Here is a 57,671-nt window from a genome sequence, read left to right as displayed (position 1 = left end):
TAGCAATTTCGGTCAGACTGTCTCTATAAGCTTGCTCATGCAGCTCTTTATTAGCTGTAAGTAACAGCTTTTGTATCTTTTCAAGTTTATGTTTATATTGCATATTTTTTAATGCATTTGTGATCATGTCGCCGACTAGTTTTATTCTTAACAAATCCGTTTGAGACCATTGACGGGCTTTATTAACGCAGTCACAACCAATGAAGCCAAATAATGTTTTCTCGACGACTAAGCCAATACATAAAACAGATTGAATCCCCTCGTTAGTAAACTCTATTTTTTCTGCTCTGGCTTCAGGGGGTAATTCAGCTGTGTTTGATGCGTTAAAAATATGCTGTGTGTGCATTTGCTGGAAAAAATAAGGTAAAGAGTCTTTTGGGATATTCTGAAGGTGCTCCTTAAAGGGTGTAATACCGTCGTTTACCCACTCGTAGGTGTTACTCATCGATAATCCGTCATCACTAAATTCAAAAATGTAAGTACGGTCAGCATGGCAATTTAAGCCTATTGTTTGCAGTGCCTTCTCTATTTGCTGACTCATATTTTCGTTTTGGATATCGATAAGTTCTGTTGAAATCTGAGAAATCAGCTCATCGAAGTCTTGGCTTTGAGCTTGGCTAGGTAATGTACGAGGCTCACACACAGTGATATAAAGATAATCACAAAGTGTTGCAAATTTTAGGTCAAGCAGTTTGGCTGAGTGAGTATGTCGGTTGGTTAGCGTTACAAACAAGGGGTGTGTGTTGTACGAACTTGGCAATAACTCGGTAATGCCCAGTGATTCGCTGCTTAGCGCGTTATTAAGTGCAAGATGAGTTAGGTTGAGTTCGTCTGAGCTTAGTTGCTCTTCAATTGAGAATAACGACTGTGCCGGTAAGTTAAAATGGAAACGATTGTGTTGCTGATCAAACATGATAATAGCTATCGGTAATGCAGCGAGAGTCTGCCATGTTTGCTCAATTGAACTCATTAAAAAACGACCTAAAACCAATACACGGTATAAGGTTACATATTTTAACAAAAAATTGATATAAAATTTTCTTTTCTCTTGATTTGAAAGCTTAAAATCCTCGTAAATTGAGCGATAGGTAAGTTTTTAGTGCGTTTAGTGGCGTCACGTATTACAATTGCGACTGTATATCATTACTCTTTTTCCAGCGAATAGGTTTTTCTTTTCTTCATGACAGATATTACGACTCACCAAGCATCTAGACGTCGCTTGTTAATTGCGTTAGCCATTACTTGCTCGTTTATGATAATTCAGATCATTGGTGCGTATTTTTCAAACTCGTTAGCAGTGCTTGCTGATGCAGGGCATTTGTTTGTCCATAATAGTTCTTTATTCATCGCCTTAATAGCGTCGTCTATGGCGATACATTTTGCCAAAAACTTTAATGATGGCTATCAACGTGCAGAACTAACAGGCGGTTTAATTAACGGCATTTTATATTTAAGTATCAGCTTGGTTATTTTATACGAAGGTGGAGAGCGATACCTACACCATAATGAAGGTAACCATCTCGAAATTAATAGCTATTTAATGTCTGTTATTTCAGCTATTGGCTTTTTATTTCATGGTGCCGCAGCTTGGGTTCTTTATAAAGGTCGAAAAGCGAGTATCAATGTATACGCCGTATTTCTTCATTCGTTTTTTGATTTAATTTCAACGGTTTCAACTTTCTTTGCAGGAATTTTGATTTACCTTACTGGCTGGGCTGAAATCGATATTATTTCAAGCATGCTAATTGCTTCTTTCGTTTTATTTACGGGAATTAAAGTAATAATACGTTGTATTAAAGGCTTAGCTGAAAATAACAGCAAACTGCCTAATGTGGCAGACGTTGAAAAAAGCATTGCCTCTATTGAACATGTTGAAAATGTGCATAATGTGACGGTTGTTCGTCAGGATAACGTTGTCATTGTTGGCGCGCATGTCGTGCTAAAACAACACTGTACAGTAGAAAAACATGATGAAGCGTGTCGTCTAAAGGTCGAAAAGCTTTTACTTTCGCGCTTTAAAGTTGCGAAAAGTGTCTTACAAATTGAAAGCCATGAATGCCACCCAATTAATTAAGGTGGCAAATTACCTCTTTTTCTTTTAATTTAAAGGTATCACTATAAGATAGGGTACCGCCTTTGCTAGTTCATAAGCCGCCATATTTTAGCTTTTTAGCAGCAGTGCTGTTAGGAGCCGTTGCGGGTGTAACTAATCTACTTCCTATTTTTTTCTTAGATAGTTCCGAATTTTTGCTTGGGCAGTTTTTTGTCATCTTAAGCTTACTGCTATTTGGTTGGCGATTTGCGCTCATCACATTTGTAATAAGTACAGGCTTTATTTTTTATCGTTGGGGGCATGCTTGGCCTTCAGTTGTATTTGCCCTTGAGCTAATTTTTTTGCACGTTTTCTGCTTGAGTAAAGCTCGGCCTGTATTCCTTCGCGGTATGATATTTTGGTTTATAGTCGGTTTGCCTTTACTTTGGGGCTTTGGTCATTTCATATTGGGTTTACCTATTTTGACTATTGCGATTGCACTAGCAAAATACTGCCTTAATGCAGCGATTTATCTGTCAGTCATTGACTTATTGAGTTTCTTTTTTAGTCGCTATTCATGGCATAAATACTACTCGTCATTATATAAAATACTCAATTATGTTGTAACTTTACTGATTATTTTGGTGGTTATTTTAACGTCTATTGTGTTAACCAATAATCATTATTCACGTATTGAATATGAGATCAATTCTCAACTTTACGAAAAAGCACAAGAAATATCGCAAACCATAGATACTCATTTAGAGCACCATAAAAAAGGTGTTCTTTTAACTGCTAGAGGTATTGCTTTAGGGGCCCCTAAACAAGCAAGCTTAGAAAGTATGGCGCAGTTATATCCCGACTTTAGAACACAAATCATTACAAATGCAGTTGCTGATGTGACTCACTTTTTCCCTCAATCTTTAGCAATTAGTCTAGAGCAATCTATGATTCGGCCCAATGTTGCAGATAGGGACTACTTTATTAATGCTCCTAACCATAGGCTAGGCTATGTGTCTTCTATTTTTAAAGGGCGTGGGTTTGGTGCGCTTCCCATCGTGGCCGTTTCTGCCCCCATTTATATTGAAGATACTTTTACAGGGGTTGTTGAAGGCTCTTTGATGTTCGATTACTTCTCAAGGCTACGGCCAAGTTTATTCAGCCATCAAGGTGAATTAGTCGTATTAGATTCAACAAACAAAGTGGTCTACAGCTCACTGAATAATTTTGCTGAATTACAGGAAATTACGGACGATGAATTGAGTGGATTTACAGGTGAAACCCGTTTTAAGAGGCTAAACCAAGATAACGAACAGCAGTTTTATGCCCGTGTAGCATACTCGTCAGAGCACAATTGGGTAGTGTTGACCATGCTTAATCGTAAGTATGCTAACGATGTTGCGGTGCATGCTTGGGGGCAATCGATTGTTATGATTGTGTTTATTATTTTATTAACCAGTATTTTTATAACTCAGTTAAGCCGTTGGTTAATAAAACCTATTTTAAAATTAGCGGAACAAATCGATAAGTTTGAGCCTGAACAAGCAAATACAGATACCTATTTACCTGATACTTGGTTTGAAGTAAGCAGGTTACAATCACAATTTTCTAATTTAGCGAATAAACTGACACTGAGCTTTAGCCGTCTACGTCAAGTGAATCATGAAAATGAGCATCTTAACAGCAAGCTAAAGGATTTTAATGCGCAATTGGAACGCCAGGTTAGTGATAAGACGAATGAGCTGGTAAAGGCTGTAAGAGCGGCAAATCATGCTAACAAAACAAAATCGCAATTCTTAGCCAATATGAGCCATGAAATAAGGACGCCGTTGAATGGCATTTTAGGCATGACGCAGCTACTTTTAGACAATGAAACTTTACCAGAAAAAGAACGCGAAGAGCTGACAATGGTGCATCAAAGTGCCAATAATTTGTTATTGATTCTTAACGATATTTTAGATTTTTCAAAAATAGAAGCAGGGGCGCTAAAACTGGAATATCGTGCTGTGGAGGTGAAAAAGCTACTACATAAGTTAGCGCAAGTGTTTAGTAATACCAGTGTGAAGCCTAACGTTTCGTTTGCGCTTGATATATCAGATGATATTCCCGATTACATTAGTTTAGACCCGCTTCGCTTTAGCCAAGTTATTAATAATATTTTAAGTAATGCGGGTAAATTTACCGAATCCGGTGAAATTATTTTATCTAGTCATTACAAAAATGGCACGCTTGAAGTATGTATTCGTGACACGGGCATTGGTATTTCATCCGATCAACAGGCTAAGCTTTTTACTGAATTTACTCAGGCTGATATTTCTACAACGCGAAAATATGGCGGTACTGGGCTTGGTTTAACAATTTCAAAGCGCATTGTGGAATTAATGAACGGTGAGCTGAAACTTGAAAGCGAACAGGGTAAAGGCAGTGTGTTTACACTTTGTGTACCTGTTCAAATGAGTGAATTGACGCTGGTAGATAATCAATCTGCTCAGAAACCTGAGCTACAAGGTGTGAATGTACTGATAGTTGAGGATAACCCCGTGAATCAACTTGTACTCAATAAAATGATGCATGAAACTCAGTGTACAATTAAGCAAGCCAGTGATGGCGTAGAAGCACTTAAAGCCTTAGAGAGCTTTATGGCTGACATTATTTTAATGGACTGTCAGATGCCGCATATGGATGGTTATCAGTGTACTCAAGCGATTAAATCTGAGCCAGATCGTTATGGCAAAGCAGTCATCATTGCTATTACCGCAAACGCTTTTGAAGATGATCAAAAGCGTTGCCTTGAAGCGGGAATGGATGATTTTATTTCTAAACCAATTAATAAAGATGAGCTGTATCATTGTTTAAATAAGTGGTTTAAAGCGCGTTTAAACGGCCAATAATAGCTTCAATTGTAGACTCTTTACTAAGCTCATCTATCAGCATGGGCTTAGCAAAATAATACCCTTGTAGGTCTTCACAACCCATTTTTTCTAAGAACTTAATTTGTTCAGTGGTTTCGACACCTTCAGCAATACAATAAAGCCCTAAATTTGTCGATAGCGCATGAATGGTTTTGATAATTGACTCGTTACTTTTATCTTGGCCAATGTTACGCACAAAGCTTTGATCTATTTTTATAACATCAATAGGAAATTGGCTTAAATAGGTTAATGAAGAATAACCTGTCCCAAAGTCATCCAATAACAGTTTAAATCCCGCATTTTTTAATTTTTGTAACTGCTTTGACGCTTTTATTTTATCTTCAAGTAAGGTGCTCTCAGTGATCTCTAGACGCAGCTGAATTGGTTTTACCAAATGATTATTCAGTATCATCAATAAACGCTCAGTGAGGTTTGACTTCAAAATATGCATCGGTGATAAGTTTAACGACAAATAAAAGCGAGGGTTTGCCCGTAAAAGAGGCTTGAGCTCTGTTAAAGCGCGATCAAGGGCTTGCTCTGTTAAAACATCAATTAAACCGATTTCTTCAGCAATAGGAATAAATTCGGCGGGGGAGACAAATCCTTGCTCGTTTTTCCAGCGCATTAAAAGCTCAACACCATTGATAGTTTTAGTCCTTGCATTAACAATCGGCTGGTAGTTATTAAATAACTCGTCATCTTTGAAAGCATCTTTAAGTGCATTTTCGAGTAACAACTTCTTAGTTAGCTGATTATTCATTTGCTCTGTGAAATACTTAAAGTTGTTACGCCCAGACTGTTTTGCATGCATCATTGCAATATCAGCGTTTCGAATTAAGTCATCCGCAGTTGTCGCATCAAATGGATACAAAGCAACGCCGATGCTGGCCGATATATTGATAGAAAAATCTTCAATAACCACTTTATTACCTAGTTCATCGGTGAGTGACTTAACTAAAGTACTTAGGCTCTGAGGCGAGTGTAAGTCTTGCACTAGCACTAAAAATTCATCACCACTTTGACGGCCTATTATCGCATTGTCAGGTAAAATGAGATCAACTCTTCTGGTGATGTTGCACAGTAACTGATCGCCCACGGCATGGCCAAAAGAGTCATTAACAGGTTTAAATTTATCTAGATCGATAAATAACAAAGCGGCTAATTTATTCTCTTTGCTGGCATTATCAATACACGTATTTATTTTAGAATGCATTAACGTACGATTAGGTAAACCTGTTAAAGGGTCATAGTTAGCAAGGTATCTAAGCTCATCTTCGGCACGTTTTTGCTCTGTTAGATCTGATATTACGATAACGTAGTAATTAATCGTTTGCTGATCTCTTGCGACTGCTGTGACACTTATGTGAACAGGATGCGCGGGACTTTTTAAGGTGCGAATAAACGCCTCAGTCTTCCAATTTTGCTTGGGTTTGAGAGTTTTTAAAACGGTTAAAAATTCAACGTAGTGCGCTTTTCCTATCGCACCTAAGAAGTCTTTTAAGCTCAAATCAGCGATATTACTCGGTGTGGCAAAGGCTTCGCTGAAACTCGCATTAGCTGAAAATGGCTTTAATTGACTATCTAAAATAAGCAACCAATCGTTTATTTGGCTAAAAGCTTCCCCAAGCACGGCTGCTTGTTGAGCATTTGCTTTTTGCTCAGTTATATTAGTGTATATTCCCGATATTTTAAGCGGTGTATTATTATCATCCGCCTCAACTACGCGGCCAAGATCTTGGTACCATAGCCATTGACCTGTTTTGTGTTTTAAACGGTAGGTTACATTCCACTGTTGTTGGTTAAGTTGTTTAGAAAAAGATTCCCATTGATTGATAAATAAGCGTCGATCATGAGGGTGAATGAGGTTTAAAAACTCGGTGAGTTTAATTGTATCTTCATATTCTTTATAACCTAACTCAGCCGCTATACGGTTATTGTGTATAGTCATTTTTTTAAGGTTAGCTTCCCAAACGCCACTATTATTGCTACTCAATGCAAGCTCAGTTTGTTGCTGGGATTTTACGATTTCATCATGCGCTTTTCGGATCGTTTGCTGACGAGCACGATACTGCCAAAAAATAATAAATAAAATAGCCAAAACAATCACCGTGTAGCAAGCGATTGCAAGCGGTGAGGACCACATTGCATAAGCAACGTTGAACTTTAACTGGCGGGTTGCAGTGTTATCGTTAGTTAGCTCTGAAGTAGATGAAACCGATAACACATAATCACCAGGAGGAAGCTTTGTAAAAAGTACCTTATTGGTCGTTAGTTTATCGTACTGTAATGACGTAGGGCCTTCTAAAGTCACCTTATATCGTGTGGTGTCTTTATTTAATGTGTCAAAGTTAGAAAAAGTGACCTCTAGGCCTATATCATCTGCGGTGAGTTGCAGCGCATTATCAGCGTATTTATAGGGGTGATAGTTAAGCTCTCTTGATAAGAGTGAGACACTGGTAATTTCAGCTGAGTTTTTCTGCATACTGATTGGCGAAGACAGAAAATCTTCTGGCGAAACAAGTAACACGCCACGGGTTGAACCAAATGCAATTTGCCCATTGGCGAGTGTTGTATCTGCATCTATATTAAATTCATTAACGGATAGACCGTCTCGGATAAAATAACGATCTAACGTAAATGAGCTCAAATCTAAACGATATAAGCCGTTTTGAGAGCTAAACCATAAAAACCCAAAACGATCTATTTGAAGCCCAAAAACTGATTTAGCTTGGAGACCTGAGCTCTGATTGATTCGATGCTTTATTTCATAGGTTTCAGCGTCTAAGCCAATTAACCCTTCATGTGATGAAGCCAGCCATAACACATTGTTGTGATCGATGACCCAGTCATCTACTAGAAAAAATGCTAAAGGGTTATAGTTTTCTACTTGATATATTAGCGTTAACTTTTCTGTCGATTCATTGTAACGATAGAGCTTACCGGACATATTCAGAACATATTCATCAGGGTAATTAGGTAACGGTTTTAAAAATGAATTTGCATTGATTATATCTACTTGCTCTTTAAGCCCTTTGATGACATTTAATTCGCCAGTTTTGCCGTTATAAGTGTAAAACTCATCATTTGTTATAAAAGCAAATTGATCAGGTTTCATAACGTGAAAGCCCCAGCTAGGCTCTGTTGATAAAAATGTCGTTGTTTTTTCACTGCCATTAATGGCTATTGTCTTGCCTGTTTTTTTGTCAAACAGCGTCAAGCCAACATACTTCATTAGCCATAGGTAACGGTTATTATCATCTAGTTGTGCTTTGGCAATACCATAAATACCATGCTCACCATGAAATGCTTTTTCGTCATTATTTACTAAGTATGCAGTGGTTTTTTTAGTTAACTGGTTGTATTTCATTAAGCCGTTATCGGTACCAATCCAAAGGGTGTTATTGTCATCTTGGACAATAGACCAAATGTTATTGTCGTAATAACTTTGCTCATTTTTTAATTGAATATGCTTAAAACGTTTTGCCAGAGTAGACCAAGTAAATACCCCTTGTGATCGCGAAGCAAGCCAAAGAAGGCCTGTTTTATCTACCATGACATCAGGTATGGTGTTATCGGTCATGTTGAATTTGCTTTGATCGAAACGTAAAACAAACTCAGCGCTCAATGTTTGCCGATTAAATTCAAATAAGCCCTTTTCGGTAACGATGTACTCACCAAAAGGACTGTTTGTATAATCCCATATATTGAGCGTAGGAATGAGTAGCTTAGCTTTATCAAATTCAAGTAATTCCCTGCTATCAAAAGGGATGTTATACATTCCTTCCACTGTTCCGACTAGCAGCCCTAACTGTTTATCGACATGTAAAAATTTGACGTTTTTGTTGTCATCGTTAATGTTTCTTTGATCTGCCAATGGAATATACGAAATATGCTCATCAGCGAGATTCTTAGAAAACAGCCCGTTAGAGGTACCAATAAATATAAAGTTTTCATGAAGCTTTAGGGAGCGAATAATGTGCTCTTGTTTATTGATAGAAAATTCATGTAAAAATTTTTTTGATTGCTTATGGTACGAGTAAACATGTTGGTTTATAGCAAAAAAGTAGTTGTTATCACTTTCATCTAAAGCCAGTATAGGAGAGAAAAAATTATCTTCAGGGTTTAGTTTTCCTGAATAGATTTTTTCAACATGCAAAGATTTTGGGTCAATTAAAAAAGCCCCTGAAAACTCGGTACTTACAAATAGTTTTCCATTGTTAGTTTTTGCCATGAAGGCAATTTGTCGCTGATCGAGTATGTGCTCTCCTGAAAATGGAGACACTTGGTAACCATCATAACGATTTAAACCTTGATAAGTACCAATCCATATAAAACCGAGATCATCTTGAACAACTTTAGTAACAGAGCCTTGAGTTAAGCCTTCATCTGTTGAAAGTCGCTGAATTTGCAAAGCATAGTTTTGCGCATTCGCAATGTTAGGGAATACTAATAGGATAAAAATGAAAACTAAGAGGAAGTGTTTAGGCACCGAATGTTGAACCCTAAATTATTATTTGCACAAAACTTTTAGTAAAATATAGCACAAATATGCACGTAATTAACGAGTAAGAGAAGATAGTTTAGCACAATGTTAATTAAGGTACACAAATGTATCTATGTGCTATAAATACTTTAATAAAAATGACCAAGGCCTTTTATGCGTCACCCATTTATATGTCAAAAAACGCAAACAATTTTACTCATCATTGATGAACAAGCAGGGCTTTCTCCTGTTATTAGCGAGTTTGCAGAGGTTGTTAATAATACCGAAAAGCTTTTAAAAGGGGCATCTCTTTTTGATATTCCAGTGGTTTTTACGGAGCAAAACCCTGAAAAACTGGGCGCAACCGACCCATCGCTTGCCCACTTTATGGCAACAAGCTGTAACATAGAAAAAATACATTTTAGTGCCTGCTTAGAGCCAAACTTCATAGAGTCGCTATCGCGCTTTAATCGTCCCCAAATTGTTGTTGCAGGAACTGAAGCGCATGTGTGTGTTTTACAAACGTGTTTAGATTTATTAGCTGCCGGTTTTAAATTGTTCATTGTGGATGACGCTATCGCATCGCGTAACTCACACCATAAAAACATAGCAACAAAGCAACTTACACAGGCTGGAGCTATAATAACATGTACCGAAAGTGTGTTATTTCAATGGTTAGAAAAAGCAGGAACTGAACAATTTAGAGCATTATTGCCATTAATAAAGTGAACCATGATACGCATCAAACCGTATAGGCTCGGTTAATTGTATTTTTGTAAATTATTTAATAATTAAGGCTTTAACTATGACGAGTGTGCGCCGTCTTTTTACGTATTTGTTTCTTCTTTTATTTGTAGAGTCTTTGGTCTTAGGGTTTATCTACTCAACCTTGTTAACCGGTGTGGTCACAGGCTTACTTTTGCTGTCTTTGCCGCTTTGGATGCTGTATCGCTACCCAGGTAGCAAATTGACCGCTCATGTGGTTGCTGCCGGCTGCATGATGTTTTCGTTTTTACACATCCAACAAAGCTATGGACTTATTGAAGTTCACTTTGAAATTTTTATATTGATGGCTGTGCTAATCATGTTTGTTGAGTGGCGAGTGTTTATTACCGCACTTGCATTTGTAGCCGTTCATCATTTGAGCTTTTATTTTTTACAAATCAATGAAATGGGTTTATATGTTTTTGACCCTGACCGATTATATTTTAGTACCGTACTTATCCATGCAGTGTATGCCATCGTGGAAGCTATTGTTGCGGGCTACATCGCTAAAACATTGCACCGTGAACGCAGTGCAGGGCTCTCGTTAAGTAATACTACAGAGCGAATTATGGCGAATGAAAACAGCATTAATATTAGTCTAAGAGCCGATGAAAGTCACAGTGAAGCGGTGGCGGGTTTTAATCGTCTTCTTGGTTTTGTTTCAAGTGTAATTGGTGATGTACAAAGCCAAAGTAGCGTTTTAAAAAATCAGTCTAAACAATTGCTTGAAGTACATGATGAACTGCACCAACAAGCACTGCACCGAGAGCAGTTATCGGCTGATATTGCACAATCAGGGGAGCGCGTTGCTGAAGGCTTTGCCCATGTTGAGCAACAAAGTAATGAACTACAAACCCAGTTTGAAAAGCTTCATTTAAGTGCGAGCGAGGCATTAAATGAGGTGGCGAATACAGACAATAAAACTGCTGAACTTGCTAAAAATCTTCAAGAGGCAGACCAGAACATCACACAATTAGTAAGTGCATGTAGTCATATTTCAGACTTACTGAATGAGATTTCATCGATTGCTGAGCAAACCAATCTCCTTGCTTTAAACGCAGCTATTGAAGCGGCTCGTGCCGGTGAGCAGGGGCGTGGTTTTGCTGTGGTCGCAGATGAAGTTAGAAACCTTGCAACGCGTAGCAAACACACCACAGATAAAATAACGACAACCCTTGAAAGTTTGATGCAAAATAGTGCTTCATCGACTCAATCAATGCAAGGGAGTGTCACTTTGATTGAGCAACTATCGGCAATTAGCACGCAAATGAAGCAACAAATTACAGAAATGACGGAGCAAGTAAACAGTGCCGCTACGAGCTCACAATCGGTTGCGCATGTAGTGCAAAACCAAGCGGGTAACACCCGTGCAATTGCCGAAAACTCACAAGCCTTAATTGCTAATCAAGAGAATGATAACCATATGATTGAAAAGCTAACCGATCGTGTGCAGTTAATTGATGTCAGTATTGATGTGCTGGAGCAAGGTATTGCTAAATTCAAATAGCATAAGATTAACAGTGGCAACCCTTTTATGGGTTATCATTGTGGTTGCTACTTTAGTCTTTGCTTACATCCAGCAAACAGACACATTTGACCCTGATAACACGCTGTCGCAACCAAACTGGTTGTCATTGTTTCAAAATGCCGTTGGGCTTGATGCAGTCGAAGGCGATACTTTGTATATTGTGGATGAAAACACCTGTGTCTGTTCCGTGCGCTCACAGGCGCATATTCAGAGCTTAACAGACTATGCTATCGAGCAGGGGGTAAAAGTTGTAAAACTAGCCCCGAGTACGGCTTTGTCTTTACTTATACCCGCGCAACCCGCTGCTGTACTTATTTCAGATAATCAAGAGCTGGCATATGCAGGCCCATTATCAAAAGGCTTAGCGTGCTCGAGTCAGAACGGTTTTGTTGAGTTGGTAATTAAAAATTTACGTGCTGGTTTTAATAGTCAGTTCGTTAATTCTAATGCCGAAGGGTGTTATTGTAAGATAGGTTGAATTCACCTTTTACGAAAAGAGGCCAAAGTTACATTGGCCTCAGAACAACTAGGATTAACAGGGTTAGGAATTGATTATTGGATCTGGCCTCTAATTTCCCCATTCGGGTTAGCAGGCGTATGTACGTTTACATAATGACCACCAGAAGCGAGTACTGAGAATGTATCGGCATCAATCATCAATCCGGTGCTGCTCATCCAGCGATTCATATCATCGCTATCTTGCACAAGGCCAACTAATACAGGGCCATTTTCACCGGCTACACCAGTATGAATATGCGCTGCGCTGGCGTCACTCACACCTGAGGTGAGTATTTGTAATTCAACACTGTAATCATGGGTGTTCACTAATGCATAGCCATCACCAGATGCGTCTGTCACGACACTTGGTACTTCTTGGGCGCCGCTTAGTGGGAAGGTCACAAATACATAGTTATCAGTTAAAATTTGCCCACGTAACTCACCGCTAGGATTCGCCGGTGTGTGCACGTTAACGTAATGGCCACCTGATGCGAGTATTGCAAACGTTTCTGCATCGATCATGGTGTTTTCAGGTGTTTGCCATAGGTTCATGTTATCGCTTGACTGCTCTAATGCTGCAAGTACATCACCGTTCATACCAATGCGGCCAGTGTGGATATGCGCTGCAGTTGCATCACTTACACCCTCTGTTAATGCTCTTAACTCTATGTGGTAATTATCCATATTGACTAGTGCGTAACCGCTGCCTGACGCCATGGTATCGACTGCGGGTACTTCTTGCATACCAGTTAATGGAAAAGTCACTAATTGATAATTATCCGTCAGAATTTGACCTCTAATTTCACCACTTGTGTTGGCAGGTGTATGGACATTTACATAGTGACCACCTGAAGCAAGCACTGCAAAAATATCTGCGTTTATCATCGTATTGGCAGGTGTTACCCAAGTGCCGGCATCAGTTGTTGACTGCTCAAGTGCCACAAGTACATCACCATTTGTACCAATTCGACCTGTGTGAATATGAGCGCCTGTTGCGTCATCTACACCTGTTGTATTTACACGAAGTTCTAAGTCGTAACTATTCATATTAATGAGAGCATACGCTTCACCACTGGCACTGGTGGTCACAGCAGGTACTTCTTGCTCGCCATTGAGTGTAAAGCTTGTGAACGCGAAATTGTTGGTAAGTATTTGACCTCGTAGTTCTCCGCCAGCATTATCAGGTGTATGAACATTTACATAATGACCTCCGGATGCAAGTACAGCAAAAATATCAGCATCTATCATAGTATTTGCAGGAGTCATCCAAACATTACTGTCATCCATTGATTGTTCAAGAGCGACGAGTACATCACCATTAGTGCCAATTCGACCTGTGTGAATATGTGCTGCAGTTGCATCGTCTAAGTTTGAAGTAACAACCGTGAGTTCTACGCTGTAGTCAGTTGTATCTACTAATGCATAACCATCACCACTGGCCATGGTGGTCACCATAGGCACTTCTTGCTCACCACTAAGATCAAATGTTGCCACTGCGTAGTTATCCGTCAGGATTTGTCCGCGAATTTCGCCATTTGCAAATTCAGGCGTGTGAATATTCACATAATGTCCACCATCTAAGAGCACCGCAAGGGTATCACTGTCAATGGTGGTGCCCTCAGGCACAACCCAATCAGTCATAATTTCATCGTCTTGCTCTAAAACTACAAACACATCACCGTTTGAACCTAATTTGCCTGTGTGGATGTGCGCTGCTGTTGCATTATCTACACCCATAGTAACTGCGCGAAGTTTAAGTTCTGTACTGGCACTGTCGTAAGATGCGTAACCGTAACCCATCGCATCGGTGTCGTTCATGGGGACTTGCTGTTCACCATTTAAGGCGAAAGTGATGATGCTAGTTGTATCTGGCACTATCTGTGCGCGTAACTCACCGTCTGCAAATGCTTCAGTATGGAGGTTGATATACCAAGCACCCTCCATCAGATCTTCGATAAGGGATTCATTAAGATCGGTAATAGCCACTTCATACATACCTTCGCTTGTTGCTTCAAATGCAAATGCAACGTCGCCATTCTCACCCAAATCACCATCATGAATGTGCGCAGCACTAAATCCTTCTACTGAACTTGCATCTAGCGTTGCACGAAATTGCATTAAACTTTCATCAAGCTCTACGGTTGCTGTGGCGGTTTGCATTGAGTTATTCATTGGTACTTCTTGCTTACCGCTCAAAGTGACAGAGTAGGTCTTACTTGGGCTAAATTCTTGTACTGGGGGAGGGGTAATCACTTCATTATCGTCGTCATCATCGCTACACGCTGTGATGAAAAGTAAGCTGCTTACCAAGAGTATGTATTTCATCGTTCTTCCTTATATCTTTGTATGTTCGGACGGTACGACGTGTCCATTTCAATAAGGCTTACGACAGGTGTTTAAAAAGCGATCACAAAAGGTTATTAAAAAGTTAAAACATACTTCTTAAGGATTGATTTTTGATGAGTTTAAGAAGTAAAAGTTAGATAGCAATTACATGCAAAGATAATTTGAACAGTTATAGCAGCTTAATTTAGTGCTGATAGGTTTTGGTATAGGTACGGGTTATGCATTAGTTTTTTAATTTCTAAGTTAAACGTCAAAAAATTCACGATAGGAAAACTATGCAGCTAACTTCATACACACCTTCATTACTAACAGAGTCATTATTAGGCCAGAAAAATAAAAATGAGCTAAACAACGAGAGTGAAAAGGCTGCAAACCATCCACACCCGAAACAACAAGAAACTGATGTTGCTTCTGACTCAGAAACGCAAGCGAAATCAAAAACACAGCAAGAGTTAGTAGTTAAAATAAAGGAGCTACAAAATAAGATTGATAGTTTAACAAGTAACGAAGACCTAGCTCCAGAACAACGAGAAAGTCAGTTACTAGAATTAAATAAACAGCTTGATGAAGAAATTAATGCAGTTCAGCTTACAGTAAAAAGGAATGTTTCTACGATGATTAACTCTTTATTCGCACCTACGTCCAGTACTCACTTTGGCATGCTGTTTAATAATAAAGCATAAGTTTTAAAGTTAAGTAGTGGTCTCTTCAGATATGTTTTGTAAGAAAGCATTGTTTCAGCATCCAGCTACAAAATTTTATCGCTGTAACCGTAGGCAGAGTACTGGTAATTTGCAGTTGCTTGGCCGATTGGATATTTATACGTTCGCTAAATAACATACTTTATGAGTGAATGTATGAGAATACACATAAAAACAAATAGGAAGAACCATTTAGTGTGAATCGTTATAGGTGACCCGCGTTTGGCTGTTCTTATCATGGTTACTGGGTAATTATATTCAACAAGTGTTTTGAATAGTTCTGGATGCTCTATACTCCAGTCATTTAAAGGAATCGAGTTACCATAACGCGTTTTAAAAATAACAGAAAATAGGTAGGCGCGTCTAGGCTCTGGGTCGTTAATGTCGTAGCCGCTTTTAGAGCGTGTGAAATTCCATACGGCTTCAACATTAAGTAAATCCTCTCTTTCAAGTATCCGTGCTTTTCTGTCATCAAATAAAAGAGCTGGTAAGTAAATTTGTTCTTGGTTAATTTTAATTTCGCATAGTGGGGACTCTTGAATAAAGTAACGTTTATTGGCGATAAACATCTGAATTAAAAAGTAACTAAGATAGGTAATGATTGCAGCGCCAATAGCGACTGCACCGGATTGTGTTTGCCAAACGAGTAGACATGCAATAATCAATATAGCGGCAGTGATTATTTTTGCTTGTAATCTTTGTGCTTTAGGTAAGGGCACAGCACATCTTAAAATAGGTATCTCAGGCTGCACTTTTGTTTTTATTAAAGTCTGAAAAAAGATGGATTTAAAATTGTCGCGTGTTAATTCAATAGTAGGCGCTTCCATGTGTCCTCATTTAAAAATCAAGCATTTGAGATAAAATAGCAAAAACAGAGTTTTAATATCAACTAACGTGTTAACTATCGTTTGTTATTTATAAAGAGTTTATTATCTTAACACTGAACCCTTGAAAGTGAGTATGCCTTGTCATTCAAAGTTGTTCACTCAAGCTCAGCTATTCGTTAAATCCTTTACAAAACCTGATAACCTCTTTTCTCATAAGCTAAAACATATCTAAACGTTGAAAGTTTTTTGTGTACTCGTCATCAACTAACCACTCAAAATATAAGAAGAAATTTTCAGCTGTATGCCATTTAGGAAGTTCCAGTATGAAAGTTATACAAATTTTGACTAAAACACTATTGCGAACTATTACCGTTTAGATTAATATGCTGACCATCAAGAGAAATGAGAGTGGTTTGCATTCATGTATATCTGTTTATGTCATGGTGTGACTGATAAAAAAATTGAACAAACAATTGATGATGGCGCAATGACGATGCGCGATCTGTCAAAAGAGCTACAAGTTGGTAGCCAATGTGGTAAATGTTGCGGTTGTTGTAAAAAGATTCTTAACCGTAAACTCATTGAAATTGCAGACATCACAGAGCAAGTAGCGTAATTATTTGCTCTTAAACGTGTTTATTTAACAATTTTTCTTACCTTTCTTCCTTATCTTTATCACTTCCGTACGCGTTTTATTTGCTTTTGACCCCCTCATTTATTAGGGTTATATCAAAGCAATGTGTGTATCACACAGTCACTGGTAGGAAGCCATGATAATTGACTCTCCCAAATATCTTTTTTGTGCAATTTTTTTTATGGTAGTGGCAGGCTGTGCGCAATTACCTTCTAGGGAGTCTATCCAACCAAGTTATGCTATTGCAGCTGATACACCCAGTACAATAGGAGATGCAGTGGGGAATGTTCATCCTGGTTTATCAGGATTTTATCCTTTAGTAGATGGAGTTGATGCCTTCGTTGCAAGGTTGGCGCTCATTGATTCTGCAGAGCACACCATTGATGTGCAGTATTATTTATATCACAGGCAGCAAACAACAATTTTATTCACCGCTTTTTTACTCAAAGCGGCTGATCGCGGAGTAAGAGTAAGATTACTACTTGATGACCTATCTCAAGCCGATAGTGAAATTGATTTAGCAGCGTTGGCTGTTCATCCCAATATTGAAGTGAGATTATTTAACCCGTTTCCTAATCGCCGCTTTAGAGCATTAGGTTTTGTGAGTAATTACAGCCTGCTTTCAAGACGAATGCATAACAAAAGCTTTATTGTTGATAATAAAGTTTTTATCACTGGCGGCAGAAATATTGGTAATGCATATTTTTCCGCGGAAGATCACTCAGAGTTTATTGATTTAGACGTAATGAGCGCAGGTGACATTGTACCCAAAGCATCAAAAGCGTTTGATTTATATTGGAATCATCAATTATCGTACCCCGTTGAAGATTTGCATGGCAGTCGTGATGAACAATCTCTCGTTAATATCACAGAAAGCTTACGAACCTATGTTTTGCAAAACCAAGACAGCAACTATGTAGAGCAACTTCGTGAAAGTGAGTTTGTGAAGCGTTTACAAAACGATGAGATCCAGTTTGATTGGCAAGAGTCGACTTTATTCTTCGACCATCCTGATAAGCTGCTCAATGATGTGAGTGAAAAATCAGCTAATATGTCGCCATCTTTATTCAAAGAGATGGGTCAACCAGAGCATAAAGCAATTATAGTCTCACCATATTTTATCCCTAAAGAACAGGGCGTTGAGTTGCTTACCAGTTGGGTAAAAAAAGGGGTTGATGTTACCGTACTGACTAACTCATTAGCAGCGACTGATGTTTCTGCTGTACATGCGGGTTACAAGAAGTATCGTGCAGATTTAATTCGTGGTGGCGTTAAACTTTGGGAATTAAAACCTAGCGACTTAGTTGCTATTAAACGCAAAGCAGGGCGCAAGGTGACAGGCTCATCACAGGCAAGCCTTCATGCAAAAACGATGACGGTCGATGATAAGAAAATTTTCGTTGGTACCATGAATCTCGATCCGCGCTCTTTTGACCTAAATACTGAAATGGGCGTATTAATTAATAGTGAAAAACTCAGTCATTTTTTAGCGCATTGGGTTGATAAAAAAATGCCAGACTACGCTTGGAAAGTAGAATTGAAGAATCCAAATGATGACCAGCTAATTTGGCTTGATACAGTAAACAACAAGCAGTTTGAAAAAGAACCACAAACTTCATCATGGCGGCGTTTTCAAGTTTGGTTTATATCGCTGTTCCCGATTGAGGATGAACTCTAGCTATAACTGCAAACCTAACCTTCGGCCCAACTTTTTTTAGTTGGGCTTTTTTGTATTCGTACTTTAGTTGTTAATACTTTCGGGATAAAAAACACTAATTGAGCGTACACGTGTAAGTTCAATGTATTCAAGTGGTTAGCATCATTAAGAAAATTAAATATAAAAAAATGTTAAAAAAACTGGTTGGACCAATTGATCTATTGTTCAATTTATGACGTAATGTAGGTATTACTATCTGGTCGGATGAGTTTATTATGAGCTTACGTACAAAATTAAAAAAAGTATTACCTAGTATTTCAATTACAGAACAAGAAGCGTTAGATGCAGGTGATGTTTGGTTAGAAGGTTCAATCTACCAAGGTAAACCTGATTTCGATGCACTTCGTGATGTGCCAGCTGCTAAGTTGAGCGCTGAAGAGCAAGCATTCTTAGATGGCCCAGTTAAAGAATTATTATCAATGATTGATGATTCTGAAATTCAAAATGGAGTTCATCTTCCTGACTACATCCTTGATTTCTTGAAAAAAGAGCGCTTTTTCTCGCTTATCATTCCTAAATCATTCGGCGGTTTAGAATTCAGCCCTTATGCAAACTCAACAATTGTTGCGACTATCGCGACTAAGAGTTCTGCGGTTGCGGTAACCGTGATGGTTCCTAACTCATTAGGCCCAGGTGAGCTATTACTTCACTTTGGTACTAAAGAGCAACAAGATCACTACTTACCGCGTCTTGCAAATGGTCGTGATATTCCATGTTTCGCATTAACTAGCCCAGAAGCGGGTTCTGATGCGGGTGGCATTCCAGATATTGGTGTTGTTAAACGTGGCCAGTTCAATGGCGAGGAAGTGTTAGGGTTAGAAATTACATGGGACAAACGCTACATCACACTCGCGCCAATTGCGACAGTATTAGGTTTAGCATTTAAAGTAGTTGACCCTGATGGTTTACTCGGTGGTAAAGAAAACCTAGGTATTACTTGTGCGCTTATCCCTAAAGAGCACCCAGGTGTTGAACTTGGTAATCGTCATGATCCTATGGGTATCCGTTTTTATAACGGTACGACACGCGGTGAAAAAGTATTTGTACCAATGGACTTCATCATTGGTGGTCAAAAGAACATCGGTCGTGGCTGGCAAATGCTGGTTAGCTGTTTAGGTGCAGGCCGTGGTATTTCGTTACCAGCGCTAGGTGTTAGTTCATCACAGGTAGCATTTAAAGGTGCTTCTGAGTATGCAGCAGTACGTGAGCAATTTGGCCTGGCGATTGGTCAATTCGAAGGTATCCAAGAAAAGCTTGCTGATATCGCAGGTAAAACGTATCTTCAAGAAGCAATGCGTGTATTAACAACAGAAGGTTTAGGCATGGGCTTAAAACCATCTGTAGTCACGGCGATTGCTAAATACCACATGACAGAAATTGGTCGTAACGTGCTTGATTCAGCAATGGATATTCAAGCAGGTAAAGCAATTCAAAATGGTCCGCAAAACACATTAGCAAGTGGTTATGTTGCACAACCAATCGCAATCACGGTTGAAGGTGCAAACATTCTTACTCGTAACCTAATGATTTTTGGTCAAGGTGTAATGCGTTGTCACCCATATCTACAAACTATGGTTGAGTCTATCCACAGCGAAGACAAAAATGCAGATAAAGAATTCAACAGCATTTTACGTAAAACAGTGGGCTACAGCGTAGCTAACAGTTTACGTGCTTTCCGTTTAGGTGTATTGCCGTTTACTGCGGGAGCTAAATCGTCATTACCCGAAGTACGTGAATACGAAAAAGCAGCACATAAACTATCTGCAAAACTTGCAGTTTACGCTGACTTCTCGTTATTAGTACTTGGCGGCAAGCTTAAACAAGCAGAAATGTTATCTGCACGTTTAGGTGACGTAATGAGTTTCTTATACGCAGCGATGGCGTCGATTAAATACTACGAGCAAAAAGTAGCAAGCAGTGAACGTGAGCAAGCTGCACCTTACTTTCATTATGCGACTCGATTTGCACTACAAAGCGCTGAAGAAGCATTGCATAAGTTCTTAGATAACTTCCCTGCAAGTGGTACTCGTAAATTTATGCGTTTCATAACGATGAACTACTCAATGAAAATGCCTAAGATCAGTGATGATTTAATCCGTGAACTTGCGACTCAAGCGCAAATGGATACGGCATTTAAAGCGCAAATCACTCACTTGGTTAAACCAATTGAAGGTGATGGTCATCACATCAATGAGCAAGCGTACAAAGCGAAAATGGCATGCCTTGATTTACTTGCAAAAGTTAAAAAAGCACTGCGTGCTAAAACGATCAAGTCGGGCGTTCGTTTTGCAGAAACACTTGATAATGCACTTGTGGCAAGTGTTATTAACGAAGAAGAGTATGCAAAACTGATTGACTACAACAAGAAACGTGAAAAAGCGATTCGTGTTGATGAGTTCGACTTTGATATGAATTTACTTGATGAGAATGCAAAGCCAGTTAACCCACTTAAAAGTGTGGTAAACGAGTAATTCAACAATGCAAGTCCTGAGCAGTATTAGGACTTTATCTTCGAAAACCCGTGCTTAGCACGGGTTTTTTATTGTCTAAACTTCCCTTATAAATGTACGCAATCTAGGTGAGTTACAAAGAGAATAGAAGCACTACAATCCTTACATAAAAAGCGCTTTAAAGTACGTGCATTATCACAGACTATACTGGTTGCGTGACCACTCAACGCAACTATGACCCATTTGGTAAACCATGTTTAGCCAGTGGTGGCTTAATGCCGGTTGGAAACGCAAAGCTAAACGACCTAGCAGATGCAAAAACACGACGTGGCTTTACTGACCACGAGCATTTGGACGATATTGAGCTTATTCATATGAACGGTCGGGTGTACGATTACAACCTTGGTCGGTTTATGAGTGTTGATCCCGTTATCCAAAGCCCAACGAATAGTCAAAGCATTAACCCTTATTCTTACATAATGAATAATCCGTTGTCTGGAATAGATCCAACTGGCTACTGTTCAACTGATGATACAATGAAAGGTTGTGCAGATGGTTTAGAAAATGGTGAAACTCAAGCCATTACAAATGCTGATGGTGACACCGTTGGTTATGTTGGAAAAGATAACCAAGGCAACATTCATATGACCAACAATGGCTCAAGTAAAGGGCAAGCAGCTGTTTCCGGCAGCGTAGAGTCAGTAGATATAGGGAGCCCGTCAACGATTCAAGAGGTTCCAATAAACGAGTCGAGTAGTTCTTCTGCATTAAGTGAACAAAAAAGCTCTAAACTAACTGATTCAAATTTAGGAAGTGATAATATAGGTGGCGTATCGAATGAAGATTTTGGAAGTGTAAATGCTTCATATAGTGATTTTAAAGAGGATGAAGATGGAAATACAATTCAGGCAACTATTACTAGCGACTCTGTTTGTCAGAAAGAGGCTATCGACCAAGGGCGAATAACCTCAACTGACATTTCACGTAGTATCATGAGATTAAGAATGAGGGAGTATCAGGGGTATGCAGCAGGTTACTCCTCAATTTGGGCTGCAGGCTCTGCGAGACATATAATTTATAATATATCTTCATTTACATTTAAGCAGTTTAGAAAGTTCAACGAACTTCCAACAAAACAGAAAGAAGCTTGTATAAGTATGTTTCTGGGGTTGTGCGCCCAGGAAGTGCTGCGGATGAACTTTTGAAACCAAAAGTTCCTTACTCAACACCGAAGCCTGGGCCTAGCAAATATGAACCTGCTGGAAGTGTAGTTTTGGACCCCAAAAGGTTTATATACGAAAACATGGTAACAAGGTAACTATCATAAAATGCCAATATTCTCATTTTCTCAAAAATGGAAAAATATTCTTATTTTAACTTTATTTTTCCTAGTAGGGATCTTTCTTATAGAACCAATGCAAACGGGGTGCTTTTTGTTAATTGCTATTTTACTTTCTAGGTTTATAGCAAAAGAGTATAAATCAACAGATACATATCTTGATGAACAATCGCTCTGCGAGTTCAGTAAAGTGTATTACTATGCTTATTATCGAATGGTTCTGTCAGGGCTTTATGTAATTATAATGTTTAGAAATGGTGAGCTACTAACATTGGATATTACTTTTTTTCTTATTTGGTTTGTTGGTTCGTCCTTTTTATGGTTCACAGCTTTTTTCATTCCTTCAGACGGGGTGATTGAAAGTAAATTCAATATATTTGCTTTCATGTTCATCTTAGTTGTTGGTATAAGTAATCTATCTATTATAGCTTGGTTGTTAACCATGAATGATGGCTTTGCTTGGTTTAGCCCCTTAATTGTAGAAAGCTCTAAAACTTTTTTAGAAAATTTTACCTAAATAGAAATGGCTCTGAATATGACAATTACAATCAAGCGCGCAGCCACTCCCAGTAAAACTGCGCACTTGTTACCAGCGGTCAGTGCAAAATTTGTCAGTGCCACCAATTAGTGGCGCTGGCTCAAATAGCTTGATGCTTGCATGTGATTTACCATAGCAGCACTTTAACGTGACAAAATACATCAACACGGTCTACGCTTAATTTTGTTCTAAAACTTTGAGGTTGCCATGATGAATCATTTTGCGCTTTTGGCTAAATCACTTTGGTTGGCTGCCCAATACCACGCTCAACAACAGCGTAAATCAGATGGCTCACCCTACATTAATCATTTAATCGAAGTTGTCGATATGCTTGTTAATATCGCTCATGTTCAAGATGAAAATGAGTTGTGCGCTGCCGCTCTTCATGACAGCCTAGAAGACACAGAAATTACCAAGGAACAAATTGCAAATGAATTTGGTATTTGTATGCTCAAAATGCAAAGCGCTAACAAATTAAAAGTCCTGTCATCATCAGCGTGTCCGGCTAGCACACCCGAACAGCTTGCTACCAATCCCTCTTAAGTACAGTGTGTTTAACGTACTGATAATCTGGAGTTATCCCTATAATTAATAAGCTTTAAAATTTATTACTAACTAAGTTCGTTTTTGGTTTCATTTTGTCTCATACGCCTAAAATACAATTGAAATGATAATTATTTTTAATTAACATTTTGGTCTTTTATAGGTACAAGGAAGGGAAATGAAAATTAAAAAATTGGCTTTACTAATATCAGCTGTATTCGTTACAACACAAGCTGTGTCGCAAACACAAAAGCAACCAAGCAAAAAAGCACTTTCTGATATTGAAGTGATAGAGGTTTTAGGGCGAAGCTCGCAAACAACATTCTCTGATTACAGTTATTCTGTTACCCGCACTGCTGCTGATATTCTTGAGATCCCGCAATCAGTAAGCGCAGTAACCAAGGAGGTGATACAAGATCAAGCAATGATGCGTTTAAACGATGTTACTCCTTTTATTAGCGGCGCGAATGAATACTCTGTTTATGATGACATTACAATTCGGGGGTTTCGCAGCCAAGACGATCGCCGCGTCAATGGTATGCGTACTCATAATAACTTTTGGAATCAAACCTTAATTGCTCATGTTGAACGTGTCGAAGTTATTAAAGGGCCAGCTTCTGCTGTATTTGGTGATGCAAGCCCAGGTGGCACGGTTAATACAGTAACTAAAAAACCGCTTGGTGAAAGCCGCCATAGCATTAGTGCCCGCTTTGGTAGTTATTCTGATAAATATGTCGCATTAGACACAACAGGCAAGATAGCTAGCAATGATCGTTGGCTTTATCGATTTAATGCTGGCTACGAAGATTCAGAAACGTTCAGAGATAATATTTTTAATGAGAGTTTATTACTCTCACCCAGTTTTACATATTTACTAAGCGACGATACTAAAATTAATGTTGAGGTGGTTTACTCTGACAGCAAGGGGTTACTCGACCGCGGTCAACCCAATTTACGTAACGCGACCGATTTATCTCAGGTGCCTATATCTTTATCGTCAAATCAGCCAGGGGATAAGCTAGATACAACCTCGTTATCATCAAGTGTGACATTAGATCATCATTTTAATGATTACTGGTCATTGGGTTTTAAATACATGCATTTAGATAGTGAGCAAAAGCTGGTTGAGCATCGTGCAGCGACATATGTTGATGGATCAGACTCCGTATTTAATGTTTGGTATACAGACCGTGATATTGATGCCGATTCAGATAATGTGACTGCTTACATAACAGGTAAAGTTTATACCGGTGATGTTGAGCACAATATTGTCATCGGTGGCGATTACATTGATAACCATAAACTCAATACGCAACGAATGAGTCGCTCAGCAGGTACATTTGATATTTTAAACTCAACCTATGAGCAACCCGACATAGCAAGTTACAATTTAGGCGACCGTTTTGAATTTGGTGGTGGATTAAAGAGTAACGGCCTTTACATTCAAGATCATATTAAATTCGATGACTGGTCAATTTTAGCCAGTGTACGTCGTGAAGATTATAAGTTAACAGATCTAAATGGCAATGAAAGTTCAGACAATGATTTTTTACCTCGCTTAGGTGTTGTTTATAATCTTACTCAAGACTCAAGTGTCTATGCCAGTTGGGTAACTGGCTTTGAACCCCCATCCACATTTTTAAATACCGAAGAGCAAGGTGGGCCATTTGGACCAATCGATAGTTACCTCTACGAAATTGGTTATAAGGCAAAGTTATTTGACGAAAAGGTGTTGCTAACAACGTCCATCTACCAAATAACAAAGCAGAATGTGTTAGTGCAAGATTTTGCCCGTTCACAGCAATTAGGTTACCGAGTTTTTCGTCAAAGGGGTGAGGAACAAGCCACAGGTTTTGAAATCGATATTAACGGACAGCTCTCTGATAATTGGTTAGTGATTGCTAATTACGCCTATAATAGGGCTGAAATAACTGAAGACACGAATACGCTTTTAATTGGTAAACAAAAAGAAAATGCACCAAAAAATTCAGCCACACTATGGAGTAAATATAGCTTAAACGATACATGGCAGTTAGCGGTGGGGGCAAGTTATGTTGATAAGCGTAATACAACCGACGAAGCTGTTTTGCCATCGTATACACTGTTGCAAGCAGGTGTATATTTCAAGAAACCAAGTTGGAATGCTGCATTGCTTGTTGATAATGCACTCGATAAACAGCACTGGAGTGGTGGTTATGGTTACGGGCAGTTATTTGTGGGTGATCCACGTACCGTCAGTTTGACCGTAAACTACACGTGGTAGCACATAACGAATAGGCCTTAATAGGCCTATTTTTTTATTAGTTTGCCTGACATAATCTGGCTGTGTATTTTTATATTGTTTGTTGATGTCAGAATTTTATTCCTTATTAAAAAATAACTATCAAGATATTGAAGTTATTAATGTGATTAGCACTCTATGGAGCGGCTGTGGCGAAATTGTTCGTTGCCGGTTAGACGGTGAAACGCGGGTCATTAAATTGATTTCTATGCCTGATTTCATTGAACACTCGCGAATTAAGCAAAGTCAATTTGCGCTAGCCAGAAAGCAGCAATCTTATTTAGTTGAATACAATTGGTATAAGCAATACAGCTCATCTTTACCAGACCAAGCTGCCGCCATTCCTTGTTTTAATCAGATACAGAAGCAAAATCAATTTGCTTTAATTTTTGATGATTTTACAGCGCTTGGCTATCAACAAGCTCAAGCACACACTCAACATATTCATGCAATACTTAAATGGTTAGCGCATTTTCATGCTTTTCATTTATCAACGTCGGGCGAGGAGTTATGGCCTAGAGGCAGTTATTGGCATTTAGCCACGCGTCCTGATGAATACGCGCGAATGCCCGACTCGTCCCTTAAAGCCGCAGCTGAACATATTGATTGCGCACTTTATCAATGCAAATATCAAACACTAATACATGGGGATGCAAAGCGTGCTAATTTTGCTATTAACTCACAGACTAATCATGTACTTGGTTATGACTTTCAATATGTTGGAAAAGGGGTTGGCGTTATCGATGTAATGTACTTTTTGGGAAGTTGTTTAAATGAGAGCGCGCTAAAATTAAATGCACAAACCTACCTAAATCGATATTTCGCAGAGTTAAATACAGCACTTAAACAGTATCAGGGCACTATAAACGCAGACGATTTGATCAGTAGCTGGCGTGAACTGTGGTGTTATGCATGGGCTGATTTTTATCGGTTTTTAGCAGGTTGGAGCCCTCAGCATGTAAAGATAAATGGTTATATGCAAAACCAATTCAATGAATACCTCAATAAAAATAAGGAATGCGATGAATAAGCCTATTCGTTTTGCCATTATTGGCTGTGGAGCGGTAACTGAGGTAAAAAGTGGCCCTGCTTATCAGCAAGTAAAGGGTATTGAACTTATTGGCGTTACGCGCAGAGATTTAAACAAAGCGCATGATTATGCTACACGCCATACTGTACCCAAAGTATTCGCAACTAACAGCGAGCTAATAAACGATGAAATGGTTGATGCTGTTTATATAGCAACGCCACCCGATAGTCATAAAGACTTGGCGCTTGAAGTTGCCAAAGCAGGCAAACCTTGCTGCATCGAAAAGCCACTCGCTCCTAGTTACGAAGAGAGCTATGCAATTGTTGAGGCGTTTAAAGGCGCTAAACAACCATTATTTGTCGCTTACTATCGACGCTCTTTACCACGGTTTAATAAGGTTAAAGAACTTATTCAAAATGATAAAATTGGCCAAGTACGCCATGTAAGTTGGCACTTAAGTAAAGTGCCAAGCGAACTTGATTTGTCCGGTGAATATAATTGGCGCACTGATAAATGCATTGCTCGTGGTGGCTACTTTGATGACTTAGCGAGTCATGGCTTAGATTTATTCGCTTACTTATTGGGCGAGTTTACTCGGGTTCATGGTTTTAGTTCAAATCAACAAGGATTGTACTCAGCATTTGATGCTGTTACAGCTCATTGGCAGCACAGTTCTGGTGTGACAGGTGTTGGCAGTTGGAATTTTGCCTCTGCTAAGCGTTTCGATGACGTGGTTATTTATGGCAGCAAAGGTGAAATACACTTCAGTGTATTTGATGAAAAACCAATTGAGCTCAATAACCTGGCTGGTAAGTGTAAATTTCCCATCGAAAACCCCGTTCATATTCAACAGTTTCATGTTGAAAATATAGCCAGGTTTTTTGACCAAGGGGCACCACACCCATCGACAGGAGAGTCAGCACTTCATACAAGTTGGGTAATGGAACAAATTCTAGCTAATTAATGCACGTAAGCATTATTAAATGCCTCAATAATGACTTTTTGTTCAGGAGCTGGAAACAGCTCCGATAGCCGTTTGCTAATAAGAGTTTTGACTCTTTCACTTTGAAGCGCACGGTCAAATAACGCAATAGCTTGCCTTCCTTGCGGCGAAGGTGAACATGCTATATAACCAAAAACAGCTGCTTGGTCAGGCTCAATGGTTAAATAACGTATTTTATCCGTCCTAGCAGCGCGTTGATATCGGTTTATAAACACGTCTCTATATTCAATAATGGCATCTATTTTGTTTTGAAAGAGCATCTGCCCCAAGCGACTCGCATTGGTTGCGCCTTCAAGTTTAAAAAAGTGTTTTTCATTATTTTTAATAAAGGTATCAATATCCGCGGAATACGAGCGTCCACTTGTTACGCCAATCGTGAGGTCGTAGTCATTGATTGCTTTTTCCAGTGACAGTGAGTCAGGTAATGTAGGCATATTAAATACAATGAGCCTATTTGCAGGAAATGCCATAATTGGGTAGCGAGTAAATAGGGCATTAGCCTCTCGTTCAGGCGTTTTTAACTTGTTATACAAGCAAACATCAGGGAGCATGCTGAGTTGTTTCCACTCTCGCAATCTGCTTGCGGGAACAAACTGGATGTTTATTTCATTCTGTATTTCTTTTATGGCTTCGAGTAAGAAAATAGTTGCTTCATTTCTCGGCTTTCCATTTGCTTGCGGAATAAAGTCATCCATCACTTTTATTTCTAAAGGCTCAGAATTAGCTGTTGAACTTAAAAAAGCGAGGTTAAATAGTATTAAAAAAACGAGCGAATATGTTTTCATGCTACGTTGATACCCAAAAATTAAATAAACCATGATGTTGTACCACACCAGTTTGTTGCAAAAAAATTAATATTTTGGCCTTTTGATTAATATTAGACCTATTAACGAAATTAATGCAATAACAATGCATTTTTTGCGGTAGTGCGGCCTATTATACGCTAAAATAGGCGTAATTTATTTCATTTAGGTTCTACTTATGTCTATCCATGTAATTACTCATCCGTTAGTTCAACACAAACTTGGCCTTATGCGCGCAGAAGGTATTAGTACAAAAAGTTTCCGTGAGCTAGCGTCTGAAGTAGGTACTTTGCTTACTTACGAAGCAACTAAAAACCTACCATTAGAAAGCGTGCAAATCACAGGATGGGATGGTTCAACATTAGATGTAGAGCACATTAAAGGTAAAAAAATTACTGTTGTGCCAATTTTACGTGCCGGCCTTGGCATGATGGATGGCGTGATGCAATTATTACCCGCTGCAAAAGTGAGTGTTGTGGGTCTTCAGCGTAACGAAGAAACACTCGAGCCAGTGCCTTATTTTGAAAAGCTGGTTGGCAAAATTGATGAGCGTTTAAGCCTTGTTATAGATCCAATGCTGGCAACGGGTGGCTCGATGATCGCCACTATCGATATGCTGAAAAAAGCAGGCTGTAAAGATATTAAAGTGATTGTATTAGTGGCAGCACCAGAAGGTGTAGAAAAAACCCTTGCAGCGCACCCAGATGTTGAAATTTTCACAGCTTCTCTAGACAGTCACTTAAACGAAAAAGGATATATCATTCCAGGCTTAGGAGATGCCGGTGACAAGATTTTTGGCACAGTGTAAGGCGCTCACGTGGAAAATCATCAACCATTTTCGTTAAAAACCATTCTAACCGGCGCGCAAATGCTGTTTGTCGCATTTGGCGCACTGGTACTTGTGCCGTTACTGACAGGGCTTGATCCCAATGTGGCTTTATTTACCGCAGGTTTAGGAACTTTATTGTTTCATGTGGTTACCAAAGGTCAAGTTCCTATCTTTTTAGCATCGTCTTTTGCTTTCATCGCACCTATTATCGCCTCGGTACAAATGTGGGGAATTCCCGCAACAATGGGCGGTTTAATGGTGGCGGGCTTTTGCTATTTTGCGCTTAGCTTAATTGTAAAATTTAAAGGCGTGAATGCACTGCATAAAGTGTTACCGCCTGTGGTTGTTGGCCCTGTCATTATGGTGATTGGTTTAGCATTAGCGCCCGTCGCTGTGAATATGGCAATGGGTAAAGCAGGGGATGGCAGTGCACAATTAATCCCTTATGAGCAAGCTATTTGGGTGTCTGGTTTATCATTACTGGTTACGCTGATTTTTGCGGTATGGGGCAAAGGTGTATTTAAACTTATTCCTATTCTTGCAGGTGTGGTTGCAGGTTACCTTGCTTCGTTATTGTTAGGTATTGTTGAATTTAATGCAGTCACTGAAGCAAACTGGTTTGCGGTACCGGCCTTTACTTACCCTGAGTTTAAATGGCAAGCTATTTTGTTTATGGTGCCTGTGACCATTGCGCCAGCTATTGAACATATTGGCGACATGATGGCTATTAGCCAAGTAACAGGTAAAGACTATTTAAAGAAACCGGGTTTACACCGAACCTTATTAGGTGATGGCTTAGCAACCTCTGCGGCATCAGTTTTTGGTGGTCCACCTAATACAACGTACTCTGAAGTAACGGGGGCGGTAATGCTTACGCGTAACTTCAACCCTCGCGTGATGCTTTGGACTGCAATCATCGCTATTGTGCTCGCGTTTGTGGCAAAAATGGGCGCGGGTTTACAAACGATTCCGGTGCCTGTGATGGGTGGCATCATGATATTACTATTCGGTTCAATTGCTGTGGTTGGTTTAAATACCTTAGTAAAATCGGGTGAGGACCTTACCGCGCCTCGCAATCTGACTATCATCGCACTGATTTTAGTGTTTGGTATTGGTGGCATGCATATCGGCGGTGATGAGTTTAGCTTACAAGGTGTGAGCCTATGCGCAATTTTGGGGATTATCTTAAATGCCGTCCTCCCCAAAGCAGTGCAAGAATCATAGTTGATATTAATTAGCATTGAATATTTGCACCATAAAAGCGCATTAAACATGCGCTTTTTTTGTAACTAATTAAAAAATAAGGAATTAAAAAACTGGTCTACTAACTGCATTTATCTCTATGTCATACTGGTAGGAGCGATTATGCAAGAGGCAAATGTTGTGGATATTACCCCGTTTTTAGCGAAGCATCAGTTACCGCTGAAGTATCAATATTTAAGTGAGCAGTTTTTTATACCCCTCGCGCACGATATCTTAAGCGCAAAAATAACCGGCCAACCTATGTTGGTGGCTATCAACGGCTGCCAGGGCTCAGGAAAAACAACCCTCGCTGATTTTTTAGTGACCTGGGTTAACAGCAATACCGAATTTAATAGTGTGTCATTATCAATCGATGACTTTTATTTAAGCCGCGATGCACGCACTGAGCTTGCTAAAGACGTTCACCCTCTGTTTGCAAGTCGGGGTGTACCAGGCACCCATGATACGCAATTAATGGAGCAAACCTTATCAGCCTTGTTGGCAGGCAAGGTGGATGTGCCATTACCTCAATTTGATAAGCTAACTGATGATCCAGTGCCAAAAGACCAGTGGCCTCGTAATCAAAAGCCGATTGATATCGTGTTTTTTGAAGGCTGGTGTGTAGCCAGTACACCCCAGCAGCCTTATCAACTACAAACTCCAATTAATGAATTAGAACAACAAGAAGATGCCGATGGCATTTGGCGTCGTTGTGTTAATAGTTGCTTAGCAAACGAGTATCAACATGTATTCGCTATGGCTGATTACACCATTATGTTAAAAGCCCCTTCATTTGAAGATGTGTATGCGTGGCGTTTGGAGCAAGAGCAAAAGTTAATTGCTAAAAAAGGTCAAGGACAGGGCACGTTTGACGAAGTGAGCTTAAAGCGTTTTATCTCTCATTTTGAACGCATTACGCGTGAAAACTTAGCCACGCTTGCGCACAGCGTGGATGCGTTATTATTGCTCGATACTGAGCGTGATATTACCAAGATGGAACTATTGGCTGACCAAATTGCACAACCACTGATTTTTACTGATTTAGACGGAACATTACTTGATCACGATAGTTACGAGTGTGAGGTGATCAAACCTTTTTTGGCAAAGTTGAATGACAGTGGTGTTAATGTCATTTTTAACACCAGTAAAACTTTTGCTGAAGTGACTGATATTCAAAAAGGGTTAAATCACCATCAACCTTTTATTGTTGAAAATGGCGCGGCCGTTTATATCCCAAAAGACTATTTTAAAACAAAGCCAATTGGCTGTGATGACTATAAAGGTTATTGGCGTTTTGCCATGACGCAAAGTACCGATAAATTGCATGACGACCTTAAACAATATGCCAGTCAATTTAGTCATTGTGTACGCTTATTTAGTCAATTTAGTACACATGAAATAGCCGAGTTAACAGGACTCCGCGTCGATAAAAGTGAGCTGGCTCTAAAACGCCAATATTCAGATCCGGTTTGTTTCTCGGGCAGTGATGAAGAAAAGCAAGGTTTGATAGATACTATGAGCCAAGCAGGCTACGAAGTGCTTGTTGGCGGACGTTTTATCCATTTAACCAAAGGTAACAATAAAGGTCTTGCACAAAAATGGCTGTTAAATCAGTTTAAAAAAGCCTATCGCAATCCATTTACTGTGATAGCCCTCGGCGACAGTCAAAACGATGTAGCCATGTTAAAAGCGGCCGACACCGCTATTTTAATCAATAATCCTGGCAGCCAAGTGCAATCACAAATATTACAAAAAGCCTGGCAGCTCAGCGAAAAACCAGCCCCAGCAGGTTGGGTTCAAGAAGTTTCTGCGTTAACTATCATCAAAGCGCGTTTTGCAGCAAAACAGGAGCAATCTCATGGCTGATTTTTATCAAAATGGCATTATCACGACCTTACACAATATTGCTGACCGCCCAGTAGAAGAGCTAGAAAAAGAGTTGTTGGACTTTTCAAAACAACGTCCAATGGGCCTGATTTTACCGTCGCTTTACAGTGAGTTAGAAGGGCCTGCTTTGCAAAATATTATCGCTGAGCTCAAACATGTGCCTTATTTATCGCAAATTACCATTGGCCTAGATCGCGCCGACGAAAGCCAATATCGCCATGCACTACAGTTTTTTGCTGAGCTTGATCAGCATCATAAGGTACTTTGGAATGATGGTCCGCGTTTACAAGCGCTCGATAAAGAACTCCAAAAACTCGGTGTTGCGCCACGAGAGCTAGGTAAAGGCCGTAATGTTTGGTATTGCATGGGTTATAAACTGGCAACCTCAAAAGTAGAATCTATTGCGCTGCATGACTGTGATATTTTGACTTACGACAGAGCGCTTTTAGCACGCTTAATTTACCCCGTTGCTCATCCTCGTTTTAACTATGAATTTTGTAAGGGCTTTTACCCGCGTACCGCTGAGGGCAAAATTAATGGCCGCGTGTCACGTTTGCTGGTAACGCCGTTATTGCGCTCATTTAAAACAATTTTAGGCAGTAATGATTATTTAGAATACATGGACTCGTTTCGTTATCCTTTAGCGGGGGAGTTTTCGTTTCGCCGTGATGTACTCAACGATATTCGTATTCCAAGTGATTGGGGCTTAGAAATTGGCGTGCTATCAGAGATGTATCGCAACTACTCGCATAACCGTTTATGTCAGGTCGATATTGCAGATAATTACGATCATAAACACCAAGATTTATCGTTACAGAATCAAGCAACCGGTTTGTCGAAAATGTCGATTGATATAACCAAAGCCTTATTTAGAAAGCTGGCTACACAAGGGGTTACCTTTACAACAGAAACAATTCGTTCATTAAAAGCAACCTATTACCGTATTGCACTCGATTTTATCGAAACCTATCACAACGATGCGCTCATGAATGGCTTAACGCTTGATATTCACCATGAAGAAAAGGCCGTTGAAATGTTTGCACAGAATATTATGAATGCAGGTCAGCACTTTTTAGAGAACCCAATGGAAGCACCGTTTGTACCAAGTTGGAACCGTGTTGCCTCTGCCATGCCTGATGTGTTTGCTCGCTTAGAAGAAGCTGTAGAGCTTGATAATAAAGATTATATTTAACGGGGAAGGCACGTGACTTTAGAGCTTTTACAACAACGGGTTATACAGCATTTAACCTGTATTTATGCTGAGGTTGAACTACCAACAACCCTTGAACAACTTGCAGACAGGCTGATCAACACCATGCAAGGTGATGATCCTGTCCGAGACCCGACGCCCCATAAAAACCGTTGGGATGAGCAAGATATGATTTTAATTGCCTACGGTGATTCAATTATTCGTCATGCTAATACGGATGACGCAGTTGCTAAGCCTGAAGAGCCGCCTTTGCATACCTTGCATCGCTTTGTTAAAAACCAATGTTTGCCTGAACTTAATGCACTACATATCTTGCCATTTTATCCGTACAGCTCAGATGAAGGCTTTGCGGTGATGAACTATGTTCAAGTAAATGAAGCGCTTGGCAATTGGCAACATATTCGTGACATTTCAGCGGATGTCAGGTTGATGGCTGATTTGGTGATCAATCACTGTTCTAGCCGCAGTGTCTGGTTTGAAAACTTTATTCAAGGCAAAGAGCCTGGGAAAGGGTACTTTAAAACAGCGAGCCCAAGTGATGATCTTATTCAAGTTGTTCGCCCGCGCACATCGCCTCTTTTACAAGCGGTTGAAACTAAAGACGGTTTGCAACATGTGTGGTGTACCTTTAGTCATGACCAAGTCGATTTTGATTTTGCCAACCCAGATGTGCTCAATGAATTTGTGAGCATTATTCGTCATTACTTAGACAATGGTGTGCGTATTTTTCGCCTTGATGCCGTGGCATTTTTATGGAAAAAGCTCAATACCCGCTGCATTAACCTACCCGAAACTCACGAGGTGATCAGGTTGCTGCGCACCCTTATAGAGCATGTTGAACCTAACGTGATTATTATCACAGAAACCAACATACCTAACCGAGAAAACCTGTCGTACTTTGGTAATGCCAACGAAGCGCACTGTATTTATAATTTTTCATTGCCACCGCTGTTATTACATACTTTACTCAGTGGTGACAGCACCGCTCTAAAACATTGGATGATGAGTATGCCGCCAGCTCAGCACGGAACGGCTTATTTCAACTTTATTGCCTCTCACGATGGTATTGGCTTACGTCCTGTTGAAGGCTTGCTCGATCAAGTACAAATAGCTGAAATGGTCAGCACGACCGCTAAATATGGTGGTAAAGTGTCATTACGAACTGCACCAGATGGCACCAATACCCCTTATGAATTAAACATTGCTTTATTTGATGCATTGCAAGGTACGCATCAAGGACCAGACAAATGGGGCGTTGAACGTTTTTTATGTGCGCATGCCATAATGTTTGCGCTTGAAGGAATTCCAGGTTTATACATTCATAGTTTGCTTGGCACTACCAACGATTACGAGCGCTTTGAAAATAGCCAGCATAATCGAGCGATTAACCGCCATCGCTGGCAAGAGTCAGATCTATTGGCAAAACTTAGCAATGAAAATGCCCATCATCGTACTGTGTTTAAAGCAATGAAAAACCTGATGGCTATTCGTAAGGCGCAAAGCGCATTTCATCCTAATGCAACGCAATACACCTTGCACATTAGTGATGGGCTATTTGGCTTTTGGCGACAAAGTATTAATCGTTCACAGAGCATGTTTTGTATTTATAACATTAGTGATGAATCAAAGACCCTTACATTAGCTGATCTAAATCTGATTGAAACTGAAAGCTGGAAAGATTTGATTTCAGGGCGAGTTATAGAAGAAAACAGGCAAAATATAGTGCTGTCACCTTATCAAGCTATTTGGCTAAGTAATAAGTAGTGTTTATAAGCTGTAAATGCCCTTTACAGCTTACTCTTAAAGGCTAGGGGAGGAGTGCTGCTATGGAGAACAGCTCAGAATTCTGCTCGGTTTTACTAAATTTCTTAAAATCTATCGCCAAACTATTGCTATGAATTTGCTCAACGAACGTGATTGTTTTAGCTGTGTGAGGCGTAAAAATAGCAATGCTTTGATGTAGCTCCAAAGGCTGTTGGTGGAATATGTCATATATGTTTACCATTGCTAGAGCACCAAGTGTGACATGCCCCCCGATACAAATGTCGATTTTTTCTGACGCAGCTTTTAGTGGCCAATTAATCGCGCCTACTAAGACTTTATCGCGTATCTTATTGTCATTGAGTGCGCTAATCGCTCCAAGTGCAATCGCATCATTAGCACTCCAAATAATGTTTATTTGCTTTTGGTGATTTAAAAAGCCAATGCTTTGGCGGTAAGCTTGCGTTGCAGACCAATTGGCAACACTTTGTGCGACTAATTTTGCGTTATTTGTTTTTGAAATATAATCAGTTATGCCTTGTTGTCTATCAATAGATGCGTGAGTTGTATAGTCACCATGAATTGCATAAATGTTAGCTTGTCCGTTATTTTTTTCTACGAGCTTTTGAGCTAACAACTTTCCTGCTTGAACATTGTTTGGCACAACGCTGCCCGAAATATTAAGCCCTTTACTACTTAAGGCTGCAAGTTCATCGTCAGTAGGACGATTTAGTAAAAAGTATATCGGGGTATCAAACTTTGGCAGATCTAATAGTAGTTGGCTGAGTACACTTTTTTCATCCACTAAAATCAGCATATCAGGTTTAGTGTCTATCGCTTCAACAACAAGCGATTTCATTAAAATATGATTACGATTAGCGTACTCAATTGTTAAATCTATATCTAAATCATCTGCTGCATCGCGCATGAGCTCAGATACTTCAAACCAAAAAGGCCCTGTGGTATTGGTATCGGCGTAACCCGGATTGATAAAAATAACTTTATGCTGTGCTAAAACACTGGGAATGCAAAATAAACAAAATAAAAAAGAAAGGGCCTTTGGCATAAACAACTAAAAACAATACAACAATGAAGTGAGTATAGCGTTTATTGGCAGAAGTTTCGATTAGCTGTTTGGCTTATAAAATAGCTCGACTCAGCTTGTGTAGTGATTTGAGATAGATATTAAAGAGTGTTCGATTGCAGGCTAATTTATTCGTTTCCAACCAGTAAAAAGGATATAATTAACGGCAAGTCGGTTTTAAGTGGATGTAGTATGAAAGTTGTTTTGAGTATCCTTTTTTTCGTTACCTCTTTATCTAGCTTTGCTAAAGGTATTGATTTGGAAGCTAACATGAAAAATATGGGGTTAGCATACAAAAATGCTGTGCAAGCGAGTGAATTGAGCGAGTTTAACCACGCAATTGATGAGTTTATTCAACTATTAGAGAAAGCAAAAACGGCTGACTTTAAACAGCATCAATCTGCTTCTATTGAGGGTATTGATAAAGTTATTCATAAAGCAGAAGATGCTAAAAAGCTCGCCAATAAACAGGGGATACTAGCGGCAAAGGCACCATTAAAAGAAATTGATACTTTACGCAAAAAGTACCATGAACTTCATGAGCCACCCGGTTTTTGGGAGCTACTATTTGGCAAATAAAAAAGGTGCTTTGCACCTTTTTAACGTTTTTTCTTTTTCCCTTGTACGGCTTTAAAGCGTGGGTTTTCTTTGTTAATCACGTAAACGCGCCCTTTGCGTTTTACGATCTGACACCCAGGTCTATTTTTTGCGCTTTTTAATGAACTTAATACTTTCATTAATTCTCCTTTTATTTGCTCGCTAAATTTTTAAAGCGGCGATTAAATGCAGCAACTCGACCATCACTTGCCACAGCTTTTTGTTTACCAGTATAAAAAGGGTGTGAGTCACTCGATACATCGATAGGCACATAGGGGTAGGTCTTGCCTTCAAGGTCTACTGTTCGCGATGTTTTAATTGTTGAACCTATAATAAAGTAGCTATCTGCTGCTGTATCATGAAAGGCGACTTGCTGGTAATCAGGGTGTATATTCGGTTTCATTATATAACCTTTTGCTATGTGATAATGTATCAAATGGTAATCGTTCACATTACTAAGATCAAGATAAAAATAATTCTTATTTAATATTTGTGGTTCGATTTTAGCCAGTCTGAACAAACTCTGACCACTTAAATTCAAAAAGCTGGCTATTGTTAATAAGGCTGTTATAACTAGGTATGTGTGCTCATATAATAAGAAGGAGTAAGGCAGTGAACGATGAAATTCAAACTGAGCAATTGGACCAAAATGTAATGAATACGCTTCGTGATAAAGATCATTCGACACTTGCGAGCCATGTCGATACTTTAAGCTTCAGTCACAATGATATAATTGAACTCTTAGCACAGTACCTTGCTCTGGGTGAGCAGGATGATGATGAGCGTTTTGATACTTGGTTTGATAATCTCACTAAAGAGCAGCATACGGTAGTGAAAACTTTCGAAGTGTACCGTGGTCAGTACGAGCATTTAGACTAATTTAACAAATAGAGGTGTATTAAACTCCCAATGAGGGCGTGTGTATTATCTACATACATGTTTATAGGTAATCTTGAGCAATTTAGGAAGTACTTATTTACGGTGAATAATTTCCTGTAAAGTTAACTTATTTTAAATCCCTCCTTGAAACTCTAAAATTTGGCCTCAGTGAAGTAAGTAAGCTTATACCGAATTACTTCAAAAGGAGAGGTTATGTCACAACATGTTATTGAAATGCCAGATTTAGGTATTGGTACATTTCGCCTAGAAGGAAAGACAGCTTACAATTCAGTTCAAATGGCGCTTGATATTGGCTTTAGACACATAGATACAGCGCAAATTTATGGTAATGAAGAGCAAGTCGGTAAAGCAATTAAAGACAGCTCTGTGCCCCGCAGTGAAATTTTTATTACTACCAAGGTCTGGAATGACAAACTAAATAAAGCCAAGTTTGTTGATAGTGTTAAACAGAGCCTTGAAAAGCTTCAACTAGATTATGTTGATTTGTTACTTATTCACTGGCCTTCTCCCAGTAATGGAGAAAAAATGAGTGAATATTTAACTGAGCTCAAAAAAGTAAAAGAACTTGGTTTAGCAAAACACATTGGTGTTTCAAACTTTACCATTGCCAACTTAAAAGAGGCGATGCAAACGCTCGACGCGAGAGAAATTTTCACCAATCAAATTGAAGTTCATCCATATCTTACCAATACTAAATTGCGTGCTTTTTGTGGACAACATGATATCCATGTTACAGCCTATATGCCGTTTGCCGTAGGTGAAGCCCTCAAAGACGATGTGATATTGGATATAGCGAAAAAACATAACGCTACACCTGCGCAAATCGTACTTGCTTGGGTAAATGCAAATGAGATGACGACGATTCCTTCATCAACTAAGCGAGAAAATTTGGCTGATAATTTTGATGATTCAGTGAAACTTGATCATGAAGACATAGATAGAATTAATGCGTTAGACCAAAACAAACGTTTAGCGAACCCTGATTTTGCACCACAGTGGGATCAATAAATAATAAGGTTAAGCCGCCATTTGGCGGCTTTGTTTATTTGACAGATAGATCATATTTGCAAACAACTTCTTCAATATATTTGTGACGCAGGGTGTTTTTACCTTCGTTGCCAGTACCGTGACTCAATGCTTTGTTCATAAGATTTAAAGCTTTATGGAGTGCTTGGCGCTCATCGACTGTTAAGCCTGTTTTCGTACGAAGCTCGGTAATATCATCAATGAGTAGTTTCGCTACATCAAGTTGCACGGCTTCTTCAATCAACCCATTTTGGGTTAACACCCCATATTTGCTGCATAAAAACTGCTGCCAAACTTGTTGCAAATGTTCGTCAATCTCAGCACCAAATAAGTCTTCATTAAGGGCGTAACCTTGCTCGGCCAGTTTACTAAGTTGAGTCGAATATTGTTGAGCAAAATGATTGAAGGCTTGGCATGATGATTTTACATCATGTTTCATAATGTGCTGTCCCCAGCTAGACGCACCACGAGGATAAAAGTCTTGATATTCCTCACATTGATAAATACCTGAGTAAGAGCTGCATTCTAGTTGGCTTTGTAAGCAGTAACTTGGTTTTGGGAATAGTCCTTTTTGTTGCCAATCAGTTAGTGTTTCTTCATCAATTGATAGTGCATGACAAAGCTCCTCTGTGGTGTAAAAGTAATTAGCCAAAAATTTTGAAAGTTGCATTATCAATCACTCGCAATGAATACTGTTTATTTATACAGTATTCAATTCTGGCTTACCCTAAACATTTTATCAAGTATTTTTATTTATTAGCATGTATCACTCGGAAAATGCCTGCATTTATGTTACAACTAGCGCAAATTTTCCAAACATAAAATAGTTATGCGCAGCCTAGAAACAATTAAACAAGCAAGTTTGATCACAGCAATTAAAACACCTTATCTCAACAGCGGTGATATTGATCTAGCTTGTTACGATGAGCTTGTTGAACAACAAATTTCAGCAGGAGTCGATGGGATTATTGTTGGTGGTACCACAGGTGAAGGCCAACTAATGAATTGGGAAGAGCACTTGATGCTTATTGCACATAGTGTAAGTAAATTTTCAGATCGTCTAGTCATCATAGGTAACACAGGTAGTAATAATACCCGTGAAGCTATTAAAGCTACCGAATATGGCTTTGCTACGGGTATGGATGCAGCGCTGCAAATTAATCCATATTATGGTCGTACTTCTCTTCTTGGGGTGAAAGAGCATTTTAAACGTTTATTAGATATCGGACCTGCGTTTATCTATAACGTGGCTGGCCGCACAGGCCAAGATCTAACGCCTGATATTATCGAACCTTTAGCAGCGCATGAAAATTTTATTGGTGTTAAAGAGTGTGGTGGAAATGAGCGGATCGGCCATTATGAACAGCAAGGTATTGCGTGTTGGTCAGGTAATGATGATGAAAGTCATGATGCTCGCCATATCCATAATGCTCATGGTGTTATTTCAGTAACTTCCAACTTAATTCCAGGCTTGTTCCGTCAGTTAATGGATAACAAAAACGATAGTCTTAACACTCAGTTACAGCCGTTAATGCAGTGGTTATTCTGTGAGCCAAACCCAATTGCAATTAATACTGCTTTAATGATGACCGGCGCAGTAAATAGCGTTTTCCGTTTACCTTATGTGCCGTTAACGCAAGCACAACAAGCGATTGGTCAACGCCTTATTAATGAGCTTAATGTTGCTGATATTGTAGGCGATAAAGCTCAACTTTTAGACGAAAAAGCGGTTATCTTACGATAAAACTGAATTGACACTTAATTCTGGTTACAATTAAGTGTCAAAGTTTTACTTTTTTGTGGACAATGGGTAAAATTAGCAATCGATTAGCGCTAAAAGAATAAACGTTTGTGAAATTTGTTGTTAATAATGTGTGTTTATGGGTTGCACCCGGGCAACAAATACCTGAACGATTAGTACCAAGCTCCAGCGAACTTGATTTAAGCTGGATCCCTGCCATGCAACGCCGTAGGTTAAGCCCTTACATGAAAATGGCATTGCATACCCTACGTAGTGCACAAGCTGAACATTCCCAGGTTGCTGTAAATTTTTCATCACGTCATGGTGACTTGCCTAAAACAGCTAAGTTACTTAACACCCTTGTTGAACAAGCGCCTTTATCTCCGACTGCGTTCGGGTTAAGTGTGCATAATGCGACGACGGGGATTTTCTCGATAACGGGTCAAAACAGAGCAGCAATGAATGCTATTGCCGGCGGTGCAGAGAGTATCATTGATGCAATCACAGATGGCTATGCCCGCGTCAAATCAGGTCTTGAAAGTCAAATTCTAATCAACCATACAGACAGTGTGCTACCTGAGGAATACCTTTGCTTTGCAGATGAGTTGCAGATTGATCATAGTGTGTCGTTTATGCTTTCAACACAACTTGGTAACGATGCATATTTTGAACTAAACAAGTTATCAAATCATGATGTGTCTCCTTTGAGTGATTGTTTACCATTGAGCGTACAACTTGCAGATGCGTTTATTCGCAAGGAACCGAAAACAGTGCTTGTACATCAACAGTCGGCTTGGATGCTTCAATACCATGCTCATTAACTCACTGGGCAAAGCGTGGCGTATCTTTGCAACAGGGCTTTGTTTTACTATTTTCGGTATTGGTGGCATTGTTTTAACTTTGCTGGTATTTCCGTTGCAGCGTTGTATTGAGCCCTCGGCCCTTAAACAAAAGCAAAAAGCACGTATCACAGTGCATTACACATTTAAGTTTTTTGTTGCTTTAATGCACTACACAGGCGCTATTCATTTTTCTGTGCATGATAGGGCGCGTTTTAAACAACTTAAAGGTCAACTCGTGTTGGCTAATCATCCATCTTTGATTGATGTCGTAGTGCTCATATCAGTCATTAAAAATGCAGATTGTGTCGTTAAAGCACATTTATTTAAAAACCCGTTTATGCGTGGAGTTATAAAGGGAACGGGTTATATTAGTAACGAAGATCCACAAGAGTTATTAGAGGAATGTGCGGCGTCACTCTCATCAGGTCATAATTTAATTATTTTTCCTGAAGGAACGAGAACAACGCCTAACGAACCTCTAAAATTCAAACGCGGTGCGGCAAATATTGCAACGCGTTGTCGAGCACCCATAACGACGGTAATGATTAGCATGAAACCAAGTACACTAACTAAAGACACACCTTGGTATAAAGTCGCTCCCACGAAAGCACATTTTATGATGCGTTTTGCTAATCAACAATTTACATACACAGGCTCATTTAAAGGTGAGCAACCTGCAATGCAAGCGCGACAATTAACCCGTGATTTACAGCATTATTTTACAGAGGAACTCAGGCAACTATGACTGAACTAAAGAATCAAATAAAACAATTAATCATTAGCAGCTTAGACCTTGAAGACATTAGCATTGATGATATCGAGAATGACCAACCGTTATTCGTTGATGGCTTAGGGCTGGATAGTATTGATGCGCTTGAACTAGGTTTGGCCATCAAGAAAGAGTTTAATGTGAAAATTGACGCGAACTCAGAACAAACAAAAGCGCATTTTGCTTCAGTAGATGCACTTGCTGATTTTATTAATCAAAACAAATCGTAATATAGACTTAGAAGTAGGAAAAAGCATGAAAACCGCTGCCGAAATTTACACCGTTTTACAGGGCATTTTAGTTGATGAGTTTGAAATCGATGCTGATGACATCAGCCTTGATGCAAATTTATATCAAGATCTTGACCTTGATAGTATTGATGCTGTTGATTTGGTCGTTAAATTACGCGAAATTACGGGTAAAAAAATTGAGCCGGATGCGTTTAAGCAAGTACGCACAGTGCAAGATGTTGTTAGCGAAGTAGAAAAACTAGTTTCTTAATTTAGCAACATGCTTAAAGCAATTACCACTACGTTAATTATCATCGGCTTATCTTTATACCCATTCATTGTGTATTTTGGTTTGCAGCACAGTTCAATTAAGCAGGTTAGTCTAGTACTGATTGCTTTATTAATTTTACGATTGATACTTAGCAAGCGCTTAGCGAATAAAATGCCATGGATAAAACCAGCCTCTTTACTAGCAATTGTGGCGTTAGTGGTAACACAGGTTTTTAATAGCGAATTAGGATTAAAGCTTTATCCTGTGATTATTAACAGCGTCATGGCAGCTACTTTTTTATATTCGCTAAAAAAGGGGCCTCCAGTCATTGAGAGTTTAGCGCGGTTAAAGGAAGGTGAGCTCGATGAAAACGGTGTACGTTACACGCGTCAAGTGACGAAAGTATGGAGTGTATTTTTCCTGCTTAACGCCTCAGTGGCTTTATATACATGTCTATTCACCTCGTTATCAGTGTGGACGCTTTACAATGGTTTAATCGCATACATACTTATCGCTGGTTTAATGCTAGTTGAGTGGTTGATCCGACAAAAGGTAAAAAATAATGTTGGCTAATAACTTACAATTTCACCCAAACGGTGCTTTTGTTGTCTCAGATAAAATCGTTAACCACCAGCAATTTTTTGCTGACATAGCGGCCTTTAAAGCGAAATTACATACGTTAAAAAGCCCATGTCATGTTGTTTTATTTCACCCTGATACTTATCAATTTGCTGTTCGGTTGTTTGCACTTGCTTGTGCTGGGCATAATGTCATTTTACCGCCCAATGGACAACCTGAAACATTACGCTTGTTGTTGGCTCAAGCCCCTGTATTTGCAGGAGATACTGCAGATTTAGATACGCAGTTTTCTATTACGAACCTTGAGCAGCAAGCATCTTGTGCGCCTACACCGTTAACTCAGCTCCAGTGGCCTACAAACACTGCGGTGATTTTTTATACCTCAGGTTCCTCTGGGCAATCCAAGCCGATTGTAAAGCCATGGCGCGTGTTAAATCGTGAACTGTCAGTGTTATCTATGGCCTTTGATTTAAAGGGGCAATTTACATTTTTAGCAACAGTGTCACATCAGCATATTTATGGGTTGTTATTCAGGTTACTTTGGCCTTTGGCGAAAGGGCACATTATTGATAGTACACAAATCCAGTACCCAGAGCACATAGTGCAAAAGCTGAAAAAGACCCAACAAGCTGTATTGATTTCGAGCCCCGCACAGCTTGGACGCTTATGCTTAGACAATGTACTGATACCTGAGCGAGCACGCATAAAGTGGCTTTTTTCATCGGGTGGTCCGTTAAATAATCAGCACGCAGAGACGCTCTTCAATCAATTGGCTCGTCCAGTCACACAAGTTTTTGGCAGTACAGAAACGGGCGGCATTGCTTATAGGCAAGTTACTCAAGCAGCGGTTGAGGTTCCATGGCAGCCTTTTAGCGGTAATTATTTATCAATTAATCAAGAAGGTCGTTTAATACTCGACTCTTATATTCTAGAGCAATCTGGCTTTGCGCTAGATGACAGGGCACAGGTGCACAGCAATGGCCAATTTAAATTATTAGGACGTATTGATAGAACCATTAAAATTGAAGAAAAACGCCTAAATTTAGACGACTTAGAAAATTACTTAATAAGTCATACTTGGGTGAAAGAGGCTAAAGTTGTCGTCTTACCTGCGAAAAGAGTACAAATAGGTGCTGTTGTTGTATTAACAGATGATGGAAATAGTGAACGCCTTAAACAAGGGAAACTAATTATAAACCGTACTTTACAAAATTATTTATCTAATCGGTTTGAACGCATATGCCTGCCACGTAAATGGCGCTATATCGATGCGCTTCCTTTTAACAGCCAAGCTAAATTAAGCATCAAAATATTGGAGCAGTACTTTGCCAAGTCTGAATAATGTTACGCCACAGGTGAGCGTTTTATCACAAGCAAAAGACAGCGTCAGCTTAGCGTTAACGATTACGGCTGATTTAGATTATTTTCGGGGACACTTTCCTGATGCGCCTATCTTAGCAGGGGTCGTACAGTTAGATTGGGCTGTTAAATATGCGCAGCAATACCTTGGTTTTGGTTCTTTAGTGCAAGACCTAGAAATATTGAAATTTCAAGTGGTTACTACGCCTGATATGACGGTTAACTTAAGCTTAGAACGCAATGCAAAAGGCAAATGCTTATTTAGTTATTCCTCTGATAAAGGTCAGCATGCATCTGGCCGAATCGTATTTTGTGATTAAACAATGAACCAGTTTTGTATTGTTATTCCAAATTACAATCACATCCATGCTATCGCTGCGGTACTTGATGAGTTAAAGGCATTACAACTGCCGATTATTATGGTTGATGATGGCAGTGACGAAAGTGCGAAACAAGTATTTTCAGCACTTGACGCCAAGTACGATTTTTTAACTTTGCTCACCCATGCTCAAAATCAAGGTAAGGGTGGTGCTGTTCAAACCGGTTTAATGTATGCACATAAGCAGGGCTTTAGTCATGCGATTCAAGTTGATGCCGATGGCCAGCATTCACTCGATGATATTACAAAGTTAATTGAGTTAAGTCACTGCGCTCCCAAGAATGTGATCAGTGGTTGTCCTATTTATGATAGCTCTGTGCCAAAACACCGTTATTTAAGTCGCTACATTACTCATTTTTGGGTGTGGGTTGAAACTTTAAGCTTTGATATTGTTGATTCGATGTGTGGCTTTCGCGTTTATCCTCTTTCGGCTGTTGAAGAATTAATGTCTAAACAGACGTTAGGCAAACGCATGGACTTTGATATCGAAATTTTAGTTAGATTATATTGGCAAGGTGTGAAGGTTACTTTCTTGCCAACCCAGGTGATCTACCCCGAAAATGGCGTATCTCACTTTCGAGCCTTACATGATAATGTGGGTATTTCTTGGCTGCATACGCGTTTATTCTTTGGCATGTTACTGCGCTCACCTAAGTTACTTTGGCGTAAGGTGGTTGGCTGATGGCTGTTAAGCACTGGTCTAAAATGCAAGAGCGTGGTAATTGGCTCGGCATGCAAATTTTATTAATTTGCTATCGTGTTTTTGGCCGTTCAGGCTTATGGCTCGTATTGTTTCCAGTCGTGTTTTATTTGTTTTTAACAGGAAAAACAGCCCGTGAAGCATCTTATGCATTTTTAACTCAAGCACGTAAGGTAAATGGTAACCATAAAGCGGTTACATGGCGTGACAGTTTTCGCCACTTTCGCGCTTTTGCTGACAGTGCGTTTGATAAAATTGATGCTTGGCTTGGTCGTATTCAGCAAAGCGATATTATCTATACAAATGAAGCACTATTTAAAGAGCTTGACGAGCAACAGCAAGGGGCCATTTTTATTGGCTCACACTTGGGTAATTTAGAAGTTTGTCGTGCACTTAGTCAACATCGCTATCGTAAAGTTATCAATGTATTGGTATTTACTCATCATGCGGTTGAATTTAATAAATTACTCAAAAGCATAAACCCTGATGTAGGCATTAACTTAATTCAAGTCACTGATCTTGGGCCAGACATGGCGATTATGCTCAAAGATAAAGTAGAGCAGGGCGAAATCGTTGTCATTGTAGGAGATAGAACCAGTACTACAACGGCTGGGCGTGTGGTTGAGGCTGACTTTTTAGGAAAACCAGCGCCATTTTCACAGGGCCCTTTTATATTAGCAGCCTTATTAGATTGCCCTGTTTTTTACTTATTCTGTTTAAAAGATAAGTCGGCAGAAGGAAAGAGGGTTTATCGGGTGGTGTTTGAAAAATACGCAGACAAACTTACGCTGCCACGCAAAACTAGGCAGCAAATATTACAAAAAATTGTGAGCGATTATGCACAAAGGCTGAGCTATTACGCGGCTGCCTATCCATATCAATGGTTTAATTTTTATGATTTTTGGCAAAATGACGAGCAAGTGTCTCGCGACCAAAACAAGGAGAACTAAAGTGTCAGAGCACACGACTACATTATTTGGTGAGCAACGTTTATCTATTGAAGATATTGTTCATATTGCCTTGCAGAAAGGGGCTGTTGCATTAACCTCAGATCACCAATTTGCCAAAAAAATCGACAGTGCCGTAGCATTTTTAGATAAACTCTTAGAAGACGATGGCGTAATTTATGGTGTCACCACAGGTTATGGTGACTCGGTGACTGTAAAAGTACCTCTTGATTTGGTTAATGAACTTCCTCTTCACCTCACTCGATTTCATGGTTGTGGTCTGGGCAATACATTTAACTTAACTCAAGGACGCGCTATTTTAGCGACTCGCCTAGCTTCACTGTCGCAAGGATACTCAGGCGTTAGCTGGGATATGCTTAATTTATTACGTGATTTTTTAAATCACAATATCGTGCCAGTTATTCCCGAAGAAGGTTCTGTGGGTGCCAGTGGTGACCTCACACCGCTTTCGTATGTCGCGGGGGCTATGGTTGGCGAGCGTGATGTGTATTACAAAGGCGAAATTAAAAACAGTTTAGCCGTTATGCAATCACTTGGCTTAAAGCCATTAAAGCTTCGCCCTAAAGAGGGGCTTGCGGTGATGAATGGTACTGCCGTAATGACTGCTTTGGCATGCCTTGCTTTCGATAGAGCCGACTACCTTGCTAAATTAACCAGCCGAATTACAGCGCTTGCCAGTCTTGCTTTAAAAGGTAATAGTCATCATTTTGATGATATTTTGTTTTCGGTAAAACCTCACCTAGGCCAACAGCAAGTGGCTGCGTGGATCCGTGGTGACTTAAACCATGTAGAGCACCCACGTAATGCTGACCGCTTACAAGATAGATATTCAATCCGCTGTGCGCCACATGTCATTGGTGTATTACAAGATAGCCTCCCTTGGTTTAGGCAAATGATTGAAAATGAGCTTAATTCGGCGAATGATAACCCAATCATCGATGGTGAAGGTGAGCACGTATTGCATGGCGGTCATTTCTATGGTGGCCACATTGCAATGGTTATGGATAGTATGAAAACGGCGGTGGCTAATTTAGCTGATTTAGCAGACAGGCAAATCGCTTCACTTGTAGATACTCGTTATAACAATGGTTTAGCTTCAAACTTGTCAGCAAGCACAGATGAACGTCGTTACATTAATCACGGTTTTAAAGCGGTGCAAATTGGTGCCAGTGCCTATACCGCTGAGGCACTAAAGTTGACCATGCCTGCTAGTGTATTTTCGCGCTCAACCGAATGTCATAATCAAGACAAAGTAAGCATGGGAACTATTGCGGCACGTGATTGTTTACGTGTGCTCCAGTTAACCGAGCAAGTCGTTGCCAGTACACTGTTAGCTTGTATACAAGGTTTACGTTTGCGTATTAATAACGGTGAGCTTGACTACGCAAGTTTAACCCCTGAAGTGCAGAGTATGTATCAAGATATTAGTGAGTTTTTCCCACAGCTTGATGAAGATCGCCCACTTGAGGCGGTGTTACGTTTTACCGTTGATGCTATTCAAACTAAACGTTGGAGTTTATATGCATAGTCGTGGCTCTTTATTGAGTACTTATGTAGAAATTGAAATCCCTTTTCATGATTGTGATCCTATGAACGTGGTATGGCATGGTAATTACCCACGTTATTTAGAGGTGGCACGTTGCGAGTTACTGCGTTTATTTGATTATGATTACGGGCAAATGCAGGAGTCTGGCTATGCGTGGCCTATTATTGATATGCATATTAAATATGTGGGTTCTGCATTATTTACGCAAAAGATACGGATTGATGCATATTTGAAAGAATATGAAACGCGATTGCGTATTGATTATATTATCAGCGATGTTGCGACGGGCAAAAAGTTGACGAAAGCGACGACTATTCAGGTGGCGGTTGATATAGAAAACAAAGAGATGCAATTTGTATCACCGCCTGTACTGCATGAGAAATTACAAAAGGTGATCTAATGCGAATGAGCATTTTTCTACTATGTAGTATGTTTTTTATAACGCCGGCTCTTGCTAAGAATGTGGTAGAGCATGGCTCATTCAGCCAAGAAAAACACTTTAAGGGCTTTAGCAAGCCCTTTATTTCAAAAGGCATTTTTGAACTTAATGAAGAGAGCTTAACATGGCAAGTGCAATCACCGGTAAAAAGCACTTTATTTATTAAACAGGGCCAAGTTTATACTCTTGACAGTCAAGGAAACGAACAATTACAAAAAGGGGCTGAGCCCTATGTGAGCCTGCTACGAGCAATTTTAAGACACGACAAAGCGGCGTTAGCAGAGCAATTTACAATAAATAAAAGCGTTGAGCCTAATTGCGAAATCCTGTTGCCTAACCAAGCATTACTAAAACAAGTTTTTAGCCAGTTTGAACTTTGTTTTGATGCGAATAAGGTGGCTACCGTGCGCTTACAAGAGCCAAATGAGAATTTTACCTTATTGCGTTTCTCATATACTGAAAATGAGCAGCAAAAGTGAAAGCGTGGGCAATTACATTATCTTGGCTAACTTTACTCACTGTTATGTTAGTTGTTGCTTTTGTGGTAAAACAACCGGCTTTAAATAATGACATTTTAGCCTTGCTGCCCAAGTCTGAGCCAAGGTTACAACAGGTAGAAGAGCACTTTTTTTCAGCCAACAAGCAACAACTGAGCTTTTCATTTAGCGGTGAAAATAATACCCAAGCTTATGACGAAATGCTGAGTTGGTTAGCTGGCAAAAATATTCAACCGCGCTTTACACTGCCGAAGATTGAGACTCTTGCCGATTTTTATAGCCAATACGCGGGTTACTTGTTGGCACCCGAGTACCAACAAAGCCTACGTGAACCTAAAGTTTTCGAGCAGTACTATTTGGGGCAATTGAGCCAAATTGCTGATCCCTTCGTATCTAGCACCATCAATCAAGATCCTACGCTTAGTACCGCAAGTTTTTTGAGGCATGTTTTAGCCAATATACAACAATTTGAATTACAAGATGGCCGAATAACTGCTAACTACCAAGGCGAAGATTACTTACTTTTGTTTGTTAACAGCACCAATAATGCCTTTTCGATTAATAAGGCAATCGCTTTAAATGATGAAATATTAACTAAACTCACCCAATTAGAAAGTCAGTACCCAAATACAACTGTCCATTATTCAGGGGCTTTATTTCATACCGCTGCAAATGCTAAACAAGCAAAATTTGAAATGACTTTATTTGGCTCCTTGAGCTTAGTTGCACTGTTTATAATGGTTGTGTGGGTATTTAGATCAGTAAATGCATTGTGGCTTGCCTCGGTGACTGTGGTCAGTGCTGCACTTGGTGGCTCGATAGTGCTCGTTAGCTTGTTTAATCAGATCCATGTACTGACGCTTGTGTTTGCGGTCACACTGATTGGCATCGCTATTGATTATGCATTTCATGGCATGCTTGATTTAACGCAGCATAAGAGCGGTTTTAGTCGTGGACTCAAGCTTGCGTTAGCGCTCTCTTTACTGACTACGACGATGGGGTATGCAAGTTTATTTTTCTCGCCCGTTCAGCTGTTAACTCAAGTCGGTGTATTTGTTGTTGCAGGGCTTGTAACTGCATGGTTTAGCACGCGATTTTTACTACCCCACTGGCAAAATAAGTTAACAGTGATTCAAAGTGCTAATCATCTTACGTTATCTCTTAGCAAGCAATTACAGAAGGTTAACGAGTATAAAACAGCACTAATAATAGGACTATTAGTGCTGTTAAGTGTATTTACACTACTTAAACCTCCAGTAGTAAATGATGATGTAAAACTATTAAATGCAAGCCCAAAAGCATTGATGGATAACGAAGCACTGCACATGGCGTTGCTAGGAAAAGACAATGGCCAGATAATGATTTTGTTTGCTGAAAATGCACAGCAACTTTTAGAAAAGCAAGAAACGTTAAAAAGCAAAATTAATGAGTATAAAGGCAAGGCTGTGATGCTCAGTGATCTTGTACCAAGTACTCATCGACAACGCGAGAATAAAGCGGATTTATTAACCCATCAAGCTGCTATAAATATCGTTAGCCAAATGACCGCCAATCCAGTGCAGTTTAGCCAGTCGACCTTAACTTTAGAGACCGCACTTGATTCAGCACTAGCACCACTGATACATAATCAAGTGTTTATAAACAACTCATTTGTGGCCAGTTGGTTCATGGTAACTGGCGTTGAAAAACAGCAATTAAAGCAGTGGGCAGCCGCCGACAGCGATTTAATTGTGTATGATAAAGTTGCGCTGATCACTGATGGGCTGAGTCATTACTCACAGTCATTATTAGTCACATTACTGATTGCTATGACCTTCGCTGTTTTGTTATTTACCTTTAAGTTTGGGTTTAAAACTGCATGCAAACAAGGCTTGATACTCGCTTTAACTTTAACCGCAGTATTATTGTTGTGCAGTTTGATACAAAGCCAATTATCGATTTTTAACTTATTGGGCTGTTTATTGATTTTAGCGTTAGCAATTGATTACCTCGTATTTTATCAAATCAATAAACTGGTACCGAGCAATGTTTTGGCAATTAGTTTGTCAGCAGCATCATCAATGTGGGTATTTGGTATGCTCGCAGTGTCAAAAACACCAGCCATTTTTAGCTTTGGTTTAACGGTTTTAGTGGGGCTAATGTGTATTTATATACTCGCACCACTTAGTGTTGCATTACCTAATAATAAGGAAAAATAATAGGTGAATACGCAAATTCAACAGGCAGATGTGATTATCATTGGTGCGGGCCCATCAGGAGCCGTGGCAGCCAGTTTATTGGTTAAAAAAGGGTGGCGTGTTGTGGTATTAGAGCAACAAGTTTTCCCTCGCTTTTCGATAGGTGAAAGCTTGTTACCCCAATGCATGAGCTTTTTAGCTGAAGCAAACCTTGAAGAGGCTGTGCAGTCGCAGGCTCAAGATTTAGGTTTTCAGTTTAAAAACGGCGCGGCGTTTCAGCGCCGTGGCCAGCATACACATATCGACTTTACAGAAAAGTTCAGTGCAGGCCCAGGCACAACGTTTCAAGTTAAACGTGCTGATTTTGATAAATGCTTGGCCGATGGTGCGATACAACAGGGGGCAGAAATTCGCTACCAACATAGCGTATCAGCTTACACAGATTGTGAAGATGGTGCACTACTTAGCGTTATTGATGAAAATCAGCAAAGGTATCAAATTAAAGGCCGATTTGTGCTCGATGCCAGTGGCTTTGGTCGAGTGTTACCAAGACTACTTAACTTAGAAACACCATCAAGCTTTCCGGTGCGCTGGGCTTTTTTCAGTCATTTTGAGGATAATATTCGTGACGAGCAGTTTGACCGCGAGAAAATACTCATTAATATTCACCCCGAATTTAAAGATATTTGGTATTGGCTTATTCCATTTAGCGATGGCACAGCAAGCATCGGTGTGGTTGGCAAACCGAATCAGTTTGAGCCGCAAGAACCATTAACTTGCTTAAATCAGTTTATTGAACAAGATGCTTACTTAAGCAAATTACTAGCAAATCGTGTGGCAAAGGGTGAGGCGCGTGCCATTAAAGGTTATTCAGCGAATGTGTCGTCTTTATATGGTGAGCATTTTGCGTTACTGGGGAACGCGGGGGAGTTTTTAGATCCTGTTTTTTCATCTGGTGTCACTATCGCTTTAAAATCAGCCTCGTTGGTGGCTCCTTTGGTTGATAGCTATTTGCGGGGTGAAAAAGTTGATTTTGAAAAGCAGTACAGCACCCCTTTACAACAAGGCGTCAATTGCTTTAGAACCTATGTGAGTGCTTGGTATGATGGTTCATTTCAGGATGTCATTTTTTATAGTGAAAAAAATCAACAAATACGTGAAATGATCAGTGCTATTCTAGCAGGTTATGCGTGGGATCTTGATAATCCATTTGTTAAACAAAGCGATAAACGTTTAAACACCTTGGTCGAGTTATGTCAGCAATAATGCGTTATGTAATTGTAATTTGTAGCTTACTTTTAGTTAGCTGTGCCAGTGAGTATGCAGTTAAAACAGGGCTTGATCTTGCACCAAATGCTGGTATTTATTTATCGGATCCGCCTGTTTCGTTAGACCTTGATAATTGGCAGCAAGTGCTTCAAGTAACCCATGATGCAGAGCAGCATACCTTGTTAGCACAGTTAAATTTGAGCAGTGAAACGGGTATAAACTTAGTTGTAATGACGGTGCAAGGGATGCCAATTTTTCAACTCGAAAAAGCGCCATTAGGAGCGGTCAAAAGTGAAAAAATGTTGCCGATTAGTGCGGTTGATCCACGCTATATTTTAGCTGACATCATGCTTGTGCATTGGCCTATAGATGTACTTAATTCACAGCTTTATGGCCTAGTAATTGATGAGCAAGGGGCAACACGACGCCTTTACCAAGGAAAACGGCTGATCAGCGAAATTCAATTTTTAGACAGCCAAACCAAGCTTGTTAACTACGAGCGAGACTACTCAATAATTTTTCAAAGGGTTAATTAATTATGCCATTTTGGCTAAATGACTTAGGGATTGTTAGCGCGATGGGCGTAGGGCAAGAGCAAACTATGCAAAGTGTGTATGCTCAACCTAAGCAAACACTAACAGAAGTTACTTCACTGGCATTTGAAAAGCGACCTACCTGTGTGGGGTTAGTCAATGAGATAGCTTTATCTGAATCGATGCGTTTTTATAAGTTAATTGACTTAGCCCTTGAGCAGTTATCCGGTACTTTAGCAAAAATCATGTGCCCAAATGAACGTATTGCTGTGGTAATTGGTACCAGCACAGCTGCTATACAAGAAGGCGAAAGAGCCAGAAAAGTACATGCTGAAAAAGGGCAGTGGCCAAGCCAATTTGATTATTATGATCAGGCCTTAGTTGCACCTGCCACTTATATCGCAAAAAAACTAAATGCATCAGGCCCAAATTACAGTATTTCTACAGCTTGTAGTTCAAGCGCAAAAGCCATGATAAGTGCTCGCGCTTTATTGAGTGCAGATTTAGCTGATGTGGTGATATGTGGTGGTGTAGATAGTCTTTGCCAGCTTACTATTAATGGCTTTGATTCACTGTCTTCAATCAGTGATGGCATCTGTAAACCATTTAGCAAGGATAGAAAAGGCATCAATATTGGTGAAGCTGCGGCATTATTTGTAATGAGTAAAGAAAAACTCAGTGATCACAGTGTTGCTTTTTTAGGGGGAGGTGAGAGCTCTGATGCCCATCATATTTCAGCGCCTATCCCTGATGGGTCAGGCGCCATAGCAGCAATGAAAGCAGCATTGAATGATGCGGGTATTTCCCCCTCAGATATTCAATATATTAATGCTCATGGCACTGCAACACCGCAAAATGATGCCATGGAGTCACTTGCAATCAATGATGTGTTTGGCAACAATACGCTGGTTAGTTCGTCAAAACATCTAACGGGCCATACATTAGGTGCTGCCGGTGCGCTAGAGGCAGGCCTTTGCTGGTTGTACTTAGCGCACCCTGAATTTACGAGTATGGTGTTTAATCAAATCGAAATTGACGAAACACTAGCCGATATTGGCCTGATAACTCAGCCTACACACGTAAAGGTTAGCCATTGTTTATCAAATTCATTTGCCTTTGGTGGCAATAATGTCAGTGTAGTACTAGGACATCTGAATGAAGAATTATAAAATTGAGCAGGTTGTACCTCATAGTGCGCCTATGATTTTGCTCAATCGTCTTGCCAATTATACTGACGAGAGTGCTTGTTGTGAGGTGGATATTAGTCCTCAGAGTCCATTTTACAATGCGTCTTTAAAAGGGGTTGCCAGTTATATTGGCTGTGAGTATATGGCCCAAACCATTGCCGCATATGCGGGTGCTCTGGCAAAAGATAAAGGGAACGATGTACAAATAGGTTTTCTAATAGGTACGCGTAAATACAAAACCTATGCACCGGTCTTTGCAAAAGGGCAAACGCTTAAGGTGACGGTTACAAAGTTGTATCAAGAAGAGTCAGGATTAAGCGTCTTTGAGTGTCAAATTCACCACGACGAAACGCTATTAGCCGAAGCAAAAATCAATGTGTTTCAGCCACAAGATCCAATGCAGTTTATAAGAGAAAGTTAATGACAAAACGTATTTTAGTGACAGGCTCTAGCCGTGGTATTGGTAAAGCAATCGCATTACGATTAGCAGGCGACGGCTTTGATATAGCCGTACATTGCCGAAGCGGTTTGGCTGAAGCTAAACAAACGTGCGAAGAGATTATCGCATTGGGTCGGCATGCCAGTTTATTACAGTTTGATGTATGTGACAGAGCATTGGCAAAAGAACAAATAGAGTCAGATATAGCTGAGCATGGTGCCTATTACGGTGTGATCTGTAATGCTGGGATAACCAATGATATGGCATTTCCAGCGATGCAGGGCGATGATTGGGATAAAGTGATTCGCACAGGGCTTGATGGTTTTTACAATGTGGTTCATCCAACCGTGATGCCTATGGTGCAAACACGCAAGGGGGGACGTATTGTTACTATGGCATCTGTATCGGGGATTGCTGGTAACCGTGGTCAGGTTAACTATAGCGCGGCGAAAGCGGGTATTATTGGTGCCACAAAAGCATTATCGCTAGAGCTTGCTAAGCGTAAAATTACCGTCAATTGTGTGGCTCCTGGTTTAATCGAAACGGCAATGACAGATGATTTACCTGTCGATGAAATGCTAAAAATGATTCCATTGAAGCGTATGGGAGCGGTGAGCGAAGTGGCCGGCACTGTTTCTTTTTTATGCTCTGAGGATGCTGCGTATATTACTCGACAAGTTATTTCAGTTAACGGTGGAATGGTGTAATGAAGCGCGTTGTTGTTACAGGTATGTCCGCAATTACTGCACTCGGTGATACTTGGGGTGAGTTTAAAGGTGCGCTTAAAAAAGGTGAGAACGCAGTTCAATACATGTCGCAATGGGATTGTGCTGCTGATTTAAATACACGTTTAGCTGCGCCTGTAACGCACTTTACAAAGCCTAGTCATTATAAGCGTAAGCAAGTACGCTCAATGGGCCGCGTTGCCATGATGTCTACGCGCACCACTGAGCTTGCACTTGAACAGGCTGGACTTTTAGAGCACCCAAGTTTAACCGACGGTTCTACGGGTATCGCTTTTGGCTCATCAACGGGGTCAACACCGCCGCTACTTGCTTTTGCAAACATGATGCGAACAGGTGAAATGACGGGGGTGACAGCAACGAGTTATATTCAAATGATGGCACATACTGCACCGGTTAATGTGGGCGTGTTTTTTGGCTTAAAAGGGCGTGTTATTACAACGAGCTCAGCGTGTACATCAGGTTCACAAGGCATTGGTTATGCGTATGAAGCAATTAAATATGGACGTCAAAAAGTGATGGTTGCTGGTGGTGCTGAAGAGCTATGTATTACCGAAGCGGCTGTATTTGATACACTATATGCCACCAGTACTAAAAATGATGCCGCGAAAACAACCCCCCGTCCTTTTGATCAAGATAGAGATGGTCTTGTGATTGGTGAAGGGGCAGGGACATTAATTTTAGAAGAATATGAACACGCAATTGCTCGTGGCGCAGCTATTTACGCTGAACTAGTTGGTTTTGGTTGTAATTCAGATGGTCAGCATGTAACCCAACCGACTGCTGATACAATGCAAGTGGCCATTGATATGGCAATGACCGATGCCAATCTTACCGCAGATGATATTGGTTATATCAATGCCCATGGTACATCAACAGACAAAGGCGATATTGCTGAGTCTCATGCAACTTATAATGCGCTTGGTAAAAAGCCGATTAGTTCACTAAAAAGCTACTTAGGACATACATTAGGTGCCTGTGGTGCGATTGAAGCGTGGGCAAGTATTAATATGATGAATGATGGTTGGTTTGCACCGACTATCAATTTGAGTCAGGTTGATAGCCAATGTGCAGACCTTGATTACATAAAAGGTTGTGGCCGAGACATACAAACTAATTACATAATGAGTAACAATTTTGCATTTGGTGGCATTAATACTTCGCTGATTTTTAAGAAGTGGCAGGCATAACCTACTGCAATGTTAAATGAGATTTATCAACAACATCGAACCATATGCAAGTCTTAGTAAAACAGAATAACAACAACTCTATTTCACTAAAGCTTGCATGGAAACGACACAAAAGGAACTTTAAATGAAATTAATTATTACCACTTTTGCTCTTATCGGTTGTTTATTTTCTGCTAATAGCGCTGCGCGGGATGATCTGCAAACGCTACCAGTTGAAGCTTTATTGCAAACAACGAAAGCAAAAAATGCGCTGCTTGATATTCCTCTTTATTTTGCCAGTCAAAGTCATAGCAAAATCAAAAGCAGTTATGGTGAAGTGATAACAAATAAAAAAACCAATGCGTTTAACAAAAGTGACCGCGAAGCATGTGAGTGGGTAATGTTAAGTGCGCTTAAGGCTCTACAAGAGCGTGCTAAACGTGAAGGCATGAATGCAGTCGTGAATATTCAATCTTATTATAAAAAGCGCGAGTTTGTGAGTGAGACTGAATATCAGTGTGGTGCGGGTACTTTTATCGCTGGCGTAGCATTAAAAGGCACTTTAGTTAAGTTATAACTAACTAAAACCATTTTTTTTCTGTATAATTTGCGACCCTTGATAAGATGGCCGCAGGTTATACAGCATGAATTTTAAATCATTTAGTTTTTCTTCTGAGATTCTTCAGGCGTTAGAAGAACTTAATTTCCAAACGCTTACTCCCGTACAACGTAGTGCTATTCCTGCAATAAGAAAAGGCAAAGATGTACTTGTCAGTGCGCAAACTGGTACGGGTAAAACAGCTGCTTTTGCACTGCCTCTTATTCAAAAGCTGTCAGAGACCACACTGAGTGATAATAATGCACCGAG

Annotated in this window: 54 protein-coding genes (2 of these 54 cut by a window edge); 45 read left to right on the top strand and 9 right to left on the bottom strand. The window is 39.8% G+C overall.

What is annotated here, in order from left to right; all coding sequences use genetic code 11:
- Positions 1-970, bottom strand: the 5' portion of a protein-coding gene (locus NYF15_RS04165) for a diguanylate cyclase domain-containing protein (protein ID WP_371352877.1). The gene continues 476 nt to the left of window position 1, outside the view; only the first 970 of its 1,446 coding nucleotides appear in the window; it begins with the start codon at positions 968-970; its stop codon lies beyond the left edge, outside the window.
- Positions 971-1,180: 210 nt separating this feature from the next.
- Between NYF15_RS04165 and NYF15_RS04160 the strand changes: the two genes are divergently transcribed.
- A complete protein-coding gene (locus NYF15_RS04160; RefSeq protein WP_371352876.1) occupies positions 1,181-2,074 on the top strand; it encodes a cation diffusion facilitator family transporter in 894 nt (297 codons plus the stop codon).
- A gap of 62 nt (positions 2,075-2,136) precedes the next feature.
- A complete protein-coding gene (locus tag NYF15_RS04155; protein WP_371352875.1) occupies positions 2,137-4,923 on the top strand; it encodes a response regulator in 2,787 nt (928 codons plus the stop codon).
- On the opposite strand, the gene NYF15_RS04150 is transcribed toward NYF15_RS04155, so the two are convergent.
- Positions 4,898-9,433, bottom strand: coding sequence for an EAL domain-containing protein (locus NYF15_RS04150; RefSeq protein WP_371352874.1), 4,536 nt, complete (start codon positions 9,431-9,433; stop codon positions 4,898-4,900). The genes NYF15_RS04155 and NYF15_RS04150 overlap by 26 nt on opposite strands.
- A 168-nt stretch (positions 9,434-9,601) precedes the next feature.
- On the opposite strand from NYF15_RS04150, the gene NYF15_RS04145 reads away from it, so the two are divergent.
- From NYF15_RS04145 to NYF15_RS04135, 3 genes are all read left to right on the top strand, one after another.
- On the top strand, positions 9,602-10,156 hold the full coding sequence (locus tag NYF15_RS04145) for an isochorismatase family protein (protein ID WP_371352873.1): 555 nt from the start codon (positions 9,602-9,604) through the stop codon (positions 10,154-10,156).
- Between the two features lie 76 nt (positions 10,157-10,232).
- Positions 10,233-11,699 (top strand): methyl-accepting chemotaxis protein, encoded by a 1,467-nt coding sequence (locus NYF15_RS04140; RefSeq protein WP_371352872.1) that lies wholly within the window; start codon positions 10,233-10,235, stop codon positions 11,697-11,699.
- Between the two features lie 13 nt (positions 11,700-11,712).
- Positions 11,713-12,198 carry a DUF6436 domain-containing protein gene (locus NYF15_RS04135; protein WP_371352871.1) on the top strand — a complete coding sequence of 162 codons (486 nt, stop codon included), beginning with the start codon at positions 11,713-11,715 and terminating at the stop codon, positions 12,196-12,198.
- Between the two features lie 74 nt (positions 12,199-12,272).
- Here the strand turns inward: NYF15_RS04135 and NYF15_RS04130 are convergent, their stop codons facing one another.
- Positions 12,273-14,543, bottom strand: coding sequence for a CHRD domain-containing protein (locus NYF15_RS04130; RefSeq protein ID WP_371352870.1), 2,271 nt, complete (start codon positions 14,541-14,543; stop codon positions 12,273-12,275).
- A gap of 296 nt (positions 14,544-14,839) precedes the next feature.
- Between NYF15_RS04130 and NYF15_RS04125 the strand changes: the two genes are divergently transcribed.
- Complete coding sequence (locus NYF15_RS04125; protein ID WP_371352869.1) at positions 14,840-15,247, top strand: hypothetical protein; 408 nt, start codon at positions 14,840-14,842, stop codon at positions 15,245-15,247.
- Positions 15,248-15,393: 146 nt separating this feature from the next.
- Here NYF15_RS04125 and NYF15_RS04120 read toward each other — a convergent pair whose 3' ends face one another.
- A complete protein-coding gene (locus tag NYF15_RS04120) occupies positions 15,394-16,092 on the bottom strand; it encodes a hypothetical protein (protein WP_237119059.1) in 699 nt (232 codons plus the stop codon).
- Positions 16,093-16,513: 421 nt separating this feature from the next.
- Here NYF15_RS04120 and NYF15_RS04115 point away from each other — a divergent pair, with 421 nt between their 5' ends.
- The 9 genes from NYF15_RS04115 to NYF15_RS04075 all read left to right on the top strand — a co-directional run bounded on the left by NYF15_RS04115 (position 16,514) and on the right by NYF15_RS04075 (position 27,588).
- A complete protein-coding gene (locus NYF15_RS04115) occupies positions 16,514-16,708 on the top strand; it encodes a (2Fe-2S)-binding protein (protein ID WP_054554573.1) in 195 nt (64 codons plus the stop codon).
- A gap of 154 nt (positions 16,709-16,862) precedes the next feature.
- Positions 16,863-18,404 carry a phospholipase D family protein gene (locus NYF15_RS04110; protein WP_341804653.1) on the top strand — a complete coding sequence of 514 codons (1,542 nt, stop codon included), beginning with the start codon at positions 16,863-16,865 and terminating at the stop codon, positions 18,402-18,404.
- Positions 18,405-18,658: 254 nt separating this feature from the next.
- Positions 18,659-20,914 (top strand): acyl-CoA dehydrogenase, encoded by a 2,256-nt coding sequence (locus NYF15_RS04105; protein WP_371352868.1) that lies wholly within the window; start codon positions 18,659-18,661, stop codon positions 20,912-20,914.
- A 254-nt stretch (positions 20,915-21,168) separates the two neighbouring features.
- Entirely contained in the window at positions 21,169-22,098 is a 930-nt protein-coding gene (locus NYF15_RS04100; protein ID WP_371352867.1) for an RHS repeat domain-containing protein, read from the top strand.
- 123 nt (positions 22,099-22,221) lie between these two features.
- Entirely contained in the window at positions 22,222-22,749 is a 528-nt protein-coding gene (locus NYF15_RS04095; RefSeq protein ID WP_341804656.1) for a hypothetical protein, read from the top strand.
- Between the two features lie 228 nt (positions 22,750-22,977).
- On the top strand, positions 22,978-23,313 hold the full coding sequence (locus NYF15_RS04090) for an HD domain-containing protein (RefSeq protein ID WP_371352866.1): 336 nt from the start codon (positions 22,978-22,980) through the stop codon (positions 23,311-23,313).
- A gap of 178 nt (positions 23,314-23,491) precedes the next feature.
- Complete coding sequence (locus tag NYF15_RS04085) at positions 23,492-25,576, top strand: TonB-dependent siderophore receptor (RefSeq protein ID WP_371352865.1); 2,085 nt, start codon at positions 23,492-23,494, stop codon at positions 25,574-25,576.
- Positions 25,577-25,661: 85 nt separating this feature from the next.
- On the top strand, positions 25,662-26,624 hold the full coding sequence (locus NYF15_RS04080; protein WP_371352864.1) for a phosphotransferase: 963 nt from the start codon (positions 25,662-25,664) through the stop codon (positions 26,622-26,624).
- On the top strand, positions 26,617-27,588 hold the full coding sequence (locus tag NYF15_RS04075) for a Gfo/Idh/MocA family protein (RefSeq protein ID WP_371352863.1): 972 nt from the start codon (positions 26,617-26,619) through the stop codon (positions 27,586-27,588). The genes NYF15_RS04080 and NYF15_RS04075 overlap by 8 nt, the downstream gene beginning before the upstream one ends.
- On the opposite strand, the gene NYF15_RS04070 is transcribed toward NYF15_RS04075, so the two are convergent.
- Entirely contained in the window at positions 27,585-28,412 is an 828-nt protein-coding gene (locus NYF15_RS04070; protein ID WP_371352862.1) for an ABC transporter substrate-binding protein, read from the bottom strand. The two genes, NYF15_RS04075 and NYF15_RS04070, sit on opposite strands and share 4 nt — an antisense overlap.
- A 196-nt stretch (positions 28,413-28,608) precedes the next feature.
- Here NYF15_RS04070 and upp point away from each other — a divergent pair, with 196 nt between their 5' ends.
- The 5 genes from upp to NYF15_RS04045 all read left to right on the top strand — a co-directional run bounded on the left by upp (position 28,609) and on the right by NYF15_RS04045 (position 35,362).
- Complete coding sequence (upp, locus tag NYF15_RS04065; RefSeq protein ID WP_054554568.1) at positions 28,609-29,238, top strand: uracil phosphoribosyltransferase; 630 nt, start codon at positions 28,609-28,611, stop codon at positions 29,236-29,238.
- Between the two features lie 9 nt (positions 29,239-29,247).
- Positions 29,248-30,483, top strand: a complete 1,236-nt coding sequence (locus NYF15_RS04060; protein ID WP_371352861.1) for a uracil-xanthine permease family protein — start codon at positions 29,248-29,250, stop codon at positions 30,481-30,483.
- Between the two features lie 141 nt (positions 30,484-30,624).
- Positions 30,625-32,367, top strand: a complete 1,743-nt coding sequence (locus NYF15_RS04055) for an HAD-IIB family hydrolase (protein WP_371352860.1) — start codon at positions 30,625-30,627, stop codon at positions 32,365-32,367.
- Complete coding sequence (locus NYF15_RS04050) at positions 32,360-33,580, top strand: glycosyl transferase (protein WP_371352859.1); 1,221 nt, start codon at positions 32,360-32,362, stop codon at positions 33,578-33,580. The genes NYF15_RS04055 and NYF15_RS04050 overlap by 8 nt, the downstream gene beginning before the upstream one ends.
- Positions 33,581-33,592: 12 nt before the next feature.
- Positions 33,593-35,362: a sugar phosphorylase gene (locus NYF15_RS04045; RefSeq protein WP_371352858.1), complete on the top strand. Its 1,770-nt coding sequence runs from the start codon at positions 33,593-33,595 to the stop codon at positions 35,360-35,362.
- Between the two features lie 43 nt (positions 35,363-35,405).
- Here NYF15_RS04045 and NYF15_RS04040 read toward each other — a convergent pair whose 3' ends face one another.
- A complete protein-coding gene (locus NYF15_RS04040) occupies positions 35,406-36,425 on the bottom strand; it encodes a substrate-binding domain-containing protein (RefSeq protein ID WP_371352857.1) in 1,020 nt (339 codons plus the stop codon).
- Positions 36,426-36,635: 210 nt separating this feature from the next.
- Between NYF15_RS04040 and NYF15_RS04035 the strand changes: the two genes are divergently transcribed.
- Complete coding sequence (locus tag NYF15_RS04035) at positions 36,636-37,022, top strand: cytochrome b562 (RefSeq protein WP_237119047.1); 387 nt, start codon at positions 36,636-36,638, stop codon at positions 37,020-37,022.
- Between the two features lie 20 nt (positions 37,023-37,042).
- Here the strand turns inward: NYF15_RS04035 and ykgO are convergent, their stop codons facing one another.
- Both ykgO and NYF15_RS04025 read right to left on the bottom strand, forming a co-directional pair.
- Positions 37,043-37,180, bottom strand: a complete 138-nt coding sequence (gene ykgO / locus NYF15_RS04030) for a type B 50S ribosomal protein L36 (RefSeq protein WP_062567147.1) — start codon at positions 37,178-37,180, stop codon at positions 37,043-37,045.
- An 11-nt stretch (positions 37,181-37,191) separates the two neighbouring features.
- Positions 37,192-37,443, bottom strand: coding sequence for a type B 50S ribosomal protein L31 (locus tag NYF15_RS04025; RefSeq protein ID WP_371352856.1), 252 nt, complete (start codon positions 37,441-37,443; stop codon positions 37,192-37,194).
- 251 nt (positions 37,444-37,694) lie between these two features.
- Between NYF15_RS04025 and NYF15_RS04020 the strand changes: the two genes are divergently transcribed.
- Together NYF15_RS04020 and dkgB are read left to right on the top strand one after the other, a co-directional pair.
- Positions 37,695-37,919 (top strand): hypothetical protein, encoded by a 225-nt coding sequence (locus tag NYF15_RS04020; RefSeq protein WP_371352971.1) that lies wholly within the window; start codon positions 37,695-37,697, stop codon positions 37,917-37,919.
- A 213-nt stretch (positions 37,920-38,132) separates the two neighbouring features.
- Entirely contained in the window at positions 38,133-38,948 is an 816-nt protein-coding gene (dkgB, locus tag NYF15_RS04015; RefSeq protein WP_130152338.1) for a 2,5-didehydrogluconate reductase DkgB, read from the top strand.
- A 34-nt stretch (positions 38,949-38,982) separates the two neighbouring features.
- Here dkgB and NYF15_RS04010 read toward each other — a convergent pair whose 3' ends face one another.
- Positions 38,983-39,636 (bottom strand): DUF6058 family natural product biosynthesis protein, encoded by a 654-nt coding sequence (locus NYF15_RS04010; RefSeq protein WP_371352855.1) that lies wholly within the window; start codon positions 39,634-39,636, stop codon positions 38,983-38,985.
- Positions 39,637-39,795: 159 nt separating this feature from the next.
- On the opposite strand from NYF15_RS04010, the gene dapA reads away from it, so the two are divergent.
- From dapA to NYF15_RS03900, 22 genes are all read left to right on the top strand, one after another.
- Positions 39,796-40,710 (top strand): 4-hydroxy-tetrahydrodipicolinate synthase, encoded by a 915-nt coding sequence (gene dapA / locus NYF15_RS04005; protein ID WP_371352854.1) that lies wholly within the window; start codon positions 39,796-39,798, stop codon positions 40,708-40,710.
- Positions 40,711-40,817: 107 nt separating this feature from the next.
- The gene (locus NYF15_RS04000; RefSeq protein ID WP_371352853.1) at positions 40,818-41,528 is read left to right on the top strand and encodes a beta-ketoacyl synthase chain length factor; all 711 of its coding nucleotides are present in this window, start codon (positions 40,818-40,820) and stop codon (positions 41,526-41,528) included.
- Positions 41,518-42,294, top strand: coding sequence for a lysophospholipid acyltransferase family protein (locus tag NYF15_RS03995; RefSeq protein ID WP_371352852.1), 777 nt, complete (start codon positions 41,518-41,520; stop codon positions 42,292-42,294). The genes NYF15_RS04000 and NYF15_RS03995 overlap by 11 nt, the downstream gene beginning before the upstream one ends.
- A complete protein-coding gene (locus NYF15_RS03990; protein WP_062567139.1) occupies positions 42,291-42,548 on the top strand; it encodes a phosphopantetheine-binding protein in 258 nt (85 codons plus the stop codon). The genes NYF15_RS03995 and NYF15_RS03990 overlap by 4 nt, the downstream gene beginning before the upstream one ends.
- A 25-nt stretch (positions 42,549-42,573) precedes the next feature.
- Positions 42,574-42,819, top strand: a complete 246-nt coding sequence (locus NYF15_RS03985) for an acyl carrier protein (RefSeq protein ID WP_130152334.1) — start codon at positions 42,574-42,576, stop codon at positions 42,817-42,819.
- A gap of 9 nt (positions 42,820-42,828) precedes the next feature.
- Positions 42,829-43,392: a septation protein IspZ gene (locus tag NYF15_RS03980; protein WP_130152333.1), complete on the top strand. Its 564-nt coding sequence runs from the start codon at positions 42,829-42,831 to the stop codon at positions 43,390-43,392.
- Positions 43,382-44,740, top strand: a complete 1,359-nt coding sequence (locus tag NYF15_RS03975; RefSeq protein WP_341804667.1) for a class I adenylate-forming enzyme family protein — start codon at positions 43,382-43,384, stop codon at positions 44,738-44,740. The genes NYF15_RS03980 and NYF15_RS03975 overlap by 11 nt, the downstream gene beginning before the upstream one ends.
- Positions 44,724-45,077: a thioester dehydrase gene (locus NYF15_RS03970; protein WP_130152331.1), complete on the top strand. Its 354-nt coding sequence runs from the start codon at positions 44,724-44,726 to the stop codon at positions 45,075-45,077. The genes NYF15_RS03975 and NYF15_RS03970 overlap by 17 nt, the downstream gene beginning before the upstream one ends.
- A 3-nt stretch (positions 45,078-45,080) precedes the next feature.
- A complete protein-coding gene (locus NYF15_RS03965; protein ID WP_371352851.1) occupies positions 45,081-45,818 on the top strand; it encodes a glycosyltransferase family 2 protein in 738 nt (245 codons plus the stop codon).
- Positions 45,818-46,786: an acyltransferase gene (locus tag NYF15_RS03960; protein ID WP_371352850.1), complete on the top strand. Its 969-nt coding sequence runs from the start codon at positions 45,818-45,820 to the stop codon at positions 46,784-46,786. The genes NYF15_RS03965 and NYF15_RS03960 overlap by 1 nt, the downstream gene beginning before the upstream one ends.
- Before the next feature lies 1 nt (position 46,787).
- Complete coding sequence (gene hutH / locus NYF15_RS03955) at positions 46,788-48,332, top strand: histidine ammonia-lyase (RefSeq protein WP_371352849.1); 1,545 nt, start codon at positions 46,788-46,790, stop codon at positions 48,330-48,332.
- Positions 48,325-48,750 (top strand): thioesterase family protein, encoded by a 426-nt coding sequence (locus tag NYF15_RS03950; RefSeq protein ID WP_062567131.1) that lies wholly within the window; start codon positions 48,325-48,327, stop codon positions 48,748-48,750. Before hutH ends, NYF15_RS03950 begins: the two co-directional genes overlap by 8 nt.
- 5 nt (positions 48,751-48,755) lie before the next feature.
- Positions 48,756-49,268 carry an outer-membrane lipoprotein carrier protein LolA gene (locus tag NYF15_RS03945; protein ID WP_371352848.1) on the top strand — a complete coding sequence of 171 codons (513 nt, stop codon included), beginning with the start codon at positions 48,756-48,758 and terminating at the stop codon, positions 49,266-49,268.
- Positions 49,265-51,484 (top strand): transporter, encoded by a 2,220-nt coding sequence (locus NYF15_RS03940; RefSeq protein ID WP_371352847.1) that lies wholly within the window; start codon positions 49,265-49,267, stop codon positions 51,482-51,484. Before NYF15_RS03945 ends, NYF15_RS03940 begins: the two co-directional genes overlap by 4 nt.
- Before the next feature lie 3 nt (positions 51,485-51,487).
- A complete protein-coding gene (locus tag NYF15_RS03935) occupies positions 51,488-52,729 on the top strand; it encodes an NAD(P)/FAD-dependent oxidoreductase (RefSeq protein ID WP_371352846.1) in 1,242 nt (413 codons plus the stop codon).
- Entirely contained in the window at positions 52,717-53,268 is a 552-nt protein-coding gene (locus tag NYF15_RS03930; protein WP_371352845.1) for a DUF3261 domain-containing protein, read from the top strand. The genes NYF15_RS03935 and NYF15_RS03930 overlap by 13 nt, the downstream gene beginning before the upstream one ends.
- 2 nt (positions 53,269-53,270) lie before the next feature.
- Positions 53,271-54,434 (top strand): beta-ketoacyl-ACP synthase, encoded by a 1,164-nt coding sequence (locus NYF15_RS03925; protein WP_371352844.1) that lies wholly within the window; start codon positions 53,271-53,273, stop codon positions 54,432-54,434.
- Complete coding sequence (locus NYF15_RS03920; protein WP_237119031.1) at positions 54,421-54,873, top strand: hotdog family protein; 453 nt, start codon at positions 54,421-54,423, stop codon at positions 54,871-54,873. The genes NYF15_RS03925 and NYF15_RS03920 overlap by 14 nt, the downstream gene beginning before the upstream one ends.
- Positions 54,873-55,598, top strand: a complete 726-nt coding sequence (gene fabG / locus NYF15_RS03915) for a 3-oxoacyl-ACP reductase FabG (protein WP_130152321.1) — start codon at positions 54,873-54,875, stop codon at positions 55,596-55,598. The genes NYF15_RS03920 and fabG overlap by 1 nt, the downstream gene beginning before the upstream one ends.
- On the top strand, positions 55,598-56,824 hold the full coding sequence (locus NYF15_RS03910) for a beta-ketoacyl-ACP synthase (RefSeq protein ID WP_237119030.1): 1,227 nt from the start codon (positions 55,598-55,600) through the stop codon (positions 56,822-56,824). Before fabG ends, NYF15_RS03910 begins: the two co-directional genes overlap by 1 nt.
- Before the next feature lie 124 nt (positions 56,825-56,948).
- A complete protein-coding gene (locus tag NYF15_RS03905; protein ID WP_237119029.1) occupies positions 56,949-57,380 on the top strand; it encodes an excinuclease ABC subunit A in 432 nt (143 codons plus the stop codon).
- Positions 57,381-57,447: 67 nt separating this feature from the next.
- Positions 57,448-57,671, top strand: partial view of a DEAD/DEAH box helicase gene (locus NYF15_RS03900; RefSeq protein ID WP_371352843.1) — the start only. It continues 1,078 nt past the right edge of the window; only the first 224 of its 1,302 coding nucleotides appear in the window; its start codon is at positions 57,448-57,450; the stop codon falls past the right edge of the window.

Source organism: Pseudoalteromonas sp. 68 DY56-GL68 (assembly GCF_041414825.1).
Taxonomy (GTDB): domain Bacteria; phylum Pseudomonadota; class Gammaproteobacteria; order Enterobacterales; family Alteromonadaceae; genus Pseudoalteromonas.
Note: the sequence above shows the minus strand (reverse complement) of the source record. Positions and strands in the feature narration are given on the sequence as shown.

Excerpts from the sequence above, each read along its gene's own strand:
- NYF15_RS04090 (WP_371352866.1), top strand. The coding sequence starts at position 22,978 with ATGATGAATCATTTTGCGCTTTTGGCTAAATCACTTTGGTTGGCTGCC.
- NYF15_RS04140 (WP_371352872.1), top strand. The coding sequence starts at position 10,233 with ATGACGAGTGTGCGCCGTCTTTTTACGTATTTGTTTCTTCTTTTATTT.
- NYF15_RS04025 (WP_371352856.1), bottom strand. The coding sequence starts at position 37,443 with ATGAAACCGAATATACACCCTGATTACCAGCAAGTCGCCTTTCATGAT.
- dkgB (WP_130152338.1), top strand. The coding sequence starts at position 38,133 with ATGTCACAACATGTTATTGAAATGCCAGATTTAGGTATTGGTACATTT.
- NYF15_RS03965 (WP_371352851.1), top strand. The coding sequence starts at position 45,081 with ATGAACCAGTTTTGTATTGTTATTCCAAATTACAATCACATCCATGCT.
- NYF15_RS03945 (WP_371352848.1), top strand. The coding sequence starts at position 48,756 with ATGAGCATTTTTCTACTATGTAGTATGTTTTTTATAACGCCGGCTCTT.
- NYF15_RS03905 (WP_237119029.1), top strand. The coding sequence starts at position 56,949 with ATGAAATTAATTATTACCACTTTTGCTCTTATCGGTTGTTTATTTTCT.
- NYF15_RS04020 (WP_371352971.1), top strand. The coding sequence starts at position 37,695 with ATGAATACGCTTCGTGATAAAGATCATTCGACACTTGCGAGCCATGTC.
- upp (WP_054554568.1), top strand. The coding sequence starts at position 28,609 with ATGTCTATCCATGTAATTACTCATCCGTTAGTTCAACACAAACTTGGC.
- NYF15_RS04085 (WP_371352865.1), top strand. The coding sequence starts at position 23,492 with ATGAAAATTAAAAAATTGGCTTTACTAATATCAGCTGTATTCGTTACA.
- NYF15_RS03960 (WP_371352850.1), top strand. The coding sequence starts at position 45,818 with ATGGCTGTTAAGCACTGGTCTAAAATGCAAGAGCGTGGTAATTGGCTC.
- NYF15_RS03975 (WP_341804667.1), top strand. The coding sequence starts at position 43,382 with ATGTTGGCTAATAACTTACAATTTCACCCAAACGGTGCTTTTGTTGTC.
- NYF15_RS03930 (WP_371352845.1), top strand. The coding sequence starts at position 52,717 with ATGTCAGCAATAATGCGTTATGTAATTGTAATTTGTAGCTTACTTTTA.
- NYF15_RS04100 (WP_371352867.1), top strand. The coding sequence starts at position 21,169 with ATGCCGGTTGGAAACGCAAAGCTAAACGACCTAGCAGATGCAAAAACA.
- NYF15_RS04145 (WP_371352873.1), top strand. The coding sequence starts at position 9,602 with ATGCGTCACCCATTTATATGTCAAAAAACGCAAACAATTTTACTCATC.
- NYF15_RS04130 (WP_371352870.1), bottom strand. The coding sequence starts at position 14,543 with ATGAAATACATACTCTTGGTAAGCAGCTTACTTTTCATCACAGCGTGT.
- NYF15_RS04010 (WP_371352855.1), bottom strand. The coding sequence starts at position 39,636 with ATGCAACTTTCAAAATTTTTGGCTAATTACTTTTACACCACAGAGGAG.
- NYF15_RS03910 (WP_237119030.1), top strand. The coding sequence starts at position 55,598 with ATGAAGCGCGTTGTTGTTACAGGTATGTCCGCAATTACTGCACTCGGT.
- ykgO (WP_062567147.1), bottom strand. The coding sequence starts at position 37,180 with ATGAAAGTATTAAGTTCATTAAAAAGCGCAAAAAATAGACCTGGGTGT.
- fabG (WP_130152321.1), top strand. The coding sequence starts at position 54,873 with ATGACAAAACGTATTTTAGTGACAGGCTCTAGCCGTGGTATTGGTAAA.
- NYF15_RS03980 (WP_130152333.1), top strand. The coding sequence starts at position 42,829 with ATGCTTAAAGCAATTACCACTACGTTAATTATCATCGGCTTATCTTTA.
- NYF15_RS04080 (WP_371352864.1), top strand. The coding sequence starts at position 25,662 with ATGTCAGAATTTTATTCCTTATTAAAAAATAACTATCAAGATATTGAA.
- NYF15_RS04075 (WP_371352863.1), top strand. The coding sequence starts at position 26,617 with ATGAATAAGCCTATTCGTTTTGCCATTATTGGCTGTGGAGCGGTAACT.
- NYF15_RS03990 (WP_062567139.1), top strand. The coding sequence starts at position 42,291 with ATGACTGAACTAAAGAATCAAATAAAACAATTAATCATTAGCAGCTTA.
- NYF15_RS04120 (WP_237119059.1), bottom strand. The coding sequence starts at position 16,092 with ATGGAAGCGCCTACTATTGAATTAACACGCGACAATTTTAAATCCATC.
- NYF15_RS04040 (WP_371352857.1), bottom strand. The coding sequence starts at position 36,425 with ATGCCAAAGGCCCTTTCTTTTTTATTTTGTTTATTTTGCATTCCCAGT.
- NYF15_RS04035 (WP_237119047.1), top strand. The coding sequence starts at position 36,636 with ATGAAAGTTGTTTTGAGTATCCTTTTTTTCGTTACCTCTTTATCTAGC.
- NYF15_RS04095 (WP_341804656.1), top strand. The coding sequence starts at position 22,222 with ATGCCAATATTCTCATTTTCTCAAAAATGGAAAAATATTCTTATTTTA.
- NYF15_RS04050 (WP_371352859.1), top strand. The coding sequence starts at position 32,360 with ATGGCTGATTTTTATCAAAATGGCATTATCACGACCTTACACAATATT.
- NYF15_RS03925 (WP_371352844.1), top strand. The coding sequence starts at position 53,271 with ATGCCATTTTGGCTAAATGACTTAGGGATTGTTAGCGCGATGGGCGTA.
- NYF15_RS04055 (WP_371352860.1), top strand. The coding sequence starts at position 30,625 with ATGCAAGAGGCAAATGTTGTGGATATTACCCCGTTTTTAGCGAAGCAT.
- NYF15_RS03995 (WP_371352852.1), top strand. The coding sequence starts at position 41,518 with ATGCTCATTAACTCACTGGGCAAAGCGTGGCGTATCTTTGCAACAGGG.
- NYF15_RS04115 (WP_054554573.1), top strand. The coding sequence starts at position 16,514 with ATGTATATCTGTTTATGTCATGGTGTGACTGATAAAAAAATTGAACAA.
- NYF15_RS03950 (WP_062567131.1), top strand. The coding sequence starts at position 48,325 with ATGCATAGTCGTGGCTCTTTATTGAGTACTTATGTAGAAATTGAAATC.
- NYF15_RS04125 (WP_371352869.1), top strand. The coding sequence starts at position 14,840 with ATGCAGCTAACTTCATACACACCTTCATTACTAACAGAGTCATTATTA.
- dapA (WP_371352854.1), top strand. The coding sequence starts at position 39,796 with ATGCGCAGCCTAGAAACAATTAAACAAGCAAGTTTGATCACAGCAATT.
- NYF15_RS04110 (WP_341804653.1), top strand. The coding sequence starts at position 16,863 with ATGATAATTGACTCTCCCAAATATCTTTTTTGTGCAATTTTTTTTATG.
- NYF15_RS04105 (WP_371352868.1), top strand. The coding sequence starts at position 18,659 with ATGAGCTTACGTACAAAATTAAAAAAAGTATTACCTAGTATTTCAATT.
- NYF15_RS04070 (WP_371352862.1), bottom strand. The coding sequence starts at position 28,412 with ATGAAAACATATTCGCTCGTTTTTTTAATACTATTTAACCTCGCTTTT.
- NYF15_RS03920 (WP_237119031.1), top strand. The coding sequence starts at position 54,421 with ATGAAGAATTATAAAATTGAGCAGGTTGTACCTCATAGTGCGCCTATG.
- NYF15_RS04160 (WP_371352876.1), top strand. The coding sequence starts at position 1,181 with ATGACAGATATTACGACTCACCAAGCATCTAGACGTCGCTTGTTAATT.
- NYF15_RS03985 (WP_130152334.1), top strand. The coding sequence starts at position 42,574 with ATGAAAACCGCTGCCGAAATTTACACCGTTTTACAGGGCATTTTAGTT.